The organism is Vibrio sp. 2096 (genome assembly GCF_033339595.1).
GTDB lineage: Bacteria > Pseudomonadota > Gammaproteobacteria > Enterobacterales > Vibrionaceae > Vibrio > Vibrio alginolyticus.
Map to the genome: position 1 here is coordinate 1 of NZ_JAWOUX010000012.1, position 57,671 is coordinate 57,671.

General features: G+C 43.0%; 50 protein-coding genes (1 of these 50 running past the window's edge). 27 read left to right on the plus strand and 23 right to left on the minus strand.

What is annotated here, in order from left to right; translation table 11 throughout:
- Positions 1 to 1,273 (minus strand): cadherin-like domain-containing protein (locus tag R7Q41_RS18955; protein ID WP_318144632.1); only part of this gene is annotated, 1,273 nt, incomplete at its 3' end.
- Positions 1,274 to 1,673: 400 nt separating this feature from the next.
- On the opposite strand from R7Q41_RS18955, the gene R7Q41_RS18960 reads away from it, so the two are divergent.
- From R7Q41_RS18960 to R7Q41_RS18985, 6 genes are all read left to right on the plus strand, one after another.
- Positions 1,674 to 2,984 (plus strand): TolC family outer membrane protein, encoded by a 1,311-nt coding sequence (locus R7Q41_RS18960; protein ID WP_017821962.1) that lies wholly within the window; start codon positions 1,674 to 1,676, stop codon positions 2,982 to 2,984.
- Between the two features lie 2 nt (positions 2,985 to 2,986).
- Positions 2,987 to 3,601: an OmpA family protein gene (locus tag R7Q41_RS18965; protein ID WP_005377354.1), complete on the plus strand. Its 615-nt coding sequence runs from the start codon at positions 2,987 to 2,989 to the stop codon at positions 3,599 to 3,601.
- Positions 3,602 to 3,776: 175 nt separating this feature from the next.
- Positions 3,777 to 4,130 carry a DUF2750 domain-containing protein gene (locus tag R7Q41_RS18970; RefSeq protein ID WP_005377352.1) on the plus strand — a complete coding sequence of 118 codons (354 nt, stop codon included), beginning with the start codon at positions 3,777 to 3,779 and terminating at the stop codon, positions 4,128 to 4,130.
- A 187-nt stretch (positions 4,131 to 4,317) separates the two neighbouring features.
- Positions 4,318 to 6,288: a diguanylate cyclase domain-containing protein gene (locus tag R7Q41_RS18975; protein WP_206959839.1), complete on the plus strand. Its 1,971-nt coding sequence runs from the start codon at positions 4,318 to 4,320 to the stop codon at positions 6,286 to 6,288.
- A gap of 87 nt (positions 6,289 to 6,375) precedes the next feature.
- A complete protein-coding gene (locus R7Q41_RS18980) occupies positions 6,376 to 7,074 on the plus strand; it encodes an IclR family transcriptional regulator (RefSeq protein WP_318144633.1) in 699 nt (232 codons plus the stop codon).
- Between the two features lie 106 nt (positions 7,075 to 7,180).
- On the plus strand, positions 7,181 to 7,873 hold the full coding sequence (locus R7Q41_RS18985; protein ID WP_047102672.1) for an SDR family oxidoreductase: 693 nt from the start codon (positions 7,181 to 7,183) through the stop codon (positions 7,871 to 7,873).
- 198 nt (positions 7,874 to 8,071) lie between these two features.
- On the opposite strand, the gene dkgB is transcribed toward R7Q41_RS18985, so the two are convergent.
- Positions 8,072 to 8,872 (minus strand): 2,5-didehydrogluconate reductase DkgB, encoded by an 801-nt coding sequence (gene dkgB, locus R7Q41_RS18990; protein ID WP_047102673.1) that lies wholly within the window; start codon positions 8,870 to 8,872, stop codon positions 8,072 to 8,074.
- Positions 8,873 to 8,984: 112 nt separating this feature from the next.
- Here dkgB and R7Q41_RS18995 point away from each other — a divergent pair, with 112 nt between their 5' ends.
- Positions 8,985 to 9,890, plus strand: a complete 906-nt coding sequence (locus tag R7Q41_RS18995) for a LysR family transcriptional regulator (protein WP_005377343.1) — start codon at positions 8,985 to 8,987, stop codon at positions 9,888 to 9,890.
- Positions 9,891 to 10,022: 132 nt separating this feature from the next.
- On the plus strand, positions 10,023 to 10,928 hold the full coding sequence (locus R7Q41_RS19000; protein ID WP_047102674.1) for a TIGR03571 family LLM class oxidoreductase: 906 nt from the start codon (positions 10,023 to 10,025) through the stop codon (positions 10,926 to 10,928).
- 115 nt (positions 10,929 to 11,043) lie between these two features.
- On the opposite strand, the gene R7Q41_RS19005 is transcribed toward R7Q41_RS19000, so the two are convergent.
- Positions 11,044 to 11,928 (minus strand): LysR family transcriptional regulator, encoded by an 885-nt coding sequence (locus tag R7Q41_RS19005; protein WP_005377338.1) that lies wholly within the window; start codon positions 11,926 to 11,928, stop codon positions 11,044 to 11,046.
- 159 nt (positions 11,929 to 12,087) lie between these two features.
- Between R7Q41_RS19005 and R7Q41_RS19010 the strand changes: the two genes are divergently transcribed.
- The 3 genes from R7Q41_RS19010 to R7Q41_RS19020 all read left to right on the plus strand — a co-directional run bounded on the left by R7Q41_RS19010 (position 12,088) and on the right by R7Q41_RS19020 (position 14,980).
- Entirely contained in the window at positions 12,088 to 13,269 is a 1,182-nt protein-coding gene (locus R7Q41_RS19010) for an MFS transporter (RefSeq protein WP_017635963.1), read from the plus strand.
- A 143-nt stretch (positions 13,270 to 13,412) separates the two neighbouring features.
- Positions 13,413 to 13,934: a TetR/AcrR family transcriptional regulator gene (locus R7Q41_RS19015; RefSeq protein WP_031777252.1), complete on the plus strand. Its 522-nt coding sequence runs from the start codon at positions 13,413 to 13,415 to the stop codon at positions 13,932 to 13,934.
- The gene (locus R7Q41_RS19020; RefSeq protein WP_182039736.1) at positions 13,931 to 14,980 is read left to right on the plus strand and encodes an alcohol dehydrogenase family protein; all 1,050 of its coding nucleotides are present in this window, start codon (positions 13,931 to 13,933) and stop codon (positions 14,978 to 14,980) included. The genes R7Q41_RS19015 and R7Q41_RS19020 overlap by 4 nt, the downstream gene beginning before the upstream one ends.
- A 205-nt stretch (positions 14,981 to 15,185) precedes the next feature.
- Here the strand turns inward: R7Q41_RS19020 and R7Q41_RS19025 are convergent, their stop codons facing one another.
- Complete coding sequence (locus R7Q41_RS19025; protein WP_115386010.1) at positions 15,186 to 16,097, minus strand: GlxA family transcriptional regulator; 912 nt, start codon at positions 16,095 to 16,097, stop codon at positions 15,186 to 15,188.
- Between the two features lie 114 nt (positions 16,098 to 16,211).
- On the opposite strand from R7Q41_RS19025, the gene R7Q41_RS19030 reads away from it, so the two are divergent.
- On the plus strand, positions 16,212 to 16,730 hold the full coding sequence (locus tag R7Q41_RS19030) for a cysteine hydrolase family protein (protein WP_005377333.1): 519 nt from the start codon (positions 16,212 to 16,214) through the stop codon (positions 16,728 to 16,730).
- A gap of 120 nt (positions 16,731 to 16,850) precedes the next feature.
- Positions 16,851 to 17,612, plus strand: a complete 762-nt coding sequence (locus R7Q41_RS19035) for a transporter substrate-binding domain-containing protein (protein ID WP_005388903.1) — start codon at positions 16,851 to 16,853, stop codon at positions 17,610 to 17,612.
- A gap of 98 nt (positions 17,613 to 17,710) precedes the next feature.
- Here the strand turns inward: R7Q41_RS19035 and R7Q41_RS19040 are convergent, their stop codons facing one another.
- Positions 17,711 to 18,784 (minus strand): permease, encoded by a 1,074-nt coding sequence (locus tag R7Q41_RS19040; protein ID WP_249371641.1) that lies wholly within the window; start codon positions 18,782 to 18,784, stop codon positions 17,711 to 17,713.
- Positions 18,785 to 19,130: 346 nt separating this feature from the next.
- On the opposite strand from R7Q41_RS19040, the gene R7Q41_RS19045 reads away from it, so the two are divergent.
- Entirely contained in the window at positions 19,131 to 20,123 is a 993-nt protein-coding gene (locus R7Q41_RS19045; RefSeq protein WP_005377328.1) for a zinc-binding dehydrogenase, read from the plus strand.
- 151 nt (positions 20,124 to 20,274) lie between these two features.
- Here R7Q41_RS19045 and R7Q41_RS19050 read toward each other — a convergent pair whose 3' ends face one another.
- The 4 genes from R7Q41_RS19050 to R7Q41_RS19065 form a co-directional block, all read right to left on the minus strand.
- Positions 20,275 to 21,177, minus strand: a complete 903-nt coding sequence (locus R7Q41_RS19050; RefSeq protein WP_318144634.1) for a homocysteine S-methyltransferase family protein — start codon at positions 21,175 to 21,177, stop codon at positions 20,275 to 20,277.
- Between the two features lie 276 nt (positions 21,178 to 21,453).
- A complete protein-coding gene (locus tag R7Q41_RS19055) occupies positions 21,454 to 22,188 on the minus strand; it encodes an amino acid ABC transporter ATP-binding protein (RefSeq protein ID WP_170893395.1) in 735 nt (244 codons plus the stop codon).
- Positions 22,189 to 22,202: 14 nt separating this feature from the next.
- Positions 22,203 to 23,150: an amino acid ABC transporter permease gene (locus R7Q41_RS19060; RefSeq protein ID WP_005377325.1), complete on the minus strand. Its 948-nt coding sequence runs from the start codon at positions 23,148 to 23,150 to the stop codon at positions 22,203 to 22,205.
- Positions 23,151 to 23,285: 135 nt separating this feature from the next.
- The gene (locus tag R7Q41_RS19065; protein WP_005377324.1) at positions 23,286 to 24,074 is read right to left on the minus strand and encodes a transporter substrate-binding domain-containing protein; all 789 of its coding nucleotides are present in this window, start codon (positions 24,072 to 24,074) and stop codon (positions 23,286 to 23,288) included.
- A 461-nt stretch (positions 24,075 to 24,535) separates the two neighbouring features.
- Here R7Q41_RS19065 and R7Q41_RS19070 point away from each other — a divergent pair, with 461 nt between their 5' ends.
- The gene (locus R7Q41_RS19070) at positions 24,536 to 24,880 is read left to right on the plus strand and encodes a DUF3316 domain-containing protein (protein WP_005377323.1); all 345 of its coding nucleotides are present in this window, start codon (positions 24,536 to 24,538) and stop codon (positions 24,878 to 24,880) included.
- Between the two features lie 604 nt (positions 24,881 to 25,484).
- Here R7Q41_RS19070 and R7Q41_RS19075 read toward each other — a convergent pair.
- Positions 25,485 to 26,459, minus strand: coding sequence for a porin (locus R7Q41_RS19075; RefSeq protein WP_005377322.1), 975 nt, complete (start codon positions 26,457 to 26,459; stop codon positions 25,485 to 25,487).
- 140 nt (positions 26,460 to 26,599) lie between these two features.
- On the minus strand, positions 26,600 to 27,523 hold the full coding sequence (locus R7Q41_RS19080) for a LysR family transcriptional regulator (RefSeq protein ID WP_005377321.1): 924 nt from the start codon (positions 27,521 to 27,523) through the stop codon (positions 26,600 to 26,602).
- 378 nt (positions 27,524 to 27,901) lie between these two features.
- Between R7Q41_RS19080 and R7Q41_RS19085 the strand changes: the two genes are divergently transcribed.
- The 3 genes from R7Q41_RS19085 to R7Q41_RS19095 all read left to right on the plus strand — a co-directional run bounded on the left by R7Q41_RS19085 (position 27,902) and on the right by R7Q41_RS19095 (position 33,299).
- Positions 27,902 to 29,071, plus strand: coding sequence for an efflux RND transporter periplasmic adaptor subunit (locus R7Q41_RS19085; RefSeq protein ID WP_054579512.1), 1,170 nt, complete (start codon positions 27,902 to 27,904; stop codon positions 29,069 to 29,071).
- Between the two features lie 12 nt (positions 29,072 to 29,083).
- Complete coding sequence (locus R7Q41_RS19090; RefSeq protein ID WP_176310989.1) at positions 29,084 to 32,224, plus strand: efflux RND transporter permease subunit; 3,141 nt, start codon at positions 29,084 to 29,086, stop codon at positions 32,222 to 32,224.
- Positions 32,225 to 32,369: 145 nt separating this feature from the next.
- Positions 32,370 to 33,299, plus strand: coding sequence for a LysR family transcriptional regulator (locus R7Q41_RS19095; RefSeq protein WP_033906145.1), 930 nt, complete (start codon positions 32,370 to 32,372; stop codon positions 33,297 to 33,299).
- A gap of 1,240 nt (positions 33,300 to 34,539) precedes the next feature.
- Here R7Q41_RS19095 and R7Q41_RS19100 read toward each other — a convergent pair.
- Complete coding sequence (locus tag R7Q41_RS19100) at positions 34,540 to 35,430, minus strand: LysR family transcriptional regulator (RefSeq protein WP_170897336.1); 891 nt, start codon at positions 35,428 to 35,430, stop codon at positions 34,540 to 34,542.
- A 112-nt stretch (positions 35,431 to 35,542) separates the two neighbouring features.
- Between R7Q41_RS19100 and eamB the strand changes: the two genes are divergently transcribed.
- The 3 genes from eamB to queC all read left to right on the plus strand — a co-directional run bounded on the left by eamB (position 35,543) and on the right by queC (position 37,501).
- Entirely contained in the window at positions 35,543 to 36,127 is a 585-nt protein-coding gene (gene eamB / locus R7Q41_RS19105) for a cysteine/O-acetylserine transporter (protein WP_025768137.1), read from the plus strand.
- A 308-nt stretch (positions 36,128 to 36,435) separates the two neighbouring features.
- Positions 36,436 to 36,777 carry a helix-turn-helix domain-containing protein gene (locus R7Q41_RS19110; protein WP_025768136.1) on the plus strand — a complete coding sequence of 114 codons (342 nt, stop codon included), beginning with the start codon at positions 36,436 to 36,438 and terminating at the stop codon, positions 36,775 to 36,777.
- Positions 36,778 to 36,844: 67 nt separating this feature from the next.
- On the plus strand, positions 36,845 to 37,501 hold the full coding sequence (gene queC, locus R7Q41_RS19115; RefSeq protein WP_005377298.1) for a 7-cyano-7-deazaguanine synthase QueC: 657 nt from the start codon (positions 36,845 to 36,847) through the stop codon (positions 37,499 to 37,501).
- A 310-nt stretch (positions 37,502 to 37,811) separates the two neighbouring features.
- On the opposite strand, the gene queE is transcribed toward queC, so the two are convergent.
- On the minus strand, positions 37,812 to 38,462 hold the full coding sequence (gene queE, locus R7Q41_RS19120; protein WP_318144635.1) for a 7-carboxy-7-deazaguanine synthase QueE: 651 nt from the start codon (positions 38,460 to 38,462) through the stop codon (positions 37,812 to 37,814).
- Positions 38,463 to 38,678: 216 nt separating this feature from the next.
- Here queE and R7Q41_RS19125 point away from each other — a divergent pair, with 216 nt between their 5' ends.
- Positions 38,679 to 39,488: a Cof-type HAD-IIB family hydrolase gene (locus R7Q41_RS19125; protein WP_017821691.1), complete on the plus strand. Its 810-nt coding sequence runs from the start codon at positions 38,679 to 38,681 to the stop codon at positions 39,486 to 39,488.
- Positions 39,489 to 39,648: 160 nt separating this feature from the next.
- On the opposite strand, the gene R7Q41_RS19130 is transcribed toward R7Q41_RS19125, so the two are convergent.
- The 10 genes from R7Q41_RS19130 to R7Q41_RS19175 form a co-directional block, all read right to left on the minus strand.
- Positions 39,649 to 41,094: a bifunctional NUDIX hydrolase/phosphatase PAP2 family protein gene (locus R7Q41_RS19130; protein WP_053304405.1), complete on the minus strand. Its 1,446-nt coding sequence runs from the start codon at positions 41,092 to 41,094 to the stop codon at positions 39,649 to 39,651.
- A 385-nt stretch (positions 41,095 to 41,479) separates the two neighbouring features.
- A complete protein-coding gene (locus R7Q41_RS19135; RefSeq protein ID WP_318144636.1) occupies positions 41,480 to 42,811 on the minus strand; it encodes a trypsin-like serine protease in 1,332 nt (443 codons plus the stop codon).
- 191 nt (positions 42,812 to 43,002) lie between these two features.
- Positions 43,003 to 43,482, minus strand: a complete 480-nt coding sequence (locus tag R7Q41_RS19140; protein ID WP_005377290.1) for a GNAT family N-acetyltransferase — start codon at positions 43,480 to 43,482, stop codon at positions 43,003 to 43,005.
- A gap of 189 nt (positions 43,483 to 43,671) precedes the next feature.
- Positions 43,672 to 45,549 carry a propionyl-CoA synthetase gene (locus R7Q41_RS19145; RefSeq protein WP_170893401.1) on the minus strand — a complete coding sequence of 626 codons (1,878 nt, stop codon included), beginning with the start codon at positions 45,547 to 45,549 and terminating at the stop codon, positions 43,672 to 43,674.
- 77 nt (positions 45,550 to 45,626) lie between these two features.
- Positions 45,627 to 46,823: a 2-methylaconitate cis-trans isomerase PrpF gene (prpF, locus tag R7Q41_RS19150; RefSeq protein WP_158159669.1), complete on the minus strand. Its 1,197-nt coding sequence runs from the start codon at positions 46,821 to 46,823 to the stop codon at positions 45,627 to 45,629.
- Positions 46,824 to 46,832: 9 nt separating this feature from the next.
- Entirely contained in the window at positions 46,833 to 49,424 is a 2,592-nt protein-coding gene (gene acnD / locus R7Q41_RS19155) for a Fe/S-dependent 2-methylisocitrate dehydratase AcnD (protein ID WP_169629147.1), read from the minus strand.
- A gap of 156 nt (positions 49,425 to 49,580) precedes the next feature.
- Positions 49,581 to 50,723, minus strand: a complete 1,143-nt coding sequence (prpC, locus tag R7Q41_RS19160; RefSeq protein ID WP_033906152.1) for a 2-methylcitrate synthase — start codon at positions 50,721 to 50,723, stop codon at positions 49,581 to 49,583.
- A gap of 132 nt (positions 50,724 to 50,855) precedes the next feature.
- Positions 50,856 to 51,752 carry a methylisocitrate lyase gene (gene prpB, locus R7Q41_RS19165; RefSeq protein WP_005395068.1) on the minus strand — a complete coding sequence of 299 codons (897 nt, stop codon included), beginning with the start codon at positions 51,750 to 51,752 and terminating at the stop codon, positions 50,856 to 50,858.
- A 12-nt stretch (positions 51,753 to 51,764) separates the two neighbouring features.
- The gene (locus R7Q41_RS19170; RefSeq protein ID WP_005377279.1) at positions 51,765 to 52,478 is read right to left on the minus strand and encodes a GntR family transcriptional regulator; all 714 of its coding nucleotides are present in this window, start codon (positions 52,476 to 52,478) and stop codon (positions 51,765 to 51,767) included.
- A 264-nt stretch (positions 52,479 to 52,742) separates the two neighbouring features.
- Positions 52,743 to 53,141 carry a GFA family protein gene (locus R7Q41_RS19175; protein ID WP_053304399.1) on the minus strand — a complete coding sequence of 133 codons (399 nt, stop codon included), beginning with the start codon at positions 53,139 to 53,141 and terminating at the stop codon, positions 52,743 to 52,745.
- Between the two features lie 266 nt (positions 53,142 to 53,407).
- Between R7Q41_RS19175 and R7Q41_RS19180 the strand changes: the two genes are divergently transcribed.
- From R7Q41_RS19180 to R7Q41_RS19200, 5 genes are all read left to right on the plus strand, one after another.
- On the plus strand, positions 53,408 to 54,379 hold the full coding sequence (locus tag R7Q41_RS19180; RefSeq protein WP_005388181.1) for a tripartite tricarboxylate transporter substrate binding protein: 972 nt from the start codon (positions 53,408 to 53,410) through the stop codon (positions 54,377 to 54,379).
- A 238-nt stretch (positions 54,380 to 54,617) separates the two neighbouring features.
- Positions 54,618 to 55,112, plus strand: a complete 495-nt coding sequence (locus tag R7Q41_RS19185) for a tripartite tricarboxylate transporter TctB family protein (protein ID WP_005377273.1) — start codon at positions 54,618 to 54,620, stop codon at positions 55,110 to 55,112.
- Positions 55,113 to 55,131: 19 nt separating this feature from the next.
- Positions 55,132 to 56,658, plus strand: a complete 1,527-nt coding sequence (locus R7Q41_RS19190) for a tripartite tricarboxylate transporter permease (RefSeq protein WP_005388177.1) — start codon at positions 55,132 to 55,134, stop codon at positions 56,656 to 56,658.
- A 279-nt stretch (positions 56,659 to 56,937) separates the two neighbouring features.
- Entirely contained in the window at positions 56,938 to 57,453 is a 516-nt protein-coding gene (locus R7Q41_RS19195) for an adenylate kinase (protein WP_054728525.1), read from the plus strand.
- 81 nt (positions 57,454 to 57,534) lie between these two features.
- A protein-coding gene (locus R7Q41_RS19200) for a sulfite exporter TauE/SafE family protein (protein ID WP_047102688.1) crosses the window boundary here: on the plus strand, positions 57,535 to 57,671 show its 5' portion. Its footprint extends 634 nt past the window's final position; the window shows 137 of its 771 coding nt (coding positions 1-137); its start codon is at positions 57,535 to 57,537; the stop codon falls past the right edge of the window.

Below are 57,671 nucleotides of genomic sequence, written 5' to 3' on the forward strand. Positions count from 1 at the left end.
CCGTCGCTTGGTCAGTCAGTGCACCATCGCTAACGGTGTAAGTGATTTCAGCGTCACCATGGAAGTTCTCAGCCGGTATGAAGACCAGTTTGCCATCAACGATCTCAACTGTACCTTGTGTTTCAGGTACGGAAGCCGATTCAATCAACAGCGTATCGCCATCAATGTCGGTGTCGTTTGGCAGGACATCAACCGTTACTGAACTATCTTCCTCTGTAATTGTTGTATCATTAGAGGCAATAGGCGCATCGTTAACTGAGTTTACTGTTACCGAAACTTGAGCTTCATCCTCTAACTCACCATCTGTGATGGTGTAGCTAATCGTTGCATTACCGTTGAAATTTTCGGCCGGAGTGAAAACAAGCTTACCATCGATAATCTCAACGATACCTTGCTCTTCTGGTACAGAAACAGAGGTAATGATTAAATCATCACCTTCAATATCACTGTCGTTAGCGAGCACATCAATTACAACCTGGGAATCCTCGTCAGTTTGAATCGCATCATTAGTTGCTATTGGCGCGTCATTAACAGGCGTAATATCTAAGTTAGCAGTGCCATTAATAACACCGCCATCTTTATCAATAATGTCATAGGAGAATGACACTTCAGTGTCATCGTCAGCCTCTGGAATGTAAGTCCAAGATCCATCGCTGTTATCAATTAAGGTGCCATTCCCACTCTCAATAGTGACGTTTGTAATGACAAGAGTATCGGCATCATCAATATTGACGTTCGATAGTAATTCTTCAGTAGTTATCGTGATTGGATCGCTATCTTCCTCAACAGCGCTTAATGTCACTGGAGAATTAGTAAGTGGCTTACTTGAGCCATCCCCACTTGTCTCGATACCTGTTGTGAAGAAGTCATTTAAGGTCAACGCTTGAGTTTCAGATAAGCCGAGGGATTCTAAGCCAATAGTTTCAAAGTTTGTTGAGGCTAGCACTTCAGTACCATCTCGTACAATCGTGGCACTATTTTGCAAACTGGAGCCACTATTTTCACCCGCTGCAGGTGCGAGTTCTTCATCAATAGCAGAAGGGTCTTGACCTTGCTCAATAGCACTAATAATCTGTGCTACATCGTCTGAAATATCTTTTAAACCTTGCTCTTGAGCAAGCTGAATTTTCAGGTCTTGAGGCGCAGCATCTGTCATTGCCACTATCACTTCACCTGGTAGAGGCTGCTGTCCTTCTGCAAGGACTCTCAGCTGCCCATCCAAACCTATTACGACGACTTGATTACCGAGTGGCACTAATGCTGTACGATCCATATAAACCTTAACCCTAAATAACTGTCAAGTTTTTGACTAACAATACTAATTTGCTATATATTGCCCGAATATATAGTGCAATAACAGCAATTTGATGCTCAATAAAGTAATTATGTGTCATACATCAATAAGAATCCAGATGCATAAGTGTTTTATTTTATTAAAATCTGGACACACGTTCCTAGCTATTACCTCCATCTTTAATTTGAGATCTTAATTCAAGTTTTAGGCAGATTTAGTAGGTTGATTTATCAAAATTGAAACAAATGAACAGCGAATCAACAGGTTACTTCATCGCATATTAATGTTATTGTGCGCTAAATTATTGACGCCCTTATAAGTATTCCACTTATAAGCCCTATCACCTCGAGAATTTTTACCATTATCTAGGAGAATCACAGTGAAGTGGACTCGTGCCAACGCCTTTTGTATTGGTATGTTCACCGCTAGTCATGCGTTTGGGCAAACGCTAGAGCAAGCGGTTGAAAACACATTAAAAACCAATCCTGACATCAAAAGTGCGTTCAATGAATTCGTTAGCAAGCAGTATGTGAATGAAGCATCTGGTGGTGCTTACCTCCCATCCGTAGACTTAGATGCCGGTATCGGTTACGAAGGAATCAAACCCGCAGAGTCAGGGCGAGATTCAACCGACCTGACAAGAAAAGAAGCCACCGTGACACTAACCCAGCTAATATGGGATGGCTCAGCGACACTTAATGATATGGATCGAACAGCAGCTGATGCTGAATCGGTCCGTTATCAACTTCTAGCTGATGCCCAAGACACCGCTCTAGAGGTCGCGAAAGTTTATTTAGACTCAGTAAAAGCTTATGAAATTCTTACACTTTCCGAGAATAACTTGAAAGTGCATAAGAAGATCTATGAAGACATTAAAAAGCGAGTTAACTCAGGTATCGGTTCTACAGCAGACCTAACCCAGGTAGAGGCTCGTTTAGCAAAGGCTCACGGTAACTTGGTGGCAGCTCAGAACAACTTATATGACAGCCACACCACCTTTACACGCCTTGTCGGACAGTCACCACAAGGATTGATTTTCCCAAGAGCGGACCAAAACTTTATTCCCTACACCATCGATGAAGCGATTGACTTGGCATTCGAGTCACACCCAGTAATCAAAATCTCGGTAGCTGATGTGGACTCTGCAAAGTTCCAATACAAGCAATCTAAGGGAGCTTACTACCCAACGATATCGGTAGAAGCGGCTCAAACATGGCGTGATGATGCAAGCGGTATTGAAGGAAGCAGCGAAGAGACAACAGCAATGTTACGTATGCGTTACAACCTCTTTAACGGTGGTAGTGACGTAGCCAACGCTGAAAGTTTTGCCTACCAACTAAATAAAGCAAAAGACTTAAGAGAACGTGCATACCGCCAAGTCGAAGAAGGTCTTCGTCTATCTTGGAGTGCGTTAGATTTAACACTTCAACAAAAAGAGTTCCTAGCGGATCACGTAGATTCGGCCTCTGAAACTGTCATCGCCTACGAAAAGCAGTATCGCATTGGAAAACGCACTCTGCTGGACTTGTTAAATACTGAAAACGAACTTTTCGAAGCGAGAAAGAACTACTTGGATGCTCGATACTCAGAGCAGTACGCCAAGTACCGCGTTATGAACGCGACTGGCCAATTGTTAAATGCCTTGCGTGTCGATGTACCTACAGAATGGAATGAAAAGGTGGAGTACTGATCATGAAACCAGTGAAGATTCTATTTGCATTGGGTATGCTCGCCATCACTCAACACGTTGTTGCTGAAGACGAATATGAGTATCGTCCTGTACCAAATGCAGAACAAATAGCAGATTTGCAAGATGACGATAACGATGGTGTCATCAATGCTCGAGATATGTGCCCAGGTACACCTGAAGGCTCAGAGGTCGACAACGACGGTTGTGGAGAATACATTAAAGCATCAGATAACATGCAAGTGCGGATACTTTTTGCTAACGACTCTGATGAGATCAATCCAGTCTTCAGAAGACAAGTCCGAGAGCTTTCCGACTTTTTAAAAGAGTACCCTACTACTTCGATAGAGCTGCACGGCTATGCTAGTAAAGTTGGTGGTTCAAAGCATAACCAAGATCTTTCTGAAAGACGAGCACGCAATGTCCGTGAAGCCCTACTAAGCTACGACATCGAACCGAGTAGAGTCCGCATTGTTGGTTTTGGTGACACTCACTTAGCACAGCAAGGGACCGATGAAGTCAGCCATGCTTTAAATCGTCGAGTAACCGCATCAGTCGTTGGTTACAAAGGCGAGATAAAAAGAGAGTGGACAATATTCACAACTCTTCCAGAAAGGTAAAGTACCTGTTTTTGTTTGCTCTGCAAGCACAAAGCAAACAAAAACGAGTGAATACTTAACCTCAGAAAAGGAGCTTCGGCTCCTTTATTTTTACTCATTTCGACAACCGTATTATGCTTTAGGAATCGGCACTTTAGTGTTACTCTAACCACGTCATAACAACGAGAGTTTTGAAATGAGCAAACTTACATCAGATATCCAAGCGAACCTTGACCTTTTTGTTGCAGAAACGAAAGAAAACCAATTGGTTTGGGGTCTACGCAATGAAGAAGGTTGGCTATCTTGCGATTCAACTGAATTCGAAAACAGCGAAGTCATGCCTTTCTGGTCTTCTAAAGAAGATGCAGAAGCACATAATGTTGAAGAATGGGCAGATTTTACTGTACTAGAAATCCCATTAGATATCTTTGTTGAAGATTGGCTTTTGACTCTTGCTGAAGATGGTGTTCTTGTTGGAACTAACTGGAACGATCAGTTAGAAGGCAAAGAAATGGAGCCTCAAGACCTAGCAAAGCTTTACATTGATTAAAGATTTCTGACCTCAACTTTATGTTGAGGTCTTTCTTTTTTATGCCTCTTCTTTCAATATCTCGACCAAGTGCATAGTTTTACTACTCTTTTTCTTAGTACACCCAACTCAATCACAACGCTGATGCGTTAAAAGCGCTATGATAACTCAACTTTAAAGGCACCTTAAATTAAAGGCTCGTTTAAACATGCGCGTGCTCTATCCCTTGCTTGCGTCACTTTTGCTCACTCCAGTATATGCAAGCGACACTCAAGATATTGAACCAAACCAAAATATCACACAGTGGCACTCTGTCTACCAAACCACACTACGAAGCAACCCTGAGTCGGCATTGAGCATGCTTCAAGATCGCTACCATACAGCGAAATCGGACAGCGAAAAGCTCTACGTAAGTGGATTGATTTATGAATATATGTCAAACATAAATCAGCCTTACTACGGCAGCAGTCAAGTCTTAGACAACCCTTTTTCTCAATTAGAATCAGAATATATTCTTGCCTTAAATGAACGTAAGCATGGTAGTTACGAGGCCTCAGTAGATAGCTTTTCTTCTTTGCGACAGACAATGAAGAAAATATCCGATTCCGAAGGCAAGGCTCTGATGAACTATCAACTTTGTTATACGCTGAATCAACAAGGTCGTTATCACAAAGCAAACTTTTATTGCTCATCCTTAGAGAGCCACTTAAATCATAAGCATCAAGAAAACTTCCCTGTTGATCTCGCTTTGCGCGTGGTAGCAAATAACTACAATTACCGCGGTGACTATGAAAAAGCCTTAAGTTTGTATCGACAGTTGATGGCCAACATGTCGACGCAAAGCGATCCTTCAGGGATTTACAATGACGTCGGCAATTTACTTGCAGAGCTGGGGCAATTTGAACAATCAGAGCAATATCTCATTCAAACCTTACTGGTTCGCCAAGATGAAGGGACACCTCTTGAAGTTGCGCAAGTCGAACATAGTCTAGGAGCGATGTACAGAAAATCCAAAGAACTCGATAAGTCCATCAGCCACTACAAAAATGCATTAACGATTCTCGAACAACTTCATTATCCATACGGGCAAGGGTTGACCTATTTAGGGTTATCTGCTGCTTTGGCCGATTCTGGGCAATTGGATACCGCGGTAGATTACATTGGAAGAGCATTAAACATTGCCCAAACTTATGAGAATACGCACCTTGAAACAGAGGGTCATTTGGCTGCTGGATTGGCATATTTAAAGAACCATACACCCGAAAAATCGATTGAACACAGTACAATAGCGTTAAGATTAGCGGTAAAAAACGCTAGGCCCTTATTGCAAGCGCAAGCCCAATTACTCCTCTCAAAAGCATACCAAGCTCAAAATGATTACAAAAAGGCACTGGAGCATCACAAGGCCTACTCGACGATTGAACTAACGAACCGAGACGCGAGTAATATCAAGGCGTTAGAGGCACTAGATCTCACTAAAAAAGAGTATGAATATGATCTACAAGTCGCGCAGTTGAACAACGAAACTCTTCTAAGTCAGTACCAGTTTGAAAAACTCACAGACCAACAACGCACTTATAATTTTGTTGTTTTCTGTTTATTGATTCTCCTCGCTCTGGCATTGATGGTTCAGCGACAAACACGCTTAAAAGCCAAAATAGACAGCTTAACGTGTGCATTAAACAGAGCGGCAATTATAGAGACGATTAAAAGCCAAACCTCCAAAGCGGAAGGAGACTTCCGCTACGTTCTAGCATTAATCGATCTAGATGACTTTAAGGCGATTAATGATCAGTATGGTCATCCGACTGGCGACTTAGTACTACAACAGGTATGCAAAGCGCTTAAAGCTAAACTTAATAAGGGAGATTACTTGGGTCGTTTAGGTGGAGAAGAGTTTATCTTGCTATTGAAAAACGTCGATGAGATTGACGTTCCCTTTAGAATACAAAGTCTGCATAAAACAATTTCAGAAAAGAGTGTACATTCGCTTAATAACCATCAATTGAATATATCTGCGAGTCTGGCCTATCTATCAACCTCAATGCCACTCACCAACTTTGATGAGCTCTATTCGATATTAGACCAAGCGTTATACAATGCTAAGAAGCAAGGAAAAAACTCCCTTGTGGACGCATACAACGAGCCGATCAGTTTAAGTGCTGAGTATATTCTCTAATAAAACCAAACCACCAGCGTAGTGGTTTGTTATAGGTGGAAGCATCAGTAAGCCATTCAGATGCAACACCATCATCAAGGAGTCTTTGTGCCCAAGGCAAGAAAAAACATTCAGTCTCTAGAGCGAGGTTTTCTAATCCTCGAGTTGCTCTCGATGAGTGAGTCTCCCCTATCATTACAGACGATCAGTAATGCGATCCAGTTAAATAAGACGACTGTTCACGGGTTACTTGCGACTCTACACTCTCTTGGATATGTATCCAAACACAACCATAGCTACAGCCTAGGGTTTAGATGCTATGAACTGTCTAAGCCGATTGAACAAAAAAACGAAGCTATCCGACAACACTTTGTTCCATTGCTGAAAAAAATGGCCCAAATGACTAACAACACTGCTTACCTCGCTGTACAAAGTGGCGCTAAAGAGTACTTGTATATCGATGCTATAGAGCAGGATAACCCTCTTACTATCCGTAGCCCGAGAGGGAAACGAGAAGGACTCACAACATCTGCGATCGGCAAGGTTTTTCTTAGTTTTGATGATAAGCTTCGCCGAACATTGCGCCTTGAAAGCCAAATATCCCCCACGTTAGAAACTGAACTTAATCAGGTTGTATTATCAGGTTACGCACTCGATTTAGAAGAGGCAGAGCCAAACCTCAATTGCTTAGCGATCCCCCTTTACTTGGATGGTAAGGTCGTTGCTGTTGCAGGTGTCAGCGGTGCTGCCTCCGAACTGACGGTCACTAGGCTAAAACACTTTGCCAGCATCTTTCTCAAACTTTAAGATTTGACAATGTCGAATTCTAGGCCATTTTTATACTGTTTTGATTACATGCTTATACGTCGCCTCTAATATGGTCGTTGTTCAACTCAACAACGTAGGAGAAGCGATGTCTACTGTATTAATCACTGGCGCTAACCGTGGCTTAGGCTTGCAATTTGTCCGCCACTACCTTGGAAAAGGTTGGCAAGTTATCGCAACTTGTCGTTCACCAGAAAATGCTAAGCAGCTTAATGAACTAGTAACCCAACCCAATCAACTTCAACTGATGGCTCTAGACGTCACTAACCAACAAGATATCGATCAGTTAGCCACTCGATTAGCGGATCGTCCGCTCGATCATTTAATTCTGAATGCAGGTGTATTAGGCGAAGAGTGTGCAACGCTTGGCGAAATGACCCAGAAAAAATGGCTAGAAGTACTAAACATAAATACCGTCGCACCTGCCCTGCTAATTCAAGCACTACAAGACAACGTTGCGAAAAGTCAGCACAAAACCATCGTGGGAATCTCAACCCGAGTTGCGAGTTTAAGCGATAACAGTTCAGGTAACATGTACAGTTATCGAGCATCTAAAGCAGCGCTTAATCAGGTTCTAGTATCAGCAGCACGCAATCTCGAATCGCGAGGAGTAAAAACTGTCGCAGTTCATCCCGGCTGGGTAAAAACCGATATGGGCGGTGAGGACGCAACCTTTTCTGCCGAGGAAAGTGTTGCAGGCATTGTTTCGGTCGCAGAACAACTAACACTTGAGCTATCCGGAAGCTTCCGCGTATTTGATGGCTCTACAATCGAATGGTAACTGATCTCTAAATGACGTCTCCCGGCCAAATTGAAGGCCGGGAGAATACAGTAAACTAATAGGCCAAAAAGATAAAAGCTCGCACTATCGTCAGACAAGCGAGCCGTTATCGTCTATGGTGTTGTACTACCGTCAAACGCTGAGGAAGTCAGCGATTGCAGAGGTGTCATTTAGGCAATGATTTCCCGTGAAACTCACTCAATCATCCCACTCAGGCGCTAGCCCTTCAGGGTTTACTTCGCGGCCATTTCTTTCCAACGCATCTATCTTAGCAATCGCCTCTTCACTCAGATTAAGTTCAAGTGCTTTCAGGTTACTTGCCAAATTCTCTCGTTTAGTTGAAGACGGGATCACCGCGTAACCTTTTGACAGCGCCCAAGCAAGCGCGACTTGAGCTGGCGTGGCCTGATAGTCCTCAGCAATACCTGCAATAGTTGGGTCCCCAAGTACTTTCCCATATGCCAAGGTCATGTAAGACGTTACCTGAATATCGTTTTCCTGCATGAAGCTGACCAACTTACGATTTTGCAAATAAGGGCTAAGCTCGATTTGGTTAGTAACAATATTCTCTTTACCGACCACTTCTATCGCTTGTTGCAACAAGTCAATATTAAAGTTGGAGACGCCAATATTACGGGTTAACCCTTGCGATTTAGCTTCAAGTAATGAAGCCATGTATTCGCTCAAGTTATTGTTATTGCCAGGCCAGTGGATCAAGGTCAAATCCACATAATCTGTATTTAGCTTTTCTAAGCTCTCTTTTAGACTTGGAATGAGTTGTTCCGTGTTCATGTTATCAACCCAGATCTTGGTCGTAATGAATAGCTCATCACGTGCAATACCGGACTGTGTCAATACTTCACCGATTTCTGCCTCATTACCGTAAATCTGTGCAGTATCAATTACGCGGTAACCCACTTCTAACGCATTACGGACTGAATCCTTAACTACTTCACCCTCTAAACGAAACGTGCCGACGCCAAATGATGGTACTTTCATCTAAATCTCCTGAATTATCGATTTTATAGTTGATTCGAAGCAAAACTTTACGCCGCAAGAAACTTTCCGTAAAGTTAACAATACTCAAATCTAATTTGAAATATATTCAACAATGAAAGCTACTCTAGATGAAATGCGCACCTTTATGGCCGTGGTCGATACGGGTTCAATCAGCTCTGCGGCTGAACTGTTATCGATGACCGTCTCGGCGGTGAGTCGATCGGTATCTCGGCTAGAAGCCAAACTCGAAACGACTTTGTTAAATCGCACAACCCGTAAGTTAGATGTTACTAATGAAGGAACGATATACCTCGATAAAGTCAGACATATTGTAGAAGCAGTAGAGAATGCCGAAGCACAACTGAAAAGCCAGAAATATAAGCCCTCTGGCCTCCTACGAATAAACGCAGCTACCCCCTTCTTACTGCACGTACTAACGCCGCACATTGCTAAATATCAGAGCTTGTATCCAGAAGTCGAAATCGATCTCAATTCCAATGAGGAAAATATTAGCCTTTTGGGAACAAAAACCGATATTGCTTTTCGTATCGGTGAGCTACAAAACTCAACCATGCGCGCGATATTTCTTGGTAAAAGTCGGATTCGAATCGTCGCGAGTCCAGAGTATTTAAGACAACATGGTACTCCAACCTCAATAGATCAGTTACTCAATCACAAGCTACTTGGATTCAACAAGCCGGAGTATCTTAAGGAATGGCCGATCATGGATGATAAGAACAAACTTCTGCGTATTATGAGTAGCCTAAGATCTGATAATGGCGAGACGCTAAGGTGTTTAGCCTTACATGGTGCGGGGATAGCTTGCCTGTCTGACTTTATGACCTACTCTGACCGACAAGCTGGTCGCTTAGTGGGCGTGCTTAGTGAACACACGCATAATGTCGAACAGCCCGTTCATGCGGTGTATTACAAAAATGCCAGTACCTCACGCCGGATCAGCTCTTTTATTGACTTCATCAAGCAAGAAATCAAGGTAGAGAACCACCAGTTCCTTTAAAGACCACCGCTGTTTGTGGCAAAACACTTTTGTCTTTTTGCCGCTTTTTCTCACAACAAAAATCTCATAGTGTCCTGAATATCAGGGAGGCACCTTGCCTCCTAGTACTCACAGTAATAGTCAGGCTTCATAATGCATAAAGATTTAAGTAACAGATTCACCATCGGGGTTGAGCTCCCCCTAGATAATGACTGGACCCAAGAAGGCCAGAAAAAACGCCTGCTCCAACGAAAACCGTTCGGCGTACCAGACATGAGTGCACATAAACAGCGTATTATGTTAGCCGATAAGTTAGGCTTTAACGTAGCGTGGGTGAGAGATGTCCCGTTGTACGACCCTAACTTTGGAGACGCGGCACAAATTTATGAACCGTTCAGTTATCTTGGCTATCTCTCTGCGTGCACCGACAACATTCTACTAGGGACAGCAGCGATAGTATTACCGTTAAGACAACCTTGGCTAGTGAAAAAAGCCGCTGCGACCATCAACGAGTTAAGTGGTGACCGCCTGATACTCGGTGTGGCTAGTGGAGACCGTCCTAGTGAATATCCCGTTTTTAACGCTAACTTTGACAGCCGTGGCTCGGCTTTTCGAGAAAGTGTAGAGATTTTGAAAGATACGCAAAATGATAAGCTGGGTAACGATCTACAGTTATTACCCGAGTTTGCTGATATTCCTATCTATGTCGCAGGGTTAGCGCAGCAAAGTCCACAATGGATAGGAGAAAACCTAGACGGCTGGCTCGCCTACCCAGGCACACCTGATGATCATGAACACCGCGTTGTACTTTGGCGCTCCGTAGCGGGAAACAAACCCTACGCCAGCTTTATTCATCTTGATTTAGTCGATAACCCAAATGCACCAGTCGTTCGGCATCACTTTGGTATCCGGGCCGGAGTCAATGGCTTGAGCGATGAGCTAGAAAAAATGCAAGAAGCAGGAGTCAATCACATCGGGTTGCATTTCCGTCGTAATAGCCAACCAATTGAGAAATCAATGGAACAGATCGCTCAGTACGTGTTGCCACGCTTTAACTAAGATCAAATAAAAATATGTGCCACCTTACTAAGGGGTGGCACGCTAGGCTTGGCACTTGGAAAAACAAAAGCTGCAATAACGACAAAAATCTTTTGTTAAAACAACAATAATAGAGTTATTTTAAAGTAAGTCTTGGTTGAATAAAGTCGATGAACGCGGAAATACGTTTAGAGACTGAAGAAGATTTGTAGAAGACAGCATTGACCTGTTCTCGTCCAGTATTTGTGATTTTTTCCGATTCAAACAATGCCACTAACCGTCCAGAATCAAGATCATCTTTCACCATAAAGCCAGATAAACATGCAATGCCGTTCCCTGCCAGCACTAACTGTCTAACCGTTTCACCACTGCTGGATAGGATATCAGGCTCTATCATCTCAAACCCTCGTAATGGCCACTGATTTAACACTTTAGCGCCAGAAAAACCGATCAAGTTATGACTGCGCAAATCGCTCACCGCTTCAGGGAAACCTCGTTTAGATAAATAACCAGGCGTGGCAACGATAAATAGTGGGCTTGTTCCTAAAGGTTTAGCATGCAGTGTTGAATCCGATAATCGTCCAATACGTATTGCCACATCGGTTCTTTTTTCCAATAGATCCACAAAACCCTCATTAGAGGTAAGATCGAGTTGAATATCAGGATAAGCCTCTTTAAATGGCTGAATTAACGGCACGAGTTGATGTAAAACAAATGGGCTAGCGGCATCAACTCTTAAGCGCCCCTTGGGTAATTCACCTCGTGTGATGATCTCTTCTTCAGCTTGCTGTATTTGTAGTAAACCTAAGCGAACCGCTTCAACAAACTGATGCCCTTCCTCAGTAACTTCCACTCTGCGTGTCGTGCGATTCAGCAAGGTTACCCCCAACTGTGATTCAACTTTACTAACCGCACGAGATACCCTAGCAACTTGAATACCTAGTGCATCAGCAGCGGAAGAAAATCCACCACTATCCACAACTGCCATAAGAATCTCTAATTCATCTGATCGGGTTAACATTTCATCCCCTTTCTTAATTGCGCATTTCCATCATTTATAGCAAAAGTATTTTGTAATAAACACCATTTTTCGCAACGAATAACTCTTTAATAATACACGGCATGGAAACGGGCTATTCGTTTATCCATTCATATTCAATGATTATAAGAGAGAGTTGTTATGCCTTTAGCTTTACTTGCATTGACGCTTAGCGCCTTTGCTATTGGAACCACGGAGTTTGTAATTGTCGGTCTGATACCGACTATGGCCTCCGACCTCAACGTATCATTACCTTCAGCGGGTCTTTTAGTTAGCCTGTACGCACTTGGTGTCGCGGTTGGTGCTCCCGTTTTAACAGCGCTGACTGGTAACTGGAAAAGAAAGTACGTTCTGCTTTCTGTTATGGCACTGTTTGTTCTTGGCAATCTGTTAGCCTGGCAAGCACCTGGATACAACACTCTAGTCACAGCAAGGATACTGACCGGGCTTGCACACGGTGTGTTCTTTTCGATCGGCTCGACTATCGCCACTGGCCTAGTGTCAAAAGAAAAAGCCGCTAGCGCAATTGCTATTATGTTTACCGGTCTGACCGTAGCTCTAGTGACGGGCGTGCCACTTGGCACCTGGATTGGCCAGACATTTGGTTGGCAGGCAACCTTCCTAATCGTCGCGATCCTTGGAATCATCGCACTGATAGGAAGCGCTCTGCTAGTGCCGAGTAATCTGAAACAACCACCAGCAACCAAGCTGTCATCGCAAGTAAAAGTCTTGACTCAACCTCGTCTACTTTTGGTGTACGCAATCACCGCGCTCGGTTACGGTGGTACGTTCACAGCCTTCACTTACTTGGCTCCTATTTTGGAAGAAGTTTCGGGGTTTGGCTCTAGCGCTATCAGCCTAATTATGTTGGTTTATGGTGTATCAGTCGCATTCGGCAACATCTGGGGCGGAAAGATGGCCGACTCTATGGGGCCAATCAAAGCTCTGACAGCGATTTTCTCGGGCCTAATTGTGGTATTGCTCGTGTTTAGTGTCACAGCATTTAATCCAATTTCTGCAGTAGTGACCATTCTTGTCTGGGGTGCCTTTGCCTTTGGTAACGTTCCAGGACTTCAAGTTTATGTTGTCAAACTAGCAGAGAAATATTCACCTGATGCAGTCGACGTCGCTTCTGGTCTCAACATTGCTGCATTTAACGTAGGTATTGCACTGGGTTCTTGGGGCGGTGGCCTTATCGTGGCCAATGCTGGGCTGATGCACACACCTTGGATTGGCGCGATCGTAGTATTAGGTGCTCTACTACTAACCCGTTTCAGCGGAATGCTAGACAAGCGTGGAGAACAGCACGCAACGGCACACTGATTCACGTTCCAAATCGATAAAAATCACTTAAATTAGCCCGGCATTACGTCGGGCTTTCAATACAGAGTTTAAATACACCATTGACTGAGGTAGAAAGTTTATTCTACCCTTAGGTAAAACAAACGTTCTACCTGGTGTATCAAATAGTGAAAGAAAAAATCGCAGCAAGCCTAGAAAAAGCATTCAGTCAGTATGGCTTCGCCGAGCCTAGCGTACCCCAACTCAAAAACGCCTGCGAAGTCAGCCTGAGAACCCTGTACAAATACTACCCCTCCAAGGAAGCGATGATTGTTGCAGCTCTCGAGCATCGCCATCAAAGGTATTTGAGTTTTTTGCTCGAAGACGCCCCTGCCAATGGAACACCGGCTGTATTACACCTATTCACTCGCCTCGAGGATTGGATGAAGGAGTTTGCACCGAATGGCTGCATGTCCATCAATGCATTAGCAGCCTATCCAGAAAATCTATCTATTAATCAAGCAGTAAAACAACACAAATTGGCGGTTCGTCAGCTTATGGTCCAACTAAGTCAGCGAGAAGACCTCGCAACCACACTCTTCTTGTTACATGAAGGTCTATCCAACGCATGGCCGGTTCTCGGTCACGCTGCCTTTGCATCCGCTGAACACACTCTGCTAGAACTAATGAAGGAGAACAATCAATGACCACAATCCCGAAAGTCATGAAAGGCGTCCAACTTATCGGTCATGGTGGGCCAGATATGCTTCGTTACCGCGATGATATACCTGTGCCAGTCCCCTCGCCTGATGATGTATTGATCCAAGTTGCCGCCGCCGGAGTCAATAACACCGACATCAATACCCGAACAGCATGGTATTCTAAAAATGACGCCAATAGCATGGATGCAAGTTGGTCAGGAGACGCGCTATCTCTCCCTCGAATCCAAGGTGCCGATGTATGCGGTACCATCGTCGCTGTTGGTGAGAATATCTGCCCATCACGAATCGGTCAGCGTGTGCTCATCGAACCATGTATTACGCGCTTCAACAGTCAAGCACTTAGCTCGCCTTGGTACTTCGGTTCAGAATGTGATGGTGGCTTTGCTCAGTTCACTGTTGTTGACAGTAAACATGCATATGCTGTGAATAGTAGTTTATCGGATATCGATTTGGCCTCCTTCCCTTGTTCTTATTCAACTGCCGAGAACATGCTTGTCCGCTCTAATGTCACAGCGAGCGATACCGTACTGATTTCAGGGGCATCCGGCGGTGTTGGCTCTGCCGCAATCCAACTGGCGAAGGCGCGTGGAGCATACGTCATTGCTATCGCCAGCCCAGAAAAGAAAGAACAGATCACGGCATTAGGAGCAAACCAAGTTATCCCTCGCGATGCAAATTTAACAGCGACTCTCGGAGAAAACAGCGTTGACGTAGTGATTGATTTGGTCGCAGGAGAGCAGTGGCCACAATTTCTTCAGGTACTAAAGCCAGGATCAAGATACGCTGTTTCCGGCGCCATAGGCGGCCCAATTGTCGAGCTGGATGTAAGAACTCTTTACCTTAAAGACCTAGCGTTATTTGGTTGTACCGTTTTGGCACCAGAAGTATTCGGTAACTTGGTTCGCTATATCGAACAGAACGCAATTCGTCCCTTAGTCGCGGAGTCATTTCCCTTGAACCAGATAGGTCAAGCGCAAGAAGTATTTTCACGCAAGCAACATATTGGGAAACTGGTTTTGGAAATCACATAGCTTTTGTGATTAACAACGACCTATACAAGTCATTGTAATTTGAGAACCCTTTAAGCATTCTACAAAATGTTCAGTAATTAGGAGTGCGCTACGGTTGGCTTAGCTTGTTATCCCTTTTCATCACGCTAAGCCAGCTTGTAAAAATATGCGGTGTTTGCTTCTGAGTTATAAATGTTTAATACCAACATTATCTTACTTCTGGCGTTCATGAACAGAACCGAGATCTGAACGACTTCGGTGTTAAACCTACGATTCTATTAAATATTTTCCTGAACGCGCTCACATCTTGGTAACCCACTCTAAATGATATTGCGTCAAATGTTAGGGTTGTCGACTCAAGTAAATCACAAGCTTTTTGTACTCTTAAGCTTTGTATGTATTGGTTAACATTGAAACCTGTCGCCTTTTTAAAGCGTCGCTGCAATGTCCTTTCTGTTAAACAACTCAACTCTGCAAGCTCTTTATTGCTCAGTTTTCCTTGATAATGATCGTTTATATAGTGCTGTATTTGAACAATTACCTCATCACCATGTTGGAAGTTTGGAGTAAACTGTTGATAAAAGCGTTGCTCTCTCGGACCAGTATCAATAACCAACATTTTTCCTAACAGGCGCATTACTTCCGGTGACGCAAATAAGGAAACCAACTCCAAACCTAAATCCACCCATGACATCATACCCCCAGCCGTAATGATCGTTCCTTCGTTAATAAGGATGGCTTCTTGTCTTACGTGGATATCGGGAAACTGACTCGCTAATGAAGGAGCCAAGCCCCAGTGTGTCGTACAAGACTTATTGGTCAACAACTGGGTTTGAGCAAGAATAAAAGTACCAGCGCAGGCGGAGGCTAAAATCGCACCTTTACTATATTGGACATTTAACCAGTCGAGTAGCTCTGGCTCTGGTTCTAAGTAATATTGACCAGTGCCGCTAGGCGGAATCATTACCGCTGTTTTCACATCGAAGTGCGTGTTTGACCAGTGATCCAATATCTCTACTTCAAAGTGCACATCAACGCCCAATTTAGCCGCCGCACGGTTTGCCATCTCGAAGAGTTCGCTTAAACCATATACGGAGGCTTGCGAGCTATCTGGGTAATTAACGAGTGCTATTTTCATTTATCTTCAAGTGTCGCTTTTTGACTCTTTTGTGTCATTTTAGACTCTAAAGAAGGTAGCTAAAAGTCTTTATATTATTCGTACCGCAATGATCCTCAATAAAAGGAAAAGAAAATGACTCAAAAAGCCCTACTTGTAATTGATTTGCAAAACGACTATTTCCCAGAAGGAAAGTTTCCTTTATGGAATACAGAATCGACTTTAGACAATGTTAAGAGAGCAATAACTAAAGCCAATGAGCAAAACATTCCTGTGATTCATATTCAGCATATTGCCGACCCTGCCATGGGTATTGCCCCATTCTTCAATGAAGGCAGCGACGGTGCCAATATTCACCCAGAAGTTCTTGCTTTAGCGCCGAATTCCGAAATCGTGGTAAAGCACTTCGCAGATAGCTTTGAAGGAACACGTTTAGAAGAAGTATTGGCAAGCAAAAATGTAACGGAGTTACTTGTATGCGGAATGATGACACAAAACTGCGTGACACATACTGCTATCTCAAAATCTGCGGACAAGTATGATGTTTCGATCTTAATGGATAGCTGTACCACGGTCGATGAAATGATTCACAACATTGCACTTCACGCTGTCTCAACGAGAGTTCCCCTCGTAACTATTGAAGATAAGCTGTAATACACGTAAAACCTTTCGCTCACACAATGCGGGCGAAAGGTCACACATATATGCACTTTCATTGATATTTGCTTACTTTGTGTTAAACATTGGTTTCCAAACAGTTACAAGGAAACGTTTATGAAATGGATAGTCGTATTGTTTATTAGCTTATTTTCAGTTTTCAGCCATGCGAAAGAGTGGAAACAAATTCGCTTCACTGTTGAAGGGGCTTACCCTCCATTTAGCTGGACGACAAAAGAGGGAAAGCTAGAAGGGTTTGAAGTCGACCTCGCTAACGCGTTATGCAAAGAGTTAGAAGTAAAGTGCGTTATCTCAAAAATGGATTGGGATGGCATCATCCCTTCTCTCCTTAGTCGCAAGAACGATGCGATTATTGCTGCAATGACAATCACAGAAGAACGAGAAAAGAAAGTCGATTTCACCGTCCCTTATGCAAAAGTACCGACTCGTTTTGTAATGAAAAATGATAGAGAAATCAACATGGATGACGGCAGCCTAAATCGTTTATCTATTGGAGTTCAAAGAGCCACAATTGGTGATAAGTACCTTTCTGCCTTGTATCCAGATATTGATATTCGTCGTTATGGTACGTTCGATGAGGCATTTACCGATCTACTCAATGGACGGTTAGATGCTGTATTTGGCGGCTCAATCGGTTTAAGTGCTGGTTTTCTTGAAACTGCACAAGGTGAAGGCTATCACTTTACTGGACCAGCGTTTACAGAGGAAAAGTGGTTCGGCCGTGGCATTGGCGTAGCAGTGAGAAAACAAGACAAAGAATTAAAAGCATTACTCGATAGCGGAATACAAAAATTGATCCAGAGCGGTAAGCATAAAACCATCGCCAGCAAATATTTCTCCTATAGTATTTACGAGTAACCTCGCTATTTTTTTATAGCCTGCGCGGTATAGGAAACTTCCCTTTCCCTATATGGCGACAAAAACAGAGCCCTCGAGCAGTCGCCCGAGGGTTATTTTTATAAAAAAGCCCACGTATATAAGTAACCCGCTCCCATGGCCATCGTTAAGATAACGATTAGGAAGGCAGCAATCATCTGGTTCTTAAAAATTGATTTCAACAAAATCACTTCTGTAAGACTTGCGCCAGCACTACCAATAATAAGCGCCATAACAGACCCAAGAGCCATACCTTTTTGTACTAGTGCCGCGCTAAGTGGAATGACCGCCTCTGCACGGATGTACAATGGAATACCAATGATTGCTGCGACCGGAATCGCGTACCACTTCGCTTCACCAGCGAACTCCGCAATGAACTCCGTCGGGATGAAGCCATAGATAAATGAACCAATCGCAATCCCCATCATGAGATAAGGGAACACTTGCTTAAAGTCTTTCCAAGTTGATTGCCAAATACGTACCCAGCGGCTAGGCTCTTTCTCTTCCACGACTGTCGCTGTTGCACTACCGCCAGATGAACAGCAAGACACTTCCACTTTAGGTTCAGGTTTTGGTGCATCACCACAACAAGATGTTTTCGCCGCAACTGGCGTAGGTTCATTGCAGGCGCTGGTACTACAGCTTGATACTGGCCTCGCTTCTTCTTTTTTCTTGCTTGAATCGCCACAAGAAGTACCGCACGAAGAAGAACCTACCGCTTGATATGCTTCTGGTTTGACGTAACGTTCAAACCCTAGTTTTTCAAGTACATAGCCTGCTACCACTGATACTGACATCGCAATAGCAAAGTAAAATACCGCAACTTTCCAACCAAAAGTCACCACAAACAAGCCAATAATCACTGGGTTAAGCAACGGGCTTGCAAATAGGAACACCATCATAGGTCCAAAACCTGCTCTTGCACGCAACAAGCCTTTTAAGAAAGGAATGGTCGAACACGAACAGAAAGGCGTAATCGAACCTAGCAACGCAGCAATGAAGTAACCTTTACCCTTTTTCGAGCTGAGAATAGATTGAATTTTTTCTGGCGTTAGAAAATCTTGCAACACACCGACAATGTAGCTAATTGCCAGAAATAAGATGATAAGTTCGGTTGCTAGAAACGCAAACATATCCAGCGCTTCTTTAGCCATAGTTATAATTTCTGTATTCACATTTACTCTCCTAGTCATTTTTCGCTAACGAGCTTACCTGATAGATAAGCCTTTATTTCGATATTTCTAGAATTATAGAATCATAAAACAAAAAATCAACAGAATATTTCCATAAAAATGGAATAATAAAACTAGTCATTACTTATCATAAAGTTACATGTCGTTAGCTATGCAGACTGGTTGTCGATGATAATTTCAGAGCATCTCGATTCCTTTTTATCAAACATAACCTAAAATTATCAAAATAAGAAAAAACCATAATTATTGCAGCAGCACCCTCTGAGTTAGTATGACTTTCGACCATTCTTAATAATAAGGAAAACCTATGAGAGCGATAACTTACCAACGAGATAACGATACTTTCTCTTTATCCGAATTACCTACACCAAAACTAGAAACCCAATTTGATGTATTGGTTAAAGTTAACGCTGTTGGTTTGAACCCTGTCGATGCAAAAATTCATTATTGGTCAGACATGGTCACTAACATGGATAACAATTTTGTTGGCGGGTTAGACGTATCAGGAGAAATAGTCTCTGTAGGCGATGCGGTCGTTGATTGGAAGGTTGGCGATAAAGTGTTGTATCACGGAAACATGAGACGCCATCACGGTGGATTCGCTGAATTTGCTATCCATGATTCAAGAACGCTCATAAAGCACCCTCAGGTTCCGGTTGAAGTAGCAGCATCTACACCTTGCGCAGCCTGGACCGCATATCGCGCTTTGGTAGACAAGCTCGATATTTCAAATCGAAGCAGCATTTTTATCGCCGGAGGTGCTGGCGGCGTTGGAAGCTTTGCTATTCAGTTAGCAAAGACATTTGGTGTTGAACAGATCATTGCTACTAGTTCAGAAGCTAATCACGCATATTTGTCCTCGTTAGGAGCAACCCATACGATTGATTATCATCATGAAGATGTAGTTCAACGAGTAATGGACATTACCGGAAATCATGGCGTTGAGGTTGCACTCGATTGTGTAGGCGGTGATAACGACCGAATTGCAGCCTCGGTGTTAACCTTTGAGGGCGAAATGGTGGAGCTCGTCAAGACTGTCGACCCTTCTCAATATCCAGATGCCTTCTTAAAAGGCTTGGGCTTCCACCAAATAAGTTTGGGCTCTGGTCATGTCTTTGGCGAGAGAGGGTTTGCAAGTATCGTTAATGCCGGAAAGGAAGTGTCTGAGCTATTAGAAAATGGAGAATTGGAAGTACCGAAACTGAAGATCATCGGCTTAGAGGATGTAGGTAACGCACTCTTGGACATGCGAAATCAGAGAACAGTTGGAAAGATTGTCGTTAATCTGAACCAAAAATAATTAATAAAAATCTCGAGGCAAACTGGCAAGGTAATGAATGAGCAAGTTAAAGCATCTTGTTACTTTGCCAGATATGAAAGGCCTTTATTTTATCTATAACGATGAATAAAAAACAAAATCTCTTGTCATACTTCCCTGCGCTTCACCAAAATTAGGCGTTTTCGAGAGTGTCTCTCCAAGTCGCTAGCAATTTAATATGACGTGGTTCAATCCCACAGCAACCACCAATAATGCTCGCTCCCTGCGCATGCCACTTTTTAGCATACTCAAGATATTCAGTCGGAGAGAAATGACGAACTTCCTGAATGGTCTCGTTGGCTTGGTGCGCTTGCTTTATCGGAGCAAAGCTATTTGCGAAAACACCTATCGTCAATTCTCTACCTGACTCACACAATACTGCTTGTGTATCAATGATCGCTTGCTCGACAACTTCAGGAATAGAGCAATTGAAAAAGATACCTGAAACATTTGTTTTCAACAGCGTATTAACCGCGACTTTAAGAGATTCCCCTAAGCGAAGACGAGGCAAAGAGTTAGGCTCGTCCATTAAGGTGAAAGCAATATAATTGGGCTTATCTGTTTTGGCTAAAATTATTGATAGAACTTCAACTTCAGCGAGGCTAGACACGGTCTCAGCTAACCAAATATCAACATATTGATCTTGAGCTTCAAATAACTCAGAAGCCACTTCCAGTGCCCTTTTCGGCTCGAATAATTCAGGCCTGTAAGACCCCATTACAGGAGGAAGAGAACCCGCAACGAGCACTCTACCGTTAGAGCTGGTGACTACATCTCTGGCAATTTTAGCTGCAGATTTTGCTAACTCAGTCCCCCGTTTTGCATAGAGTTCCTCGCCTAAGTGAAATGGGACACATGCATAACTGTTGACAGTGATAATCTCAGCGCCAGCGTCTATGAAATTCTCATGGGCCATTTTTACATGTTGTGGTGATTCAATTAGCGCTTGTGCACTCCAAAGCGGCTGAGAAAAAGGGGCGCCAATACGTTTCAACTCTCGCCCCATGCCACCATCTAAAATTGTTACTTTCTTCATTTAGACATCCATACCGCCAAACATCCATAAGCTCTATTCAAACACAATTTTTATCAATTCAAAATGAAATTGTTATGTTTAAAGTGAACAAAGACTTAATGGCTGATTAAACACTTTAGTATTTACCAGACCTTTCATTCGGACCAAGCTAATGTTATCGCCATTAACTTCGAGTAAAAAGCCCATTATCTATGTCTCTCGGCGAGGCGAACGTTACGAGCCACAATAGTGCATGAAGTGATTGAGGGACTCGCCCTCAATCAAATTTTCTTTTTATTATAAGACTTTAGATAAAAACTTCTGCAATCTAGGGTTGGTGGGGTTATCAAAAAATCGCTCAGGAGAGTCAGAAACCAAAAGCTCACCATCTTCCATAAACAACACCCTATCAGCGACCTCTTTTGCGAAACCCATTTCATGAGTAACCACGACCATCGTCATTCCGTCCTTGGCCAAATCTTTCATCACATCAAGAACTTCTCCAACCATTTCAGGATCTAGTGCTGATGTGGGTTCATCAAACAACATAATGTTGGGCTTCATTGCTAACGCACGAGCGATTGCGACGCGCTGCTGCTGCCCACCTGATAAATGATTAGGATAATTATCCATTCTCTCCGACAGACCGACTTTATAAAGCAAATCTTTTGCTTCTTTCTTCACCGATTCAGGGTCACGTTTAGAAACCTTTAAAGGTGCCAACATGACATTCTCTATCGCCGTTTTATGTGGAAAAAGGTTGAAGCCTTGAAATACCATGCCCACATCAGCGCGTAGTTTATTGATATCCGTAGATTTGTGGTACATATCGATACCATCTACGATTATAGACCCACTATTTATTGTCTCTAATTGATTGATCGTCCGTAAGAATGTTGACTTACCAGAACCTGACGGTCCTACGATGACAATCACTTCCCCTTTTTCTACATTTACCGATACGTCCTTGAGCGCATGGCAGCCATTAGGGTAAATTTTATTAATTGTTTTTGCTGAAATAATGTATTCCATTAATGACTCCACCATTAATCACTTGCTGCCAATTTCTTTTCTAACGTTTGTATTGCCCAAGATAAGGTACTAGTCAGAAGCAAATAAAGGGCCGCTACGGTAAACCAAACTTCAAATGGGGCAAAACTACCACTTACGACTTCCCTGCCCGCTTTTGTCAGATCAGTAATCGAAATCACGGAGACAAGTGAGGAATCTTTTATCAGGTTGATAAACTGCCCGGCTAAGGGAGGTAATGTCTGCTTAAACGCTTGAGGTAAAATGACATAAATCATCGCTTTGGGATAATTCATTCCTAGTGAACGCGCCGCTTCCATTTGTCCTCTTGGGATTGACTGGATTCCTGACCGCACAATTTCTGCGACGTAAGCGGCGGTAAACACGGAGAGCGCTATCACTCCCGCAGTAAAACGCTCAAGGTCAAGCACAGTACCAATAAAGAAGTAAACGATAAAAATCTGTACTAAAAGAGGCGTTCCACGAATGACCTCGACATACACAAGCGCCAGCTTTTTTAATGCCGGATTGCTGGATATGCGCATTAGTCCGACAACTAAGCCCAACGCTAGAGCAATGATAAGTGACCAGAGTGAGATTTTAATGGTCGTCACAACACCATCTAAAATTGGGCCAGAGCGCCACTCTTTTATAGTTGCTAAGGTATCTCCTTCAAAAATAAGATCACCTTCATAGACGTCCACAGACTTATATTGGCTTAGTTCAAGAACAATATCACCATGAATACTCTCCAGAGCCAGTTGGTTATTCTCGTCGAGAATGATGTTCCCATCGACAGGCGCGGTAATGGATGAAGCAGCGTTAGTGGCAATATAAGGAAGGACACGCTCCCAATTCCAGCTGTAATCGATTCGCTTACCTGACAGATAGACAAGACCGCAAATTGATAGCAAAACAAGAACAAAAACAGCGTTCCACAATAGGGATTTAAAGTTATTTTGCATGTGATTCCGAGAATGACTTTGATTAAAGTTGGTTGGGTATTTGAATAAAGAAAAGCGTTAGCTTCACAGCGCGAACCGTTTGGTTGGCGATGAGCCGAGCCAGAAGCTAGCCGCTCCTCTACAATAACAAAATGATTACTTAACTTGCTTTAACCATTTATCGTCGTTAAACCACTTATCGTAAATGCGATCGTAAGTTCCATCGCCCTTAATTTGACGTAAATAGTTGTTTAAGAAGTTAAGCGTATCTGGATTTCCTTGCGGCACAGCCCAACCCAAAGGCTCGTAAGTAAACGGTTTAGCCAAGTGCATTAACTGCCCTTTGTTTTCCGCCACATAAATAGAGTTGTAAGGAAAGTCATAAACAAACGCATCTACCTTTCCGTTGGCAACCTCAAGTACCGCTTCAGACTGAGTTTCGTATAGATTTATCTTAGCTTTCGGAAGGTATCGTTTTACCGCTTGCTCACCCGTTGTCCCAAGCTTAGTTGCAACAACATATTCTGGACTATTGAGATCGCGGTAACTAGACACTTTACCTTCATGTTTGAGATCTACGAGAATGGATTGACCAATAACCACATAGGGATCAGCGAAATTCACCTGAGTATTTCGCATAGGTGTGATAGTCATCCCGCCCATAATCATGTGACACTTACCAGTCAACAGTGTTGGGATAATGCCATCCCATGAAGTGTTTACCGGCACAAACTTAACATCCATGGCACGCGCCATTTGCTTACCCAAATCGATATCAAACCCGATGTACTGCCCATTTTTTGCTGTCATTTCAAAAGGCATATACCCAGAATCAAAACAGACTTTTAGCTCCCCTGTACTTTTGATGTCGTCTAAAATTGGGTCTGCATTAACCGTCGTCGAAACAGCTAACCCCAGTGCAGCAAAACACAATAACTTTTTCATGGATATTCCTTTATCATTTGTTGTAAAGTTTTTTTATACACGACAATAGAATAAAAAACCACAAATAATGACTTTTTAATCACTAGAATTTGTAGAATCGTCACTAAGACGGAAGATCTGAATGAAAATCTATACCAAGCCATTGCAATTGAATTGCATGCATTAAGTGATTGAGCTGTAGGCAGGTCACTATAACGACAAGAAACATACGCTTTGACTGAATAGTCAGCGTTTCCGAGAGTGGTTTAATTATTAACGAAACCATACAGATATTCGCTTTTCCACATTGACCGTAATGTCAAAAGTGCTTGAGTTTTATTGTTGACAATTCTTCCATAGTCAATGGTCACAAATGTGATGTACAGCACATTTCTATAGTGGCACTATCACCTTTGTCGAGAGATATTAACAAGGATTCGTTGGACATCTTGACTTTGTAATACAAATAAAAAGGTGACTATATGAAAAAACTAATGACGCTCTCATCACTATTATTATTCAGTTTATCTGCTACTGCTGGTATTCATGTCGAACACTCTACAAACAAGGTTGTTCTCAATGACTTTACGACAAAAGATGCCGCTTATAGCTCTGCGTTTGATCTTGTCGATGAATACCAAACGCTATCAAAACATGAACTTAGAAATCGTCTAAACATCATTGGAAGCGGTTTCCCTCGTGATATTGCAATCGATGATAGTAAGGTGAGAGTTGAAGAATACGCACTTAACCGTGATGAAGTTAAATATCGTGCAATCATAAACTTCGATTATCACTTCAGAACAAGTGACGGCGGTAAAAACTAAAAAATCATCTGCACCTTTACTTTCTTAGAGTCCTTCCTATTTTAAGAAAGTAAAGGTGTCTAATCATATTGAAACGACTGCTTTTCATAAATCGCTCTCTCCTTACATAAACAGTATCAATCCCTACCTCTATCGTTTACATAAAAATAATTTTTCCAATCTTCATTGAGATACATTTCGTCGTTTGGCGCTTTATCATTCACTTGGTTCGCCATATGGATTCCACATCACTTAAATGAAAAAGACCCTTGAAATTGAGTTCACTTTTTTATGACGATTAACTCAACCTAAGATTGACAATTTTCGTTATATTTTTCTCGTTTATAGCAATATATAAAAAAACTCTTTTTGTTTTAATTAACCATAAGACGTAAAAAAAGGCAACAAGATACTTCTTGTTGCCAAAGAAAAAATCATCATTCAAAAAATATGAAAATGAAAACTAGCAGTGGACTAGCTAACAAAACAATTATATTCAAAACACTTAAACAAGTAACGATCAATATAATCCATTATATATGGACGAAAGTCAGCACTTATGAACTTACACCGATAAATAAAAAAGCCTGAAAATAGTTTCAGGCTTTTTAGCTTTATTAATTTTTTAGAATGAATATCTCGCAGCTATTGCAAGAATATCGTCTTCATTGTCTACATCTGTAATTCTGTATTCTGCTAGTGCTTTAAAATTAGAAGTCAAATCATACTCTGCACCTAGTGAGTAGTAATCGACGACATCTTCATCATCACGCTCTAGATTGTTATAGCCAACTAGTGCCCAAAGCTTATCTGTTACTTCATAAGTGGCAACTGCTTCAATACCGGTGTAATCAATATTACTTTCAGAACCATCTTTAGCCCAGTTTTCACCATCACTGTATAAAACAGAGGCATAAAACTTGTCGTATTCAAATGCAATAGCACCCGTTAGCAGCTCTGCATCTTCTGCACCCGATTGCCCTTCACCTTCGTTGTAACCAAGCGCAACTTTGAAGCCATATGGCAACTTGTAGTCCGCCGCCGCACCATAAGAGGCTGCATCTGTTGACACTTCATCGTTTTCAGCCTGATAGCTAACATGAATATTCAAACCTTCATAGCTTGTCGTTAGCTTAAATACTGAATCGGAGCGACCGGTACCATATAGATCCGCACTTACGCCAGCAGCTTCATTACCAAACTCCGGGAAAATATCCGTGTAGTCAGATACTAAAGTGACCGCACCGTATTGACGTCCATAACTTACTGTTCCGTAATCTGCACCAACTCCTACATAGCCTTTTCGGATATCAAATTCATCATCTTCAATCCCATCAGCATCTCTGCGATTAGACTTAAATTCCAACTCATATAAGCCGAAGGCATAAAGATCTTCATTTATTTTAGACTCACCTGAAAGTCCTACACGAATGTAGCTATTATCTCCGTCTGCATTTTTATCATCAGAGAAATAATACATCCCTTGCGCTCGGCCATGAATATTTAATACTGATTCTTGATCTTCATAAACTACGGCTGAATTTGCAGCACTTGCAGAAAAAAGTGCTGCGATTGCGATCGACGTTCTTGTCATTTTCATTTAATTACCACTACTTGTGTTGTTTGAATCGAGTGAAATTATGAACAGTGGCAATTATTTTTAAAGTGCAAATTCAACCATATTCTATGGATAAATATAAACAAGCCCTCAATCTAAAACATTATGTCCTAGTACTCATATTAGTTGAGATAATCCATCCAAACAGGAGGCGTCCCTATTATTTTTTGAACAGTATCAATGAACAGTTTGGCTAATGGTTGTTGATTTCGGTGAGTATACATTGCATATATTTCCCCTATCGCGGGAAGATTATAATCAGGAAGCAACTGTACAAGATCTTGTTTACTCAAACTCTCCTGAAGAAAGAACTGCCCTATTAAAGCATACCCTAGATCAGATTTTACGGCATCGAGCATTAACTCAGTTTCATTCACGAAGTACTGCCCATTGATATTATACGTTCTAACGTCGCTTGATGACTGGCTTGGCGCTATACGTAGCTTATCTGCCTTAAAGTTAGCATTAGAGTATATTACTGCTGGCATTTTTATAAGCTCTTCTGGAGAGCTCGGGGTTCCATACTTGTCAATAAAACTCTTCGATGCAACCAGTGCCATATTATTGCTTGCCAACTTACGTACTATCATATTGGACTCTCGGATTGGTCCGATACGAAACACAACGTCAAAACCTTCGTGGATAACATCGACTCGATTATCATCGAGCAGCAGCTCTACAGTAATGTTTGGGTACTGTTTTATAAACTCTTTAACTGCCTGATTTAAGTAAGCTCTGCCAAAGAAAGTGGAGCTTGATATTTTCAGGTTACCCTTCGGTTCATCCTGAAATGTAGCAGCAATACTACGAGTTTCAGTTAGAACCTCTCTTACTTTCTTAGCTTGCGCCACCATCTCAACACCAGCATTGGTCAGGGATAGCGAACGCGTGGAACGGTTTAACAGCCGTAAGCCCAATTCATCCTCTAGCTTTTTGATCTGTTTTGACAAAGCTGAACGATCTATATGATTTCTGTCAGCAGCTTTAGCAAAAGTTCCGTATTCAGAGACATCCAGTAGTAATTCAAGTTGGCTTGCGAGATCCACTGCACAATTCCTTATTTAGTTTTTATTCTTTATGTGATGGGAAATGGATTTTACAAAATTAATTTCAATTTTTTATGGTTCAAATTGCATCAGTGAATTGCAAATAATGCACGAATTAAAAACGCTTTAATTTTCGTCGCTATCTTTAGCTTCTGTTTAGTTATTCCCATCTATTATGGCTTATTACATTTAACAATACTCCACGTCTTTAAAACCCTAAACTGACCTTTTTCAAACCAAAATGCGAGCATTTTGACCAATATTTAATCGTGCATTTTTATCACTACTCTATGTTCGCTGAGGGCCTATTTACCCATAGGTACAATGAATACAATGCCGTTCCTTTTAGTATGAACAGAATCATTTAGGGCGCGACAAATGTTAAAGAAAGTTTTCGGCATTGGCCTTTTATCCGTTTTAGCTGCTTGTGCAGACGAAGAGATAACCAAACAACCTAATACTCCCTTACCTACGATAGACGTTTCCAAAGTCATCTATGAGCCGGTTCAATCGTGGTTCACCTTTACAACAAGGCTTCAAGCCCCAGAGAAAGTTTCTTTAATGCCACGCGTTTCCGGAGTTATTGAAACGGTAGAATTCAAAGACGGACAGAGTGTCAACAAAGGTGACTTACTCGTCACTCTTGATGATCGAACCTTCAAAGCTCAGGTCTCACGACTTGAAGCGCAAGTTAAGAGTGCTCGAGCTGCGCTAGAGCAAGCAGCAAACGAACAAAAGAGAGCCGCCCAACTGGTTAAGCGAAAAGCCATCTCAGCGGAACAAGCAGAGGCCCGAGATACCGCAGTAAAACAACGCTCTGCAGAACTAATGGCTTTGCGTGCTCAGTTAGAATCCGCAAAGTTAGATCTTGAGTTTACGAAGATATATGCCCCTATTAGCGGCACTATTTCAAGAGCATTCATTACTAAAGGAAACAATGTAAACGCAAATCAAAGCGTTATATCAAACATTGTCTCTAACGATCAGGTATATGCATACTTTGATGTCGATGAGCGAACTTGGAACCGTTACTTCTCGACAATCAATGCCGACTCTAACTTACCTACTCGTCTTGAACTATCTGGACAAAATGGGCAGGAGTTTTTTGGACGCGTTGACTTTGTCGACAACTCCATCAACGAAAACACCGGTACTTTGCAGGTTCGAGCGGTATTCGATGCAACAAAATCAAACTTAAAAGTGGGATCGTTTGGCCGAGTTCAGATATCAACAACCAAACCAGTTGAACGAGTTCTCGTTCCAGAGCGTTCTATTGGCACAGATCTAGAAAACCGCTTTGTATTAACACTCAATGAAGAGAATACGTTGCAATACAGCATCGTAACCTTAGGCGAACGTTACGGAACATTTCGTGCCATCGAGAATGGCTTGAACGCCGACTCAGTTATTGCGGTAAATGGCCCAGCAAAAGTTGGCCCAAATAGCAAAATCACACCAAAAAATGTCACGCTAGATATTAGCAACACTTCATTGATTATGGCTTCAAACTCAACATCGTTGCCAAACAAACGTTTAGCTCAAGACTAAGAAGACAACCGAATGAAATTTGCACACTTTTTTATTCAAAGACCCATATTTGCCTCTATGTTATCGCTATTGATATTAATAGTAGGCGCAATTTCACTTTTACAGTTGCCTGTGAGTGAATATCCAGAGGTTGTCCCTCCTACAGTGGTAGTTACAGCAAACTATCCTGGTGCGAACCCAAAAGTAATCGCAGAAACAGTTGCTACGCCTCTGGAGCAAGAAATTAATGGTACAGAAAACATGTTATATATGTTTTCGCAGGCAACCAGTGACGGCAGAATGACATTGACCGTAACCTTTGCTTTAGGTACGGACTTGGACAAAGCTCAGGTTCAAATTCAAAACCGCGTCACTACAGCTTTGCCCCGATTACCAGAAGCCGTCCAACGGTTAGGAGTTGTTGCCGAAAAAGCCTCTCCTGATCTCACTATGGTTGTGCATATATATTCTCCAGATTCTAGCCGTGAAGTCAGTTATTTAGCTAACTACGCTAATTTAAACTTGAAAGATGAGATAGCTCGGCTCGGAGGCGTTGGTGATGTGCGCCTTTTCGGTGGTGATGAGTACTCAATGCGCTTGTGGTTAAATCCAGATGAGCTCGCTTCTAGAAATCTAACCGTAATGGACGTTGTCTCAGCCGTCCGATCTCAAAACCAACAGGTGGCAGCAGGCTCATTAGGTGCGCAACCAGCCGCTAATGAAAACCAATTCCAAGTTTTGTTGAACGTAAAGGGCCGTTTGGAGAATATTGATGAATTCAACGACATTGTAGTAAAAGTTGACGAAACAGGGGCTTTGACACGTCTTAAAGACGTTGCACGCGTAGAGCTAGGTCAAAACTCTTATGCACTGCGCGCCTTGTTAAATGGTAAACCAGCGGTGGCGATGCCCGTATTCCAGCGCCCTGGTGCTAATGCTATTGAGCTATCTAATCAGGTTCGTTCAACCATGGACCGTTTACAAACAGCCTTTCCAGCTGGAGTTTCATATGAAATAGCCTACGACCCGACCGTCTTTGTTCGTGGTTCGATAGACGCGGTGGTTCATACTCTGCTAGAGGCAATTGTACTTGTTGTTGTCGTAGTCATTTTGTTTTTGCAAACATGGCGCGCGTCTATCATCCCTATCATTGCGGTGCCTGTTTCATTAATCGGTACGTTCGCCGTAATGCAAATGCTTGGAGTATCGATTAACACGCTTTCGTTGTTTGGGCTTGTTCTCGCCATAGGCATCGTCGTCGATGACGCCATTGTCGTCGTCGAAAACGTGGAACGGAACATCCATAATGGACTTGCACCACTAGAAGCAACGAAACAAGCAATGACCGAAGTTACCGGGCCAATTATTGCAATTGCTTTAGTGTTATGTGCGGTGTTCATCCCGACGACCTTTATTACAGGGTTATCCGGTCAGTTTTATAAGCAGTTCGCACTAACAATTACGATCTCGACGATTATTTCAGCAATTAACTCGTTGACGTTATCGCCTGCTTTATCAGCACTGCTATTACAAGATAAGAACGCAAAACCCGATCGGCTAACCAAGCTCTTGGATGCGGTTTTTGGTAAGTATGTTTTTGCGCCATTCAATAGAATTTTTGAGTATAGCTCGAACCAATATCAAGCTCTGGTCAAGAAGCTGATTCGCTATAGCCTTGTTGTTGTGGTGGTATACATTGCGTTACTCGGGGGAACGGTTTCTCTATTCAAAGCTGTTCCTGGAGGATTCATTCCTCAACAAGATAAGCAGTATTTAGTTGCGATCGCCCAACTTCCAGATGCAGCAAGTTTAGATCGAACAGAGTCCGTTATTAAAGAAATGGAAAACCTCGCGCTGGCAACACCTGGCGTAGCACAAACCATTTCTTTCCCAGGCTTATCGGTCAATGGTTTTACTAACAGTCCGAATAGTGGCATCGTTTTTGTTACGCTTGAGGACTTCGATAAACGAAATGATCCAACTCTCGGAGCAAATGCGATTGTTGCATCTTTGAATAAGAGCTTTTCAATCATTGATGAAGCCTTCGTTGCGATTTTTCCACCACCACCAATCCAAGGACTTGGCTCTACTGGCGGCTTTAAACTTCAAATCGAAGACCGTGCGAACAAAGGGTTTGATGAGCTCTTCAAGCAATTGAACTTGATAATAAGTGAGGCATCAACAAGACCCGAGCTGATGGGATTATATTCTACATTTCGCATACAAGTGCCGCAGATGGACATCCAAATAGATCGTGAACAAGCGATGCTGCAAGGTGTTCCTCTAGAGCAGGTTTTTGATGCGCTTCAAGTTTATTTAGGATCATTATACGTCAATGACTTCAATATGTTTGGTAGAACATACAAAGTGAATGCCCAGGCAGACATGAACTATCGTCTCGAACCTGACCAAATACTTAACTACAAAGTAAGAAATGCTGCCGGACAAATGGTTCCTCTCGGCGCTGTACTGGAGATCATACCCACGATTGGGCCTGACCGCGTGATGCACTATAACGGCTACCCTAGTGCAGAACTAAACGGCAGTCCTGCTTTTGGTTACAGTTCAGATCAAGCCCAAACGGCTATTGAGGAAGTACTGGATAAAAACCTAGCAGAGGGAATGGTTTATGAATGGACTGATGTAACCTACCAGAAGATTTTGGCTGGTAACACGATGGTGTATATATTCCCACTTGTTGTTTTGTTAGTTTTCATGGTGCTAGCTTCGCAGTACGAGAGTTTAAAACTGCCATTCGCTATCATTTTGATCGTTCCTATGACCATTTTTTCTGCACTAGCAGGTGTTTGGTTCATTGGTGGTGACAACAATATATTCACACAAATTGCTTTGATTGTCCTTGTGGCTCTAGCGTGTAAAAATGCCATCTTGATGGTGGAGTTCGCTAAAGAACTTAAAGACAATGGCCAAGATACCTTATCAGCGATTTTGGAAGCATGTCGTTTACGTCTTCGGCCGATTCTAATGACATCAATTGCATTTACCGCTGGTGTTATTCCATTAATGATTGGTACAGGGGCCGGAGCGGAAATGCGACAAGCAATGGGTATTGCCGTATTCTCGGGTATGGTAGGCGTAACGGTATTTGGATTACTACTCACACCTGTTTTTTATATGTTAGTCAGTCGAAACAAAAAACGTCAAACACTATAACCATAATATAAATACTCATTTAAATTCATACTAAAGGGAGCTATTGCTCCCTTTTCTTTTGGTTATTAAGTATATTAATAATTTCTAGACAGAGCAGCAGTTATACATGAAACTAATACGCTAATATCTAACTTGGATAAACATTGTGGATTTAGCAAATAAACTACACCTGCTTTTAGAAGTCTCTAAAGCTGGATCTTTTGCAAAAGCAGCAGATGGGATGAATATCGACCGCTCTGTTTTATCTAAACACATCAAGCAGTTAGAAGAGCACTTAGGCGTTAGGCTATTAAACAGAACGACTCGCTCTCTTTCATTAACACAAGTCGGCCAGCAAATAGTAGAAAAAGCAGACCAAATATCTCAACTCCTTGATGATACTCAACAAATAGCGGAGAACTTTCAGACTGAGCCTTCAGGGAAAGTACGAATTTCAAGCTCAACATTATTTGGAAAACTCTATCTACAACCTTCGATAGAGAAGTTTTTACATAAGTACCCAAAAGCAAGTGTTGAACTAATGCTAGATGATCTTCATGTAGACGTGATTAGAAGTAATTTTGATATTGCTTTTCGAATCGGACCTATGAGGGATTCATCAATGGTAGCAAGAAAATTAGCAAAAAATACGACTGCAATCATTGCTTCTCGAAATTTAATTGAAAAACATGGTAACCCAGAAACGCCTGATGAGTTAGTTAAGCTACCTTTTATTATTTATTCAAATGGTAATTTTATTGTCGATAAACTTAAATTCTACGACAAAGCAAAATCAGATGGTTTAGATACATACCCAATATCAGGGTCATACATGGTAAATGAAGCTGAGCTAATAATTGAAAGCGTAAAGTCAGGTCTGGGCGCAGCACTTATAGGTCAATTTATGCTCCCTAACAACCTAGAGTCTTCTAATTTAGTTCAACTTTTACCAGAATATGAAACTCAAGATTTTGGTGATATTTATGCCATGTACTCACACCGTCAGCAATCACCATTGGTTAGGGCATTCATTGATATCGTTCAAGAAGAAATTGGCATACCACCAATATGGGAAAAGCATTTCAATAAAAGCTAGGTGATTCTATTTAACCAAAATTAACAGTAAATAAAAATCAAATAAAATCAATAATTTAAAACAGGAACATTTAAAATTCATAGAAGTTTAATGTTAAGTGAATTAAGTTCCATTCTAAATGGCGCTTAATTCACTAAATATAAAACATTCTTGATTTATAATACTAACAAATCCATCACCTATACAAGTTACGATGTATATTAAAGAAAAACACACCTCGGTCACTAGTTTGTTAGTATATAAAATATCTTATCTTATTTTTTTGGTTATTTATACGTTAGCAACGATTTATTTTAGCGTACAAATGGACAAAAGCACATCGGAGAACTCTCTTATAGAAATGACTCAAATAGCATTTGTGCTTTTTTCATCGTTAATGTGTTTGTATAAATCTAAGGAATATCTTGAACTCAAACACATATTAGTAATAATGTCTTCATTTTTTATGGTTATATTCGTTAGAGAAATGGACTACCACATAGAGCAGTATTTTCCTCACGGTTCATGGAAGTACCCTGCTTGGATTATAATAGTCTCGGTCTGTTATTTTTGTTTTAATAACATAGTTAACATAAAAAATGAGGTAAAATTTTTCATTTCTCATTCTAGCTTCACGACATTAACAATTGGATTTTTCATTGTTTTCTTATTCTCACGCTTTGCAGGGTATGGTGATTTTTGGGTCGAGTTCATGGGGAACTCATACAATAGAGATGTGAAAAACTTGGTTGAAGAAAGCTTAGAGTTACTAGGTTACGCGATACTTTTAAACGGTGTTTTACTTATTAAAGTAGAAAATCACTAAGTATAAATAAGAGTTCAGAGCTTGTAGTTCAAGCTTTGAACTTTTTGGTTAAAAAAAAGCAGCAAATTATATTTGCTGCAAATGATGAAAAAAACAATATGCGTAAGTTAACTTCCTAGCAATGGATGCGTTAACGAGTTAATAATAACGAACCGTAACAATTAAGTCTCGTTGAAAATAATCCATAAAGAATGGCATTTATTACACTGTTAATTATGTAACCTTATCTAATCTAGTTATCACACGCCGTCGTTTTTATATCTTATCTCTTTCCGTCAATAAATAGCTCTTCACCTCAGATCCCATTTATCATCCCACAACAGTCGGATTCACAACAAAGCAATAAAAATCAATAAATTATAAGTAGCCACTTAAAAAGTAAAAAGGAGTAAAAACGAAACTATGTCAGATAGAACATATTAAAGATCACCGACTCTAAGTAGAAAACCGTTCATACTCGTTACGCATACAATCAATAAAGACTTCCATCGCCGGCGTCACACACTTCCCAGCATGATAAGCACAGAGTGGCTTGATCATCTGTGAAAACTCGGTGAATTCAAGCTCTTGTAAACTGCCCTCTTGCAACTCTTTTTCAACCGTAAAACGAGGTAAGTAAGAGATACCAATATTACTCTCAACGCAATTTTTGATCGTATTAATACTGCTAAGTTCGATCATGTTGTCGATGCTAATATCACGCTCCTGAATAATGCTCTCAAACATCCGTCGAAAAAGGCACTTAGGGCCATTGCTTATAAACCCTAAATCAATATGTTGCTCTCTCTTCTTTAAATCTAGCCCTTTTAAAAGCGGTGAAGCAACCAATACCAGTGGCTCCTGCTCAAACTCGTGGACCTTGAGCGTATCGTCATTACCTACTCGATAAAACACACCTAAATCAGCTTTATCCGCTATCAACTCATCTCGAATCTGATAGCAATTTTGTGATTGCAGAGAGAGTCGGACATTGGGCGCCCTGATCCTGAACTCTTTTAAAACATTAGCCATCTTATAAGCAAGTTGAGTCTCAGCAACCAGCACTTTCAATTCACCGGTCGGCTCCGAGTTTTCTTGCTGTGCTGTTCCCTCAATATTTTCCATCACTCGCGCCAGTTCATAGACGTAAGGCAGTATCTTTTCTCCTGCTTGAGTCAAAACCATCTTACGCCCTATTTTTTCGAACAGCTGCAAAGACAGATCTTGTTCCAACTGCTTGATTTGAAAGGTGACGGTTGATTGCGTGCAATAAAGCTTCTGTGACGCTTTTAGAAACGATCCTTCTTCAACAATAGCTTTAAAAGTAAGAAAGCGTTTTAGATTCATGACTAGACTCCACAACCAACAGTTCAATAAATTAAAAGTCTAAGTTTTAATTTATTCAATTTTTTAATCAATTGTAGCGAAGTATAGTGCAGTAAAAACAGGAGAGATAGAGATGACCGCCATCTACACCGCATTTTTTACTTACGTAATCATTACTTCAATTACACCAGGGCCAAACAACATTTTATCGCTCAGCATCGCGACGCAATATGGACTAAAACGCTCTACAAAAGTGATTTCGGGGATGTTTTGTGGCTATGTTGTTTTGATGCTACTTTGTGGCGCTTTCACGTATAACATGATCAGCCTCTTGCCCGTGATTACACCTTGGCTAACATGGATTGGAGCAGCTTACATTGTTTGGTTGGCTTGGGGGCTTGCTACGAGTGAGATCAAAACTTCATCGGATAATTCTAAAGGTATCAGTTTCTTAACAGGTTTAGGTTTGCAGTTCGTTAATGTGAAAATCATTCTTTATGGAATTACCTCTATTTCTACGTTCGTACTGCCCCACACTCAGAATATCTACTGGATCTTAGCGACTAGCCTCATTCTTGCTTTGATCGCACTTCTTAGCAACGTAGTTTGGGCCGTTGCAGGAAAGCTACTTCAATCGCAATTCCAGAGATATGGCAAAGTCATCAATATGAGCTTAGCAGCAGCTCTGATCTATTGTGCGACACAGTTATTTACTTAAGTATATAGTTGATCATCAAGAACAATATTGCTCTTCAACTTAGACGACTACGTTTATGTGAAGAGCAAATTCTGCTCTACAAATCGCTGCGGTTTCTCGTGCCCTTACTCGCTCCTCCCGCGCCTCCATACGGCAGTTTTTGAAGAAGTAGATTCAACGTCACTTAATCAACCTAAAGATACGAAATCTTGTTTAGCTATACATACACGGCCTTGGCGACCTCGGCAATAACTAAGCATTACTTAGTATACACAAATCAGAAAAACTAAGATAATCTTAGTCATCCAAGTCCTTCGTATGAACTTTAAGTGTTGTTTAATAACCCACTCCCAGCCCGCCTTAAGCATGCGCGTAAACAAGCGAATCTGTCCCAAAAAGCACTGGGCATCCGTATCGGCATGGATGATAGTTCTGCAAGTGCAAGGATGAACCAATACGAAAGGGAGCGCCATACTCCCGACGTAAAAACGCTCAAACTTATCGCAGATGAGCTAAACGTACCTCTAAACTATTTTTTTTGTGAAGATGAAATCACCGCTGAACTTGCTGTGAATCTCCACAAGCTGTCAAATGATGACAAGCAAAGAGTGCTTGAGAGCACAGCCCAGTTGATTGCGGACGCAATCGCTACGAACAAGTCGAGTACGTAATTGGGATTAAACGCCTAAGAATACGTATCAATACCAAAGAATCAAAGAGCATAACTAAGGGTTCAACATGGCTACAACAAAAGCACTTGTGGTTTTTTCCGGTGGGCAGGACTCTACGACCTGCTTAATCGATGCATTAAATACATATGATGAGGTTCATGCTATAACGTTTGATTATGGCCAGCGTCATTCAGATGAAATAGATATCGCTATCGAATTAGGTAAGCAACTTAACATCAAAAGCCACAAAGTCCTGGATGTAAAATCAATTAATGAGTTAGCGATAAGCTCGCTGACAAGAGACAACATTCCGGTATCTAATGACTTAAGCGACGCTAACGTACCCAATACATTCGTTCCAGGGAGAAACATCCTCTTTCTTACTTACGCATGTATCCATGCTTACCAGCTTGGTATTCAAGACATCATTACGGGAGTTTGCGAAACAGACTTTAGTGGTTACCCTGACTGCCGAGACAACTTTATTCGCTCTCTAAATCTCTCTTGCAATTTAGGTATGGATAAAGCCTTCAATATTAAGACTCCTTTAATGTGGCTTACTAAAGCAGAGACCTGGGCTCTAGCTGATAAGCACAATATGTTGGAGTTTGTCCAAAACAATACGTTAACATGTTACAACGGAATCGTTGGTAAAGGCTGTGGTGAATGCCCAGCGTGCCTACTGCGACAAAGCGGCTTAGAAGAATACTTAGCGAGCAAATAGTCTTTGTTAGCGGTAATAGCGCTGGGATAAAACCTTTTGCGTTAGCTTCTAAACGTTTTATCTCAGCGTGAAACTCCAGCCAACAGAGCTTCATTTTGATGCCGCCAGATTGGTGGCATCAATTAAATGCGAAACGATTGTCGAACCAAAGATAGCACTACACCACAACAGCCAACACTGCTTAGCTTTTACAACGCTATAAATTGCTTAGATATATCGACAATGTTTCGATAGCAAAGCTACCAACGGCATTACTCGCGAAACCGGGATTAGATAGAAAAGCTACCTCGAATGATGACGAGTCTCTCGTCTAAGCAATACTCAAATATTTATGAGTTTGAACAGACAAACGCCAATTGCGGGCAATACACGTATCAATACACAATTGCGTAGCACGAGGCTTCTGGCTAATTGGTTGTAGTGCAATGATAGTCTCAGCCGCTACGTTCGCATTTGCTAAAAGATCATCAAGGTGGTCGATGTCTTTCTGGGTACCGACTGGATGCTTAATCTCATTTGCCCGCTCTAACGCGCTATTAAGCACTGGTAATTTACCTTTCCTTGCTACTTTTGGTGACACTGTCACCCACGTATTTTCTGAAGTAATCACTTCTGATGTGCCACTGGTTTCAATTTGGCATTGGCACCCCATATCTTCAAACGCCTTTGTTAAAGGGCGCAGATCATAAATACAAGGCTCTCCACCAGTAATCACGATATGCTTAGCATTAAAGCCTTGCTGTTGATATTGCTCTACGATGTTCTCGGCAGATGCAACACACCACGTCGGAGAGTCTTCCGTTTTCACCAGAATATCGCCTATTTGACGTTGATCATTCTCATCTGCATACCACGTTTGTTTGGTATCGCACCATGAGCAACCAACCGGACACTCTTGAAGCCGAACAAAAACAGCAGGGACTCCAGTGAAAACCCCTTCCCCTTGGATGGTTTCAAACATCTCATTTAGCTTATACAACGCAGAACTCACTCAACTCATAACATTTCGAGGCGAAGACCATAATGGACACGCGTGTCTAGGTCAATTTAAACCAAAAATTAATTGTTAAAATAGACCATTTTGTAGTTTCATAGCGTAATGAATGCAGGTTTCTGGTTAACGTTAAACCAAGCCTTATTCACTGACAGCTCCCAAAAAACTTTAAGGTAAGAAATGATGTATAAACTGATCGCACTAGATATGGATGGCACGCTACTCAATAGTGATAAAGCCATTTCTGAAGAAAACAAACAAGCGATCGCAAAAGCTCGAGAAGCAGGCGTTACTGTCGTTCTCGCTTCTGGTCGCCCATTAGAAGGAATGCAAGACAAGCTCGACGAACTGAATATCCATTCCGATCGAGATTTTGTTCTTTACTACAACGGTTCGATGGTCAAGAACGTAGGCACAAACGACATCATCCACCAGCAAATCATAGATGGTAAAGCTGCAAAATTGGTGGCGCGAAAAGCCGAAGAGCTAGGTGCGTACGTCCATGCTTTTAGTCAAGTTCATGGTTTAATCACCAACGAACACAACCCTTACACCGATATTGAAGCAAAGATAAATGGCTTAAATGTCACCGAGATGAACTTCGAATCACTAGAAGACGATCATCCAATCATCAAAGCTATGATGGTTGCAGAGCCAAGCAAACTAACAGAAGTTATAGCAGCACTGCCAGCTGAAATGCGCGAAGCGTTTACGGTTGTTCAAAGCGCTCCGTTTTTCCTTGAGTTTCTTAACCCTGCGAGCAACAAAGGTATTGGTGTTGCCGCAATTGCCGAGTATCTGGGAATTAAACCGGAAGAAGTTATCTGTATGGGTGACGCAGAAAATGACCACCACATGCTGAAATACGCTGGCCTTGGTATCGCGATGGCAAATGCAATGGAAGAAACCAAGCAAATCGCTGACTACATTACGGCAAGTAATGATGAGCACGGTGTCGCTAAAGCTATAGAAAAGTTCGTGCTCAATGCATAGCCCTTTCCGCCATGTCTGTTGCGTTAAGCTTCTTACGTTTAACACCCCTAGCCGTCCAAGATAGGCAAGCGGCGTTGTTCGTGGACTAAACGTGTAAAAGCCTTGCTGTAATGCAAGGCTTTGTTTTTACTCAAATACTAATAGATAACAAATACAGCCATCAATCTAGCAACGTTTTGCTCGGTTGGTTTTCACAAGTCAGCTTCCTTGCAAGCAGCATAAATAACAACATTAATAATGGATAATGTAACGTCGACAAGACTAATGACCACAAACCGCTAAACGATACGATATTAGCCGAGTACAAATAGAGTTGATCAACAAGCAACAATGCCAGCGTTACAAAGATCATCTGCCGAGTATCTAAATGTGCTTTCGACTCTTTAAATGTCATGACCAACGCTGATGCAGTGATTAAAATTGCTAGCCAGCGACCAAACACAGGTAATGGCCAGATGACGGAGATGACCGCTGTTGCCGCAGTCATAACGAACCAGACGCCTTTTGAGCTTAGAACTTGATCAACGTTCACATCTTGATTTGTCTCCAGTCGAAGAACATGCCAAGCCACCAAGCTGCCTAACAGCGCGCCAAATAACATATCTAAAATAAAGGCACTGCCGAGGAAAAACTTACCTAACACCACAGTAAGAGTGATGAACACGAAGACTGCCGTTGTTCCATTCAAACCAAAATACTGGGTTCTATGAAACAAGAACGTCAGCACACAAAACCACACAGCGATAGGCAAGCTAGGAAAACTAAAGCCAAAGCTGTGCGTTAACTCCATCATTGGTATATAGACATGTGGGCGCGGTAGCGAAAAGCCTTGTTGAGCGACAAGCACCATAAGCGACGTTGCACTAATTGCGAAAAAGAGTCGGTACACAAACCGGCTACCAAAGCGCATCATGGCAAAAGGAAATAGAAAGAGTAGTACCGTTGGTTCTGTCAGATCTATAACGAGTTTCGAGATCTGACTAGCTACCTCGTAACTCGTTTCTGACAACGCCCCTACCCAACTCTGTAAATCTATCAGCCACGCCAATTCAACCTGACGAAATGAAGGCGCGGATTCGATCAGCTGAGTAACATAAGATACTGATTGCTTGGTAGCTTGATCAAAAAACTGAGTGACTTGTGGCCATTGCTCAGGATAACGATACAAAGATGATGGTAATTCAGATGGGCTAAGCAGCATCGCTGACGCAACTTCTACTCCATAATGAGGGGCAAACCAAATAGGCAGTTCATTTCCACCTAAAGAATTATTCATAGAAAAAGCGATAATGTCAGAGTCTGATATACAGTCGTAAAAAACTGCAGTGTCCGTTCTGCCAAGCTCCTCTCCAACCGTAACCACTATACCGGTTTCTTCCCACGTTTCTCGTTGAGCAGCAACTTGTGGAGACTCACCATCAATGATGGTTCCGCCAGGTAGAGAAATCTTATCCGTTAATACTTCATGAACTAGCACTAACTTGTCATCAGCGCGAACAATACAGAGCGCTCCTTTAACTTCGCTCGCAGTGGCTTTAGCCGTAGAGATCGGTGAAACAGGTAACAAAATAAAACAAAGGATGAGTAATAACAGCTGTCTCAACACAAAATATGACCTTAAATAAACATAATGATAACCAATGAATCATGGCAGTTAATCTTATCTTTTTCGACAAAAATTAAGTAACGAGTTATGCCAAACTGAGTTGATCGCGTAAAACCTGAACTCAACGCTCACTGGAGAATAATTTAATGCAAACCTGACAAAAATCAGACAAAACATAAAATGTTGATCGCAATTCTGCCAGTTATATAAAGATAACGTCAGGACAAAGTCATACACATTTTGTGGGTTCTCATAGTTGACACAATAAAAAAGGGCTTATTATTCGCAAACAATAAACCCCAGTTATGATAACTATGTACTGATCGTTGAAACCAAGAATGAATCTTATCTCATGGTCAACGAATCAAATTCACTGGCCCGATAGTTAGTTAGACTTGCAATTCGCATCGCCTACTTTTTGCCAAACACCCCAAGGCCCTGAGTCTGCTGGATTATCACCTTGAGTCCACCACTGCGCTTGCCAAACTTTACCATTCCAAGTAACCGTATCTCCTTTGAGATACACTAAGCTGGCTTGCCATGCAGCTGTACAGCTATCTGTGGGAGGCGTTGTCACCGTTTTCGCTTGAGCGGATACTAACGCTTGGTATTGTGTGCTGGTCTTATCAACGTTGAAGTTCAAAACCACTCTTGCTTCTCCGCTCTGAGTAGCACCAAATTCAACATCAATACGACAACTTGCATTCATTGCTAACGTCGCCTGAGAGCACTGATCATTGGCAATAACAGCTGCATCAGTAACACCCGAAGCAAACGCGCGAACATTTTCCACAGTGAAGGTGGTGTTCCCTGAATTCTGGATAACAAAGCTATGTTGCTGTAACTCCCCAACATTAAATGATGCCAGTGTCTGTTCGGTGGTGTATCCAACAGAAACATTCTCTTTTGGTGGTGTTACTGTTCCGATAACACCATCGACAAAATTGCGCATAGCAGCGATATCGCTATAAACCCCATACATACCAGGACGAGCACAACCTATTCCCCAACTGACCACACCAAGTTGAGTAATTACACCACTGCGATTAATGACGATTGGACCACCACTATCTCCCTGACAAGAATCTATCCCACCTTGAGGAATACCAGCACAGAATGACACTTCTCCAACCGTTGTGTAGTTGCCACCGGCTTGACGGCAAGTCATATCCGACACAAGTGGGACGTCAACCTCTTGCAATCGAGACGGAGAGCTTCCTCCTTCAGAAGTTCGCCCTAAGCCAGCAACACTAAGCCAATCTCCGATGCTCGCGTATTGCGTTAGACTACCATTCGCAATCTCAACTGAAGAAACACCTTGAGGCACAGAGTCGAGCTTCAATACCGCGAGGTCATGAGAAAGCGTCGCGCGGCGATATGCCGGGTGCATATGGATCTCACTGACGTTTGCACGAACACCATCACTACCGTTATAAACAACGCCACCGATTTTAACCGCAATCTGACTCGGAGAATCACCCTCAACACAATGTGCAGCAGTCAGGACGTAACCATTCCCGATATAACTGGCCCCACAATACGATCGGTTACCATAACGACTAACAATTTGGGTGTAGAATTTCCAGTCACGTGGGTCGGCAGTTACTCCGCCTACGATCTGGGGTTGGATAGTGTGATTTTGCGTCTGTGACAAATCATCAGCACTTGCGAACATTGGCAAAACGGCTAAAGCAAGTAACGATTTTGTTAGTTTCAAAATATTGTCCTCTTGTTTTTGTAAGCACGATCCTCGTGCTACTAATAAACAAGCAGACAAAAACGCCGATACCAATGTAGGTGCATATCAATTTGTTAACATTGCGAGTAGCTTATAGAGAAAAGTCTATTGACGAACTGAATGATTTCAATTCGATCGAACCTAAATCACAATATTAAAGTTAAATACGATTATTCGTTCAGCGGTTTTCTTAAATAGTGGATATGGTGTGCAAATCCTTGTTTTTCATACAAAGATATTGCGCCCTGGTTAAAATGCCATACTTCAACAAACATCTGTTTTGCACCGTAATCAGAGAACGTTGACTCAATTTTATTAATCAAAGCCTGCGCCGTACCTTGTTTTCGATATTCAGGCAGCACATAGAGCTCATCCACGCTTCCCATCATAACTGGCTGGCTGACGGTAGAAATAAGTTCACAGAAGTGACCAGAAATAAAGCCAATAATTTCATCTCCTTGTTTTGCTACGTAAACAAGGCACTCAGGGTCATCAATATATCGAGCAATGCTTTTTTCTTGTTCTATCTCCTCTGCCGTTTTGAAAAGCTCAGGAGATTGAAGATGATGCTCATCATGAAGCTCGAACATAAGATCGTTGAGCAACTCTAGGTCGCTAAAACACGCAGGTTTAATCGCAAACGTGGTCATACAAAGGGTCACTAAAAATGGAATGGCTGTAGTTTGTGAGGAAAACGTCGTATTGGCAAGTCACAAATGCTTTCACGATACGTTTGTACTGTTTGAGCAACAAAAAAGCCCCTGTACTTAATAAACGTACAGAGGCAGAACCAACCTACAGAGTTCGAGGATCAGGGGTTAGTTAGAATTGAGTTTTTCTCAGCGTCGTAGCACTCGCTCAATTTCGTTCAAGCTACTTGGGTCATCAATCGTTGACGGAACGGTGTATTTTTCACCATCAGCTATTTGACGTATAGTTCGACGCAAAATTTTACCTGAACGTGTTTTCGGTAAACGGTCTACAACCAACGCATGCTTGAAGCAAGCAACTGCACCTATCTCACTACGCACTTTGCCAACAAGCTCACCTTCAAGGTCTAGCTCATCCACTTTGACGCCGTCTTTCAGTACAACAAAACCAAGTGGAAGCTGACCTTTTAGATCATCGTGGATACCGACCACCGCACATTCTGCAATCGCTGGGTGGCCTCCTACTATTTCTTCCATTTCACCTGTCGACAATCGGTGTCCCGCGACATTAATCACATCATCAATACGTCCCATAATAAACAGGTAACCGTCTTCATCCAGATAGCCACCATCACCTGACACGTAGTAGCCTGGGAACTGGCTAAGATAACCAGTTTCAAAACGGTCATGATTACGCCAAACCGTTGGCAGACAGCTTGGTGGTAGCGGACGTTTTAATGCGACAAAGCCTTGTTGGTTAGGCCCGACAGCCTCTCCAAGTTCATTCAGAATCTCGACCTGATAACCCGGAATGGGCTTCGTCGAAGAACCAGCTTTAACTGGCATCATTTCGACACCTGTCGGGTTGCCCGCTATGGCCCAGCCCGTCTCGGTTTGCCACCAGTGGTCAATAACGGGCTTGTCCGCTTTGCTCTGAACCCACTCCAGTGTCGGAGGGTCAAGGCGTTCTCCCGCCATAAAGATAGTTTTCAGATTCGACAAGTCGTACTGTTTTAAGTGCTCGCCTTCCGGGTCCTCTTTCTTAATCGCACGAAACGCCGTTGGTGCAGAGAACAACGCATCTACTTTGTATTCATCACACACTCGCCAAAATGCGCCAGGATCCGGTGTTCGAACAGGCTTTCCTTCGAATAGGATAGTAGTGCAACCGTGAATCAGTGGAGCGTAAACAATGTAAGAGTGCCCTACTACCCAGCCCACATCAGATGCCGCCCAAAAGACGCCATCTTGAGGAATGTTATAGATTGCGCTCATGGAGTACTTCATCGCGACAGCATGACCACCGTTATCACGCACAACGCCTTTCGGCTTACCTGTCGTACCCGATGTATAAAGTATGTAGAGCGGCTCGGTTGCTAACACCGGAACACAACCATGTGGCAGCGCTTGGTTGTACTCTCGCTGCCAATCTAAGTCTCTTTCTTGGTTTAGCTCAGCGTCGCACTCTGGACGTTGGAAAACAAACACTTTCTCAGGCTTCCAACGGCTGTCCATAATGGCTTTGTCTACCATTGGCTTGTATGGAATGACTTTGTTGATCTCAATCCCGCACGACGCCGTCATGATCACTTTCGGCTCTGCATCTTCAATTCGTACAGCAAGCTCATTAGGTGCAAAACCACCGAATACTACGGAATGAATCGCCCCCAAACGCGCGCAGGCAAGCATCGCCATTGCGGCTTCTGGGATCATCGGCATATAAATAACGACTCGGTCGCCTTTTTCAACACCTTGAGCAGACAGCATGCCAGCAATTTTTGCTACTTGGTCACGTAGATCGCTATAGGTGTACGTGGCTTTACGACCTGTCACTGGCGAGTCATAAATGAGTGCAGTATTATCACCGCGTCCTTGCTCGCAATGGTAATCTAATGCTAACCAGCACGTATTCATTACACCATCTGGAAACCAACGTTCTATGCCGTTTTCATCAGATTTCAAGATAGTTTTAGGAGATTCAAACCAATCGAGATTCTCCGCTTGAGCGCGCCAAAAACTCTCCGGTTCATTCTTCGCCCATAAGTATTCTTTTTCGTATGAAGACATATTGCTTCCTCCAGTATGTCCTGACATTGCTCTCGTTCTACTCAAAGATCGCTCTTTTAATCCAAAGATCGTCTCTTTTAATCGAAGACATAGAAGGGTACACGCACAAATCCCTCCATCAGTATTCTCGCACTTCGGCTCATAATGGCTTTTTGCACCACCCAGCCCTGCTCAGTTTGCTTCGCTTGTGCCCCAACTTTTAACGTTCCTGACGGGTGACCAAAAGTCACGGACTCTTTTTCACCGCCACCAGCGGCTAAATTCACTAACGTTCCGGGCACACACGCAGCAGAAGCAATAGCAACGGCTGCTGTTCCCATCATTGCATGATGTAGCTTGCCCATCGACAGCGCGCGAACGAGCACATCAATATCCGACTCATTAACGGCTTTACCACTTGAAGACAGGTAACTTTTCGGTTTAGAAACAAACGCTATTTTCGGCGTATGTTGGCGTGTTTGAGCTTCTTCTAAATCAGAAATCAGGCCCATTTTTAACGCGCCATATGCACGGATGGATTCGAACATCGCTAATGCTGTGTCATCGTTGTTGATATCGTCTTGCAGCTCGGTGCCCTGATATCCTATCGATTCAGCATCAATAAAAATGGTTGGTATGCCCGCGTTAATAAAGGTCGCGTTGAACGTACCCACATCCGGCACCACCAAATCATCAACTAAGTTACCCGTTGGGAACATACTTCCTTCGCCATCGGAAGGATCAACAAAATCCACTTGAATTTCTGCCGCTGGAAACGTGACACCATCGAGTTCAAACTCTCCGGTTTCTTGGACGAAACCATTGACGATTGGCACGTGAATCAAAATCGTTTTGCTTATGTTCACTTGCCAAACACGCACCGTCACAATTCCATTTTCTGGAATGCGGTCTTGTGGAATCAGCCCAGCATGAATGGCGAAGGGACCAACTGCCGCAGACAAGTTGCCGCAGTTACCACTCCAATCGACGAATGGTTTGTCGATCGACACTTGTCCAAACAAATAGTCAACGTCATGACCGTCTTGGCTACTGCGCGAAACAATCACTGTTTTACTGGTGCTGGAGGTTGCACCACCCATACCGTCGATTTGCTTCGCGTAAGGATCCGGGCTGCCGATAACACGTAACAACAGCTTGTCACGCGCGGCTCCAGCCATTTGCGCTTCTTGAGGTAAATCCTCTAGGTTGAAAAAGACACCTTTACTCGTGCCGCCACGCATGTACGTCGCGGGCACTTTTATTTGGCTTGTTTGATTCGGAGTATTATTTGCCATACGCACTCCTTATTGTGCCAAGAAATCTTGCGCGAAACGCTGCAGAACACCGCCCGCGTTGTACACGTGAACTTCGTCAGCGGTATCTAAGCGACAAGTAACCGGAACATCGACTTTATCGCCGTTGCTGCGTGTGATAACCAGCGCTAAATCAGCGCCCGGCTTGATTTCTCCAACCACGTCGTAAAGTTCCGTACCATCCAGCTCTAGCGTATTGCGGTTAACGCCCGACTTAAATTGCAGTGGTAGTACGCCCATGCCAACCAAGTTAGTACGGTGAATACGCTCAAAGCCTTCAGCAACAATGGCTTCTACGCCCGCCAGTCGAACGCCTTTTGCTGCCCAGTCACGGGATGACCCCTGACCGTAATCCGCGCCAGCCACCACGATCAATGGTTGTTTACGATTCATGTAGGTTTCAATCGCTTCCCACATACGAACCACCTGCCCTTCTGGCTCTACACGCGCCAGAGATCCCTGCACGACTTCGCCGTTTTCCTTCACCATTTCATTGAACAACTTTGGGTTAGCGAAGGTCGCGCGTTGCGCCGTTAAGTGGTCACCACGGTGAGTCGCGTAAGAGTTGAAATCTTCTTCTGGCACACCCATTTTCGCTAAGTATTCACCTGCAGCGCTGCTTGCGAGAATCGCGTTGGATGGTGATAAGTGATCAGTGGTGATGTTGTCGCCCAGAATCGCCAATGGACGCATACCAGACAATGTTCTTTCTCCCGCTAGCGCACCTTCCCAGTACGGTGGTCGGCGGATATAGGTACTCATCGGACGCCAGTCGTACAGCGGGTTGGGATTTTGCTCTTGATCATTCAGCTTAAACATCTGAATGTAAACTTGCTTAAACTGCTCAGGTTTAACATGAGTACCGACAACTGCATCGATCTCTTCATCGCTTGGCCACAAATCATTGAGATAAATTGGTTTGCCGTGTTGGTCCGAGCCCAATGCATCGCGCTCGATATCAAAACGAATGGTACCCGCTAGCGCATAAGCGACAACCAATGGTGGTGAAGCCAAGAAAGCTTGTTTGGCGTACGGATGGATTCGACCATCAAAGTTACGGTTACCAGAAAGCACCGCTGTTGCATATAAATCACGGTCGATGATCTCTTGTTGGATTTTTGGATCCAGCGCACCACTCATACCGTTACAAGTTGTACATGCGTAACCAACAATGCCAAAGCCAAGCTTCTCTAGCTCTGGTAATAAGCCCGCTTCTTCCAGATACAAGCGTGCAACTTTAGAACCCGGAGCAAAAGACGATTTCACCCAAGGTTTACGTACAAGACCAAGTTCGTTGGCTTTCTTCGCCACAAGGCCAGCAGCAACCACGTTTCTTGGGTTACTAGTATTCGTACATGAGGTAATAGCAGCGATGATCACTGCACCATCTGGCAACTCGCCTTCTTTCTCTTCCCACGCTCCAGAAATACCGCGCTGTGCCAACTCAGAAGTTGGTAAACGACGATGAGGGTTTGACGGACCAGCCAAGTTACGGCTAACTGATGATAAATCGAACTCAAGTACACGCTCGTAAACTGCGCTATCAAGATCGTCTGCCCAAAGACCGGTTTGTTTTGCGTAATTTTCTACTAAAGCAACTTGTTCTTCATCTCGACCAGTTAGTTTCAAGTAATTGATGGTCTGCTCATCAATATAAAACATGCCAGCTGTTGCGCCGTATTCTGGTGTCATGTTTGAAATCGTTGCGCGGTCTCCGATCGTTAGATCACGTGCGCCTTCTCCGAAGAATTCAAGATATGAAGATACCACACGCTCATTACGAAGAAACTCAGTAATCGCGAGGACAATATCCGTTGCGGTAATGCCCGGTTGACGTTTACCCGTCAGTTTGACACCGACAATATCTGGTAGACGCATCATTGATGGTCGGCCAAGCATGACGGTTTCTGCTTCCAGACCACCGACACCTATCGCAATAACACCAAGAGCGTCTACGTGAGGCGTGTGACTGTCCGTACCCACACAGGTGTCAGGGTAGGCAATGCCCTGCTTTGCTTGTACCACAGGAGACATTTTTTCCAAGTTGATTTGGTGCATGATGCCATTCCCAGCTGGAATCACGCTGACGTTTTCAAACGCTGTTTTACACCACTCGATAAAGTGAAATCGGTCTTCATTACGGCGCTCTTCAATCGCGCGGTTTTTGTCGAAGGCATCAGGGTCAAAGCCCGCATGTTCAACCGCTAAAGAGTGGTCAACGATCAATTGTGTCTCAACCACTGGGTTCACTTTTGCAGGATCGCCGCCCTGATCTGAAATGGCATCGCGTAGACCCGCTAAATCGACTAGAGCGGTCTGACCAAGAATGTCATGACAAACAACGCGTGCTGGATACCAAGGAAAATCAAGATCGCGTTTGCGTTCAATTAACTGTTTCAGGCTATCTGTCAATGTGTTCGGGTCACAGCGACGGACCAGTTGCTCAGCTAGCACGCGAGAGGTATAAGGGAGTGTTTCATAGGCTCCAGGAGAAATGGCATTGACGGCTTCGCGTGCATCAAAATAATCCAGTTGAGTTCCCGGAAGCGGCTTACGATATTGAGTATTAATATTTGTGTTCATGGTTTGCTTCCATTCAGTCTTTACATCTTGCCTTCATCAAGGTTTTCCATTGCTCCAGAAACACAGTGATGAGAGGATCTCCTTCCTCTGTTAGAGAGAATGACAAAGGAAGGAGGTGGTCAACCAAAGCATATAATGCCCTCGTTGACCTTCGCGCTAGCGATTCTCGATAGGCACCCATTCTTGATGATCTGGGCCCGTGTAATCAGCACTTGGGCGAATAATACGGTTATTGGCACGCTGTTCATAAACGTGTGCAGCCCAGCCCGTTAAACGACTCATCACAAAGATTGGGGTAAATAGTTTGGTTGGAATGTCCATGAAGTGGTAAGCCGATGCATGGAAGAAGTCCGCATTACAGAACAGACCTTTCTCTCGCTTCATCACTGATTCAACACGCTCAGAAACCGCATATAGATGTGTATCACCAACTTGCTTCGATAACTCTTTGGACCAGCGTTTTATTAAGGCGTTGCGAGGGTCACTTTCACGATAAATCGCATGACCAAAGCCCATGATCTTGTCTTTATTGGCTAGCATTTTCATGATGTTCGCTTCCGCCTCGTCGGGCGTTTGCCAATCTTCAATCATTTCCATCGCCGCTTCGTTCGCACCTCCGTGAAGTGGTCCACGAAGCGTACCGATTGCTGCCGTGATACAAGAATGGATGTCTGACAACGTTGATGCACAAACGCGTGCTGCGAATGTAGAAGCATTAAACTCATGTTCAGCATAAAGAATAAGCGAGCAATGCATCACTTGTTTGTGCAGCGCAGATGGCGCTTTGTCTGTAAGTAATCGCAAAAAGTAACCACCGATGCAATCTTCAGTCTGATCCTCGGTGTTGATACGCACGCCATCATGACTAAAGCGGTACCAGTAACAGATGATGGCAGGGAACAAGGCTAGCATACGTTCGGTTGCTTTCAGTTGCTCCTCGAAGCTCATTTCCTGCTCTAGGTTACCCAATACAGAACAACCCGTGCGCATTACGTCCATTGGGTGTGCGCTTGCAGGAATCAACTCTAAAGCTTGTTTTAGCTCGGCTGGCAAACCTCTAAAGCTGAGTAGGTGTGTCTTGTACGCATCAAGTTCTTGTTGATTCGGCAAGTGACCGCGCAACAGAAGGTGAGCCACTTCTTCAAACTGTGCGTTGTTCGCAAGATCAGTAATATCGTATCCACGATAAGTTAAACCAGTTCCCGTTTTTCCGACAGTACATAAAGCTGTGCTTCCTGCGCTTTGACCACGAAGGCCTGCGCCACCTAATTCTGCTTTCTTTTCTGCAGTTTGAGACATTGTTTGAACTCCTTTTCTGTCTGACTTTTCCCTCTCTGGGGTGTTTTTAGCCAAACGAATTTCACGTTATTAGATGAGATAAATTCCGATTATCTTTTTCTTGGGCTTCCGTCTATTTTTGCTTTTCCCCCGCTATTTCCCTTCAGAGAATAACTGGTCAAGTTTGTCTTCGTAGTCGTGGTAATTCAGGTGCTGATACAACTCTTTACGTGTTTGCATCGAATCAACCAGTGCTTCCTGATTACCCACTTCTAGCAAATGTTTGTAGACCGTTTCAGCAGCTTTGTTCATGGCACGGAACGCACTTAATGGGTAAAGCACCATATCGACTTTCGCTTTTGCAAGCTCATCGCAGCCGTACAGTGGCGTTGCGCCGAACTCGGTAATGTTGGCCAGAATAGGAACGTGCTTTCCAGTTGCTTGCTCAAGTGCGTTTGAGAACTGAAGGTACTGATCCAGCTTGGTCATCGCTTCGGGGAAGATCATGTCTGCGCCAGCTTCCACACACGCAATCGCGCGCTCGATTGCGCTGTCCATGCCTTCAACAGCTAACGCGTCAGTACGAGCCATAATCACGAAACTTTCATCATTGCGTGCATCAACCGCGGCTTTTACACGATCAACCATCTCTTGCTGGCTGACTATTGCTTTGTTCGGACGATGACCACAACGTTTCTGTGCGACTTGGTCTTCCATGTGCACCGCTGCCGCGCCCGCTTTTTCCATCGCTTTGATCGTGCGAGCAATGTTAAATGCACCGCCAAAGCCCGTGTCGATATCAACCAAAAGAGGCAAATCACATGCGTTAGTAATACGGTCAACATCAACCAAAACGTCGTTTAATGTTGTGATACCGAGATCCGGCAATCCGTATGAAGCATTTGCGATACCGCCACCAGACAAGTAAATCGCTTGGTGACCCAAGTTTTTTGCCATCATGGCGCAATACGGGTTTATAGTGCCGACAATTTGTAGTGGATTATTTTGTTCAATGGCGAGTCTGAATTTCGCTCCCGGTGTTAAGCTCATGACGAATTCCTTCTAGTCTTTGTCTAAACTTTCTGTATGTATAATTTGAGATTGGATGAGCTTTCGACTTCCTGATATGTGTCTTCTCATCAACATTTCTGCAAGCTCTTCATCGCGATTGCGAATGGCTTCCAAAATGAATTTGTGTTCGGTGAGCGCCTCATTCGGGCGAGATTGCGCACGTGGCGACTGGTAACGATACATCCGTAATAAGTGATAGAGTTCATCACACAGCAGAGATATTAACTTACTGTTTCTACTCGCTTGGATGATGCGATAGTGAAAATCAAAGTCACCATGTTGATGGAAGTAAGACGCGCCTTCCATTTGGTCTATATGCTTGGAATGTGTCGACAATAGCATTTCCAAGCTTAAGAGCTCTTCTTGCGTAATGTGTCGCGCAGCTAACCTTGCCGCCATGCCTTCCAATGCTTCTCGAACGGCATAAAGTTCTATCAGCTTTTCCGGAGAAAAAGTGGTCACTCTAGCCCCAACATGAGGAATTCGCTCGATGAGCCCTAGCCCCTCTAAGCGCATCAATGCTTCACGCAAAGGCCCACGACTGACTTGATATTTCTTTGCTAGCTCAGGCTCTGATATCTTATGGCCAGGCTTCACGTCGCCATTAACAATGACTTCAATGAGTGTTTCGGTCAGCGTTTCGGATTTGGTGTGTTCTTTCTCAGAACCCAGCACTTTATAACGAGCTTTCAACTCAGAGTTCATATTCAGATACTCTTGTTACCGACATCGAAATGTCTACAATTTCTTAACCTGAATATAAAGTAGTCGATCAAAGTGTCGACAATCAAGTAAATTGTCGACAATTTAGACTAAGGTCGTAATTTAAATTGGCCTAAAATGCCTATTAAGTGCCGTTTTTAGCAGAAATAAAGAATGGTGAGTTCACATTGTCGACAACTTATAAACCTTTAAGCTTATGATCTAAAAACTAAAAGCTCAGCTGTCGAACAATAATCGGATAAAAAACTATTCTTTAGGTACAAATTGATCAAAGACTTGTTGCGAAGTCATCTTTTGTGAAGCGGAATTGAGGTCATAATAAGCTGGCTTTTCATCGGTAAAAATCTCTAAAGTGAGTTTGAAATCTGGGTTATCGAACAAACCAGCGGAAAGAATGTACTCACCTGTCGGCAACAAATGATAGAAAAGGTTTGTGCCGCATTCGCCACAAAAACCTCTCACCGCCCAGTCTGACGACTGATAACGTTTAGGTTCGCCACCTTTAAACGTCACGTTAGGCCCACAATGCACCGCATGAAGTGCGCCACTCGACCATTTTCGACACATAGAGCAATGGCACAGGCTAACCTCATTTTTAACCTCAGCGATGACTTCAATTGCGCCGCACAAACACGTCCCTTTCATTCTCTTTTCCTCGTTCATTTTCCGTCATTTTATTATGGCCTACCAAAGCGTAAAGCCGCGTGACCTAACACCAACTTCTCGCCGTGAACTTTATGAACAAAATAACCGAAATGCTCAATATTCTCTTTATATCTCTTTTACAGACAGATATTTAACACTTAATTAACCTTTACACCAAGTTCAGCTTTAACGCTTACAAGGCATGACAACTGAGCAAAAACAATAAGGCTCAACTAAATAGAGTCGCTAACATAAGGAACGTGAACATGTTAAAGGTACTCAAACCAACGCTCGCCGCTTCAATCATCGCAGCTTCATTTTCATTCAACGCTCTTGCTGCAGATATTGAAAAAATGCACTTTCTTATCCCTGGAGGTGCAGGTGGCGGTTGGGACATGACCGCCCGAGGTACTGGTGATGTATTAATAAAGTCGGACATCGTCGAAACCGTATCATTTCAAAACCTATCTGGTGGTGGCGGTGGCAAAGCAATCGCACATTTGATTGAAACGGCTGATCGTCAAGAAGATACACTCATGGTGAACTCAACACCGATCGTCGTTCGTTCGCTCAGTGGGATCTTCCCACAATCTTTCCGCGACTTGACTCCTGTTGCCGCAACGGTTGCCGATTATGGCGCCATTGTTACATCAGCCGATTCTCCTTACAGCTCTTGGGAAGATGTCGTTAAAGCTTTTAAAGAAAACCCACGTAAGGTGAAGGTTGCTGGTGGCTCTGCTCGTGGTTCTATGGATCATTTGGTTATAGCAGCAGCTTTCAAAGGTGAAGGTTTTGATGCGCGCAAAGTTCGTTACATTGCCTATGATGCAGGTGGAAAAGCCATGGCTGCCCTACTTTCAGGCGAAACACAACTGCTCTCTACAGGGCTAGGTGAAGTACTCGAAATGTCTAAGTCTGGGCAAGTGAAAGTGTTAGCGATTACAGCACCAAAACGTTTAGAAGCTGCGCCTAACATTCCAACTCTCACCGAATATGGTAATGAAACTGTCTTTGCTAACTGGCGTGGATTCTTTGCAGCACCAGGCACAAGCCAAGAAAAGCTAGATGAATGGAATGCCGCATTTACTAAAATGTATAACACCGACGAATGGCAAGTCGTTCGAGACCGCAATGGTTGGATCGACAACTATAAAGCGGATAAAGCATTCTTCGCGTTTCTTGAAGATCAAGAGCAACAGATGGGTGACTTAATGCGCGAGTTAGGCTTCCTGAAGTAACAGTCGAATTGGGGTCCCTCAGATACCAACCTCAATGAATAACGTAGGTTGGTATTTCCCCATTGTATTTGCACTCTAAGTTTCACCGCATATGGACATTGTCGACAATCGGCATGCACACTCCTTTGTTTATATACCCAAAGCGGCTCGACTAGCAGCGAAATGCTTAATTGTTAATGGTTTAGTTTATTCATTGACGTCCATATGCGGTCTTTTTTACTTTTGTTAGGAGTTGAATATGCCTCGTTCAACCAACTTTTTCACCAAAGAGTACTTGCTCTGTCGTGACCGCGTCGGCGCAATGATATTTCTACTCTTCTGTCTTTGCTACGGTTATCAAACCTCGCAGATTCCATTGTTTCCAGGTGATGAGTATGAACCATTCACCGCACGCACTCTGCCAACCATCCTGACTTACGTTGGTGTCGGCCTTTCTTTGCTATTGCTGGTGACAGGACAACCAGATAAACAAAGTGGCGCAGTGCTGACCTTCAATTGGAAGTTACTGATTGCCTTTTTAATTTTAATGGCGCTCTACGGCGTGGGCCTGACTTATCTAGGTTTTGTGATAGCTACTGGCTTGTTTTTATTGGCTGGCTTTTATCTGCTCGGGGAAAGACGTAAACCCGTTCTGTTTGGCGCGTCGTTTCCATTCGTGATCGCGTTCTACTTATTACTCACTCAAGGTTTGGACATCTATCTCGAACCGGGTTTGATTTTCACCATCTGGTAGCCAAAGAAAGGACTGAATTATGTTAGATGGAATTCTACAAGGTTTATCCACCGCAGTAATGCCAATGAACATTATGATGGTGATCGTTGGTTGCTTCGTCGGTACATTTATCGGCATGTTACCTGGACTTGGGCCGATCTCAGCCATTGCTTTGATGATCCCAATTACTTATGGTCTAGAGCCCTCCTCTGGCCTTATTTTAATGGCGGGTGTTTATTACGGTGCGGTATTTGGTGGTTCTACATCGTCGATTTTAATTAACGCGCCGGGTTGTTCTTCAACCGTGGTCACAGCATTCGACGGCTACCCAATGGCTCAAAAAGGCCAGGCAGGTAAAGCATTAGCTTTGGCAGCTTATTCGTCTTTCACTGGCGGTACACTATCTGCCATTATGTTGCTTGTTGCCGCACCAGCATTGGCTAGCGTCTCCCTTAGCTTCCAATCGTCGGACTATTTTGCGTTGATGCTACTTGGGTTATCAGCAGTCGCGGCTTTTGCGGGGAAAGGTCAGGTAATCAAAGCGTGGATGATGACCATTCTTGGTTTGATGCTATCTACAGTTGGAATCGATAAAGGCGTAGGCGTTGAACGCTTTACCTTCGGTTTAACGGATTTAATGGATGGCTTTAGCTTCTTGTTGCTTGCAATGGCGACATTCGCACTGGGTGAGACACTGATGGGCATCCTTAAACCATCAAAAGACACCAGCGATGAAGAACAAGAAAAGCTGAGCAACATTGGCTCAATGAAAGTGACCAAGGAAGAAATCAAAGATGTTGCGCCTGTTTCAATTCGCTCTTCAATATTAGGTTTCTTCACTGGCGTTCTTCCTGGCGCAGGGGCAACCATTGCTGCTTTTTTAAGCTATGGTATGGAGCGCAACCTCGCACCTAAAGAGAAAAAGGATGAGTTCGGTAAAGGCAGTATCCGTGGTTTGGTTGCGCCAGAGTCTGCGAACAATGCAGCATCTAGTGGTTCATTTGTACCGCTATTAACGCTTGGTATTCCGGGCTCTGGTACAACAGCAATAATGCTCGGTGCGCTGATCGCTTATGGTATTCAACCTGGCCCTCGCCTATTTGTTGAACACCCAGATGTGTTCTGGTCAGTGATCATTTCCATGTACTTCGGCAACATCGTACTTGTGATCCTGAACTTACCATTGATTCCGTACATTTCAAAGCTTTTGGCGGTTCCAAGAACGGTGCTTCTACCGATGATTTTATTCTTCTCAATCACCGGGGTTTATTTGGTCTCTTTTAACACTATGGATGTGTTCGTGATGCTGATTGTGGCTATGGCTGCCATTGCACTTCGGCTCGCTAACTTCCCGCTCGCACCTTTATTGCTGGGCTTCATCCTTGGAGGATTAATGGAAGAGAACTTACGCCGCGCATTAATGATTTCAGATGGAGAACTGAGTTTCCTATGGGAGCGTCCTATTACCCTTACCTTTACTGTTTTAGCTGTATTGGTATTGGCAAGTCCACTAATCGTAAAGCTGATTCAAAAGTTTAAAGCACAGCCAGTCAGCGTTGAGCAGTAATCGCTGTCTCTTTCAACCTAGATAAAGCCATCCATCGTGATGGCTTTATCTTCCGCCCTCCAAATCGTTCGCTTATTGTGCAGATGGTATTGACAAATCACTGTCGTTATATGAAGGTGATTGTATGAACACACACTTAGCGCAACTTAACCAACGAATTATCATCATTCCATAGGAATGGTGGGATTTTTTGATGCGCTCAGTATTTATCGAACCCACCCATAGCGGTGGGTTTTCTGTCTCTACCGTATGGGAAAAGCTCTCTTGGAGGCGGTCACAATGCAAAAAATAGCAGTTTTTGGTAAACCCGGCAGTGGAAAATCGACGGTAAGTAAAGCAATCGCGTCTGCTACCGGTCTTCCTCTTCATCAATTAGATTCAATAGTCTATAAACCAAACGGTGATCCCGTCGAGCGTAACGTTTTTGATGAAGCCCATAGCAATATACTAAGCTCAGATCGTTGGATTATAGATGGCCTTGGACCGATCAGCTCTTTCAACGCTCGTTTAGATGCAGCCGATACTCTCATTTATATTGATCTACCATACTCCGTAAGCTATTGGTTTGTGACGAAACGTCTCCTTAAAGGACTATTCATAAAACCTGAAGGTTGGCCTGACGGTAGTTCGGTACTGAAAGGAACGTTACAAAGCTACAAAGTTCTTCAGCAATGCCCCGCATTCTGGAATGATGACTTTATGTATCGCCTCGAAGGGTACTCTCAAAGTAAAGCCGTTCATGTCATCAAAAACGTTACAGAACTGAACAATTTTGTTTTAGAGCGGGTAAAGTAAACCTCATATCAGAACATTAGAGCATGTAGGTTAGATCATCTGAAGCTCTAACAATGAAAAAGAACATAACAAGGATTGTTTATGCTTTTAGAACTCTCACTTTTATTCATTGCTGGCGTAATTGGTGGGATCATTAACTCCATAGCGGGAGGCGGAAGCTTTATTACTTTTCCGGCTCTATTGGCAGTTGGTGTTCCTCCTATTATGGCTAACGCAAC

What these genes read in the sequence shown, in the direction of transcription:
- R7Q41_RS18965 (WP_005377354.1), top strand. Translation starts at nt 2,987, where the DNA reads ATGAAACCAGTGAAGATTCTATTTGCATTGGGTATGCTCGCCATCACT.
- R7Q41_RS18970 (WP_005377352.1), top strand. Translation starts at nt 3,777, where the DNA reads ATGAGCAAACTTACATCAGATATCCAAGCGAACCTTGACCTTTTTGTT.
- R7Q41_RS18975 (WP_206959839.1), top strand. Translation starts at nt 4,318, where the DNA reads ATGCGCGTGCTCTATCCCTTGCTTGCGTCACTTTTGCTCACTCCAGTA.
- R7Q41_RS18985 (WP_047102672.1), top strand. Translation starts at nt 7,181, where the DNA reads ATGTCTACTGTATTAATCACTGGCGCTAACCGTGGCTTAGGCTTGCAA.
- dkgB (WP_047102673.1), bottom strand. Translation starts at nt 8,872, where the DNA reads ATGAAAGTACCATCATTTGGCGTCGGCACGTTTCGTTTAGAGGGTGAA.
- R7Q41_RS18995 (WP_005377343.1), top strand. Translation starts at nt 8,985, where the DNA reads ATGAAAGCTACTCTAGATGAAATGCGCACCTTTATGGCCGTGGTCGAT.
- R7Q41_RS19000 (WP_047102674.1), top strand. Translation starts at nt 10,023, where the DNA reads ATGCATAAAGATTTAAGTAACAGATTCACCATCGGGGTTGAGCTCCCC.
- R7Q41_RS19005 (WP_005377338.1), bottom strand. Translation starts at nt 11,928, where the DNA reads ATGTTAACCCGATCAGATGAATTAGAGATTCTTATGGCAGTTGTGGAT.
- R7Q41_RS19010 (WP_017635963.1), top strand. Translation starts at nt 12,088, where the DNA reads ATGCCTTTAGCTTTACTTGCATTGACGCTTAGCGCCTTTGCTATTGGA.
- R7Q41_RS19020 (WP_182039736.1), top strand. Translation starts at nt 13,931, where the DNA reads ATGACCACAATCCCGAAAGTCATGAAAGGCGTCCAACTTATCGGTCAT.
- R7Q41_RS19025 (WP_115386010.1), bottom strand. Translation starts at nt 16,097, where the DNA reads ATGAAAATAGCACTCGTTAATTACCCAGATAGCTCGCAAGCCTCCGTA.
- R7Q41_RS19030 (WP_005377333.1), top strand. Translation starts at nt 16,212, where the DNA reads ATGACTCAAAAAGCCCTACTTGTAATTGATTTGCAAAACGACTATTTC.
- R7Q41_RS19035 (WP_005388903.1), top strand. Translation starts at nt 16,851, where the DNA reads ATGAAATGGATAGTCGTATTGTTTATTAGCTTATTTTCAGTTTTCAGC.
- R7Q41_RS19040 (WP_249371641.1), bottom strand. Translation starts at nt 18,784, where the DNA reads ATGGCTAAAGAAGCGCTGGATATGTTTGCGTTTCTAGCAACCGAACTT.
- R7Q41_RS19045 (WP_005377328.1), top strand. Translation starts at nt 19,131, where the DNA reads ATGAGAGCGATAACTTACCAACGAGATAACGATACTTTCTCTTTATCC.
- R7Q41_RS19050 (WP_318144634.1), bottom strand. Translation starts at nt 21,177, where the DNA reads ATGAAGAAAGTAACAATTTTAGATGGTGGCATGGGGCGAGAGTTGAAA.
- R7Q41_RS19055 (WP_170893395.1), bottom strand. Translation starts at nt 22,188, where the DNA reads ATGGAATACATTATTTCAGCAAAAACAATTAATAAAATTTACCCTAAT.
- R7Q41_RS19060 (WP_005377325.1), bottom strand. Translation starts at nt 23,150, where the DNA reads ATGCAAAATAACTTTAAATCCCTATTGTGGAACGCTGTTTTTGTTCTT.
- R7Q41_RS19065 (WP_005377324.1), bottom strand. Translation starts at nt 24,074, where the DNA reads ATGAAAAAGTTATTGTGTTTTGCTGCACTGGGGTTAGCTGTTTCGACG.
- R7Q41_RS19070 (WP_005377323.1), top strand. Translation starts at nt 24,536, where the DNA reads ATGAAAAAACTAATGACGCTCTCATCACTATTATTATTCAGTTTATCT.
- R7Q41_RS19075 (WP_005377322.1), bottom strand. Translation starts at nt 26,459, where the DNA reads ATGAAAATGACAAGAACGTCGATCGCAATCGCAGCACTTTTTTCTGCA.
- R7Q41_RS19085 (WP_054579512.1), top strand. Translation starts at nt 27,902, where the DNA reads ATGTTAAAGAAAGTTTTCGGCATTGGCCTTTTATCCGTTTTAGCTGCT.
- R7Q41_RS19090 (WP_176310989.1), top strand. Translation starts at nt 29,084, where the DNA reads ATGAAATTTGCACACTTTTTTATTCAAAGACCCATATTTGCCTCTATG.
- R7Q41_RS19100 (WP_170897336.1), bottom strand. Translation starts at nt 35,430, where the DNA reads ATGAATCTAAAACGCTTTCTTACTTTTAAAGCTATTGTTGAAGAAGGA.
- eamB (WP_025768137.1), top strand. Translation starts at nt 35,543, where the DNA reads ATGACCGCCATCTACACCGCATTTTTTACTTACGTAATCATTACTTCA.
- queC (WP_005377298.1), top strand. Translation starts at nt 36,845, where the DNA reads ATGGCTACAACAAAAGCACTTGTGGTTTTTTCCGGTGGGCAGGACTCT.
- queE (WP_318144635.1), bottom strand. Translation starts at nt 38,462, where the DNA reads ATGTTTGAAACCATCCAAGGGGAAGGGGTTTTCACTGGAGTCCCTGCT.
- R7Q41_RS19125 (WP_017821691.1), top strand. Translation starts at nt 38,679, where the DNA reads ATGTATAAACTGATCGCACTAGATATGGATGGCACGCTACTCAATAGT.
- R7Q41_RS19140 (WP_005377290.1), bottom strand. Translation starts at nt 43,482, where the DNA reads ATGACCACGTTTGCGATTAAACCTGCGTGTTTTAGCGACCTAGAGTTG.
- R7Q41_RS19145 (WP_170893401.1), bottom strand. Translation starts at nt 45,549, where the DNA reads ATGTCTTCATACGAAAAAGAATACTTATGGGCGAAGAATGAACCGGAG.
- prpF (WP_158159669.1), bottom strand. Translation starts at nt 46,823, where the DNA reads ATGGCAAATAATACTCCGAATCAAACAAGCCAAATAAAAGTGCCCGCG.
- acnD (WP_169629147.1), bottom strand. Translation starts at nt 49,424, where the DNA reads ATGAACACAAATATTAATACTCAATATCGTAAGCCGCTTCCGGGAACT.
- prpC (WP_033906152.1), bottom strand. Translation starts at nt 50,723, where the DNA reads ATGTCTCAAACTGCAGAAAAGAAAGCAGAATTAGGTGGCGCAGGCCTT.
- prpB (WP_005395068.1), bottom strand. Translation starts at nt 51,752, where the DNA reads ATGAGCTTAACACCGGGAGCGAAATTCAGACTCGCCATTGAACAAAAT.
- R7Q41_RS19170 (WP_005377279.1), bottom strand. Translation starts at nt 52,478, where the DNA reads ATGAACTCTGAGTTGAAAGCTCGTTATAAAGTGCTGGGTTCTGAGAAA.
- R7Q41_RS19175 (WP_053304399.1), bottom strand. Translation starts at nt 53,141, where the DNA reads ATGAAAGGGACGTGTTTGTGCGGCGCAATTGAAGTCATCGCTGAGGTT.
- R7Q41_RS19180 (WP_005388181.1), top strand. Translation starts at nt 53,408, where the DNA reads ATGTTAAAGGTACTCAAACCAACGCTCGCCGCTTCAATCATCGCAGCT.
- R7Q41_RS19185 (WP_005377273.1), top strand. Translation starts at nt 54,618, where the DNA reads ATGCCTCGTTCAACCAACTTTTTCACCAAAGAGTACTTGCTCTGTCGT.
- R7Q41_RS19190 (WP_005388177.1), top strand. Translation starts at nt 55,132, where the DNA reads ATGTTAGATGGAATTCTACAAGGTTTATCCACCGCAGTAATGCCAATG.
- R7Q41_RS19195 (WP_054728525.1), top strand. Translation starts at nt 56,938, where the DNA reads ATGCAAAAAATAGCAGTTTTTGGTAAACCCGGCAGTGGAAAATCGACG.